The following is a 54,999-nucleotide window of genomic DNA, read 5'->3' as shown; positions in this document are numbered from 1 at the left end:
TGCCCACCCCGTTCGGCGGCGTCAAAGCATCCGGTATCGGCCGCGACGGCGGCAACTGGAGCTTCGAGTTCTACATGGAACAAAAACACGTCGGCTTCGCAACCGGAAATCACAACATCATGCAGCTGGGGAAACTGTAACCGACTGCACTCGAAATACGCGCGAAGAAACTCTAACTCCAGGAGGAGACCATGGGAGAAATCGTACTTGCCGCCAAAATGACTCACGTGCCTACCCTGCTCATGTCCGAGCAGGAAGGACCGATCAAAGGCAAGCGTCAACCGGCTATTGATGGCCACCGGGAGATTGCTCGTCGCGCCAAGGAACTGGGCGCAACAACGGTTGTCATCTGTGATACGCATTGGGTGTTGAACGCGGGCTTTCACATAAACGCCAACGACCATTTTGAGGGTCTATTCACGTCGAATGAATTCCCGCAGTTCATTCAGGACCTGCCCTATAAATATGAGGGCAACCCCGAATTGGGTGATGCGATTGCGCGGATTGCGACCGAAAAGGGTGCTTATACGTTGGCCCATCACCTGGACAGCCTTGAGGTGGAATACGGCACGCTGGTGCCGATGCGGTTCATGAGCCGTGAACACGAAATGAAAGTGGTGTCGATCGGTGCGTGGTGCACCGTGCACGCTCATGATGAGAGCCGTATCGTCGGCGAGGCAATCCGCGAAGCAGTCGAGGCCAGCGACGAAAAGGTGCTGTTGGTTGCGTCGGGTTCGCTGTCGCACAAGATCTGGGCCAACAAGGACTATGCCGCCAATAACGGCACTTTCACAATCAGCTCAGAATTCAATCGCCAGATGGATCTGCACGTGCTGGAAATGTGGAAAAACGGCGATCACGCTACGTTCCTCAAGATGCTGGGTGACTATGCCAACTTCTGCTGCGGTGAAGGTTCGATGCATGATACCGCGATGCTATACGGCGCACTCGGCTGGGACGCTTACGACAAGAAATGCGAGGTTGTGACCGAGTATTTCCCGTCCTCGGGCACCGGTCAGACTAACGTCATATTCCCGGTCTGAGGATCGCGGTTTCCATTCCGATTGCTTGCCCCTGGTGCCTTTTGGCGGGGCAAGCCGTTGATCTATCTAATTCGAACTGATGCAGGTCCCCAAATGTTTCCTTTGAAAGACCCCGGTTTGCTGCGAGAGGCTGCCCTTGTAGGTACACGCTGGATTGAAGCTGACCCGGCCAACGGCCTTGCCGTCACCAACCCTGCCACCGGCGAAGTTATTGGTCATGTTCCCAATCTGGGCGCCGCCGAAACCGCCGAAGCTATTGCTGCTGCCGAGACCGCGCGCCATGAGTGGGCTAAACGCACCGCCAAAACGCGTAGTCAAATTCTGCGTCGCTGGTACGAACTGATGATGGAGAACCAGAACGATCTGGGCGCCATCCTGACAGCTGAGCAGGGCAAGCCACTGGCCGAAGCCAAAGGTGAGATCGCCTATGGTGCCAGCTTCATTGAGTGGTTCGCAGAAGAGGCCCGCCGCGCCTATGGTGATGTCACCCCAGGCCACGCGCCAGACAAACGCATCCTGACGATCAAACAACCCATCGGGGTTGTAGCCGCGATTACGCCGTGGAATTTCCCAAACGCTATGATCACGCGCAAGGCTGGCCCTGCTCTGGCGGCGGGCTGCTCCATGGTTCTGAAACCGGCCAGCCAGACTCCATTCTCAGCTATCGCGTTGGCGGTTCTGGCCGAAAGAGCGGGCCTGCCTGCGGGGCTGTTCTCGGTCGTCACCGGCTCAGCCCGTGGCATTGGCGGCGAGATGACCGGGAACCCGACAGTGCAGAAGCTGACCTTTACCGGTTCGACCGAGATCGGAACGCTTCTATATGCGCAATGCGCGCCAACGATCAAAAAACTGGGGTTGGAGCTGGGTGGCAATGCGCCCTTCATTGTATTCGATGATGCTGATCTGGACGCCGCTGTGGAAGGAGCGGTGATCGCCAAGTTTCGAAATAATGGTCAGACCTGCGTTTGTGCCAACCGCATTTACGTGCAGGCCGGTGTCTACGATTCCTTTGCCGCCAAGCTGCGCGACAAAGTAGCGACTTTGCCCACTGGTAATGGCTTTGACGAAGGTATCATATTTGGTCCGCTGATCGATCAGGCGGCTGTCGACAAGGTTGCCGAACACATCGCTGATGCGACCTCGAAAGGTGCCGAAGTCATTCTGGGCGGCAAGTCACACGACATGGGTGGCACATTCTTTGAACCAACCATTTTGACCGGTGTTACTTCGGAGATGGCGGTCGCGACCGAAGAGACGTTTGGCCCGGTTGCACCCCTTTTTAAGTTCAACACCGAAAGCGAAGTCGTCGCTGCGGCAAATAACACCGAGTTTGGCCTTGCCTCATATTTCTATTCCCGCGACCTGGCTCGCGTTTGGCGAGTTTCCGAGAAGCTGGAATATGGCATGGTCGGAATCAACACCGGCCTGATCTCGACTGCGGAAGCTCCGTTTGGCGGGGTTAAGATGTCTGGTCTGGGCCGTGAAGGCTCGCGCCATGGGCTGGATGACTTCATGGAACTCAAATACCTGTGCATGGGCGGCATCGACACCGCCGAGGAGGCTTAATGCGCTTTGCTACTTATACCGCCGAAGGGGATACCTTCTTTGGCGCGATTACCGATGATGGTGCGATTGCCCTGAACGGTGATTTCCCCGAGTTTTCCAGCCTGTATGAGGTCATCGCTGCGGGTGAGTTTAGCCGGTTGGCTGCGGCGGCCGAGGGTAAGCCTGTGACCCATTCCGATTTCACCTATGAAATGGTGATGCCGGATGCACGTCGCATTCTGTGCGTCGGCGTGAACTTTCCGGACAGAAATGCGGAATACAAGGATGGCAGCGCGCAACCGGAATATATGTCGCTGTTCCCCCGCTTTGCCAGCGGCTTTACCGGCCACAACCGCCCGCTGATCCGTCCGCCGGAAAACCACACGCTGGATTACGAGGGCGAAGTGGCCATTGTAATCGGCAAGGCGGGTCGCCGGATATCGCAGGACGAAGCCTATGAGCACATCGCCGCGTTGACGCTGTGCAACGAAGGCACGATCCGCGATTGGGTGCGCCATGCCAAGTTCAACGTAACTCAGGGCAAGAACTGGGACAATTCAGGGTCGATCGGCCCTTGGCTGGTGCCCTTCACCGACCCGGCGCAATTGGATGACGCCCGCATTCAAACCCACGTCAATGGTGAGTTGCGTCAGGACGACACCCTCGACCGCATGATGTTCCCGATCCGGCGCGAGATCGAGTATATCTCGACCTTCATGACCCTGAAGCCGGGTGACCTTATCGTAACCGGCACCCCCACCGGTGCGGGCGCGCGCTTTGACCCGCCAAAATATCTTGCACCGGGTGACGTGGTCGAGGTTTCTGTCGGAGGTATCGGCACCCTGCGCAACACAGTCGAGGATGAGAAGGCATGACACCCGAAGAGCATGCCCGCGCAGCAGCCGACCTGCTTCAGGCCGAACGCACCGGCGACCAGATCGGTCTGCTGAGCCTGCGCCACCCCCAGATGGGTATGGACGACGCTTATGAGGTGCAGAACGCCATCTATCGCCAGAAGCTGGCCGAGGGGCGCAAGGTCATCGGGTGGAAAATCGGTCTGACATCGAAAGCGATGCAATATGCGCTGAACATCGATATTCCCGACAGCGGCATCCTGTTTGATGATATGGCGTTTGAAAACGGTGGTATGGTCCCTGCGGGCCGGTTCATCCAGCCCCGGATCGAGGCTGAAATCGCCTTTATCATGAAATCCGCCGTCGGTGGCGAGAATGTCAGCCGCGACGACATCGTATCCGCCACGGACTACGTCTCACCGGCGATTGAAATTCTGGACACACGTATTCAGCGTCAGGACCCCGAGACCGGCAAGGCCAGAACCGTCTTTGACACGATCAGCGACAATGCCGCCAATGCAGGGATTGTGCTGGGTACAGAGCGCCACGCGATTGACGAATTCGACCTGCGCTGGGTTGGTGCCTTGACCTTCCGCAACGGTGAGATTGAGGAAACCGGCCTTGGGGCCGGCGTATTGAATGATCCTGTTGAAAGTGTTGTCTGGCTGGCCCGGCGCATGGCGCAATACGGACAAAGTATTGAACCCGGACAAGTGATCCTGTCGGGCAGCTTCATTCGCCCCGTCGAATGCCCGCCAAGCACAGAAATTCACGCCGATTTCGGACCCTTCGGCTCGGTCGATATCAAATTTGATTGAAGGAGCACCTTAATGCCCGCGCCAACAAACCCCTTCAAGGCCGCACTGAAAGCCGGAAAACCCCAGATCGGATGTTGGATTGGGATGGCCAATGCATATGCCGCCGAAATCGCCGCCACATCCAGATTTGACTGGCTGCTTGTTGACGGGGAACATGCCCCGAACGATCTGCGGTCTATCCTTGAGCAAGTGAGGGTCATCGAAGGCACAGGTAGCCAACCGGTAGCGCGCCTGCCAATTGGCGAGACCTGGATGATCAAGCAATATCTCGATGCTGGCATCCAAAGCATATTGGTGCCAATGGTTGAAAGCGGCGATCAAGCGCGGGAGTTGGTGCGCGCGGTGCAATATCCCCCACATGGAGTTCGAGGCGTTGGGTCTGCTCTGGCGCGAGCTTCGCGTTTTGCGGCGATTCCGGATTACCTCACAACGGCAGGTGACCAGATTTGCCTGTTGGTTCAGGTGGAAAACCGCCTTGGCCTGGATGCACTGGATGACATTCTGACCACAGATGTCGACGGCGTATTTATCGGTCCGTCAGATTTGGCCGCGGATATGGGCCACATCGGCAATGCTGGCCACACCGACGTGGTCGAAGCGGTTTTGGACGCGTTGAAACGGATCGTGGCCGCGGGCAAGGCAGCGGGCATCCTGACGTTGGACCCTGTGATGCAGCGCAAGTGCGTGGATCTTGGGGTTACGTTCCTGGCCACGAATATCGACGTAACACTTTTTGCGAAGGCTATGCGCGGGGCGGCTGAAACTGCGTTGGAAATGTTGCCGGACCAGAGCGCGTCAGGAAATGCGCCAACAGATGTGGCCAGCAAGTATCTTCAGCAGTTATGCAAGCACTGGTCCTACAAGGGGCAAGTAGAATTTGATGTAACTGAAGGGAAAGTTTCATTTGAAAACGGGTGTGCGGTCGCGATGAAAGCGACGGACGAGGGGCTGGACATAGTTGCTTCAGTCGGCCCACGTGGCGATTTGAACTCCTGGAAAGTAGTCATAGAAGACCACTTGAAACGCTTTGCATTTCGCGAAGAGTTCAAGGTTGATTGGAGTGCATAACACTGGAATGCAGGGGCAACCGAGCGACCTCCTGACATTCGGACACCGCCGCAGGCTACGATTTGTAGTCTGCGGGTATTCGACAAGACCCTGCACCGGATTCTTACTCGGGTAAGACAAGCCGCAACTGAGGATTTTCCAAACCTAAAGCGGCATCATCCTCGACAAACGTCCTGACAGCGGAAACAGACAGGCTTGCAACGAGTGGTAGATGTCCGGCTTGCCGTCAAAAATAGATGTCACTACAGCCCCTGCCCCATCCACTGCTGGAAACCAGCCGCCATGTCGATGATCCACAAGTGTTTCACTCGCATAGGTCCAGAGCTTTCTGTACCACTCCTCGTCTTCTGGCCTTCTGTCTAGCGCGATCAGAGCGGCAACCGCCCCTATGGCTTCGGTGATGGGCCACCAGAACCGCGAAGCATTGGCAACGCGACCATCAAAATCAAGAGTATAGGCCAACCCGCCGCCAGGCAGCCACGCATCATTCAAAGCCTGCGCAATCAAGCGGCGCGCCCTGTACGGAGCATTGGGGTTCGTTCGGCCTGACAAATCCCAATGCTGAAGCTGAAGCCGACCCAATTCGAACGAATGCCCCGGCGTTGTTCCGTAAGGTCTGAACATCGGGTCACCCGCATAATCCCGGTTGATCTGCCAATCAGACGAATAGTGTTCGGGAAGCCGCCAGTTTTCACCGGGTGCAATTTTGCCAATGAAGAAGTCCAGAATGCGACCGGCGCGGGACAGGAAGATTTCGTCTCCTGTGGCTTCAAAGGCGGCCAGCATTGCCTCAACGCCGTGCATATTCGCATTCATTCCGCGATATGTGGAAAACGGCGTCCAATCCCTGTTCCATTCATCGCGAAACAGGCCTGCTTCTTCGTCCCAGAAGTGTTTTTCCAGAACACTTTGGACATCTGTCATTAGCTTGTCTGCATCCGGGTGACCCGCCAGTTTCGCACTTGCCGAGGCAAGAAGGACAAAGACGTGCCCATAGGCAAGCTTGCGGTCATCCTTAATCTGATCCCCATCCAACGCCCAGAGATATCCGCCGTGGTCGCGATCTCGGTGATGCCTTTCGAGATATATCATGCCGTGATCAATGATCCGTTCAGCACCTTGAAAACCGGACAGAAGTCCTAATGCATAAGAATGAACCAACCGGGTCGTCGTGTGCAGCTCCTGCAGCTTGCCGGGCAACGGGCGGCCATCGTGACCAAGTGTATAGAACCCGGGCTCATCCCGGCAGCTCGCGCTGAAGAACGTAAGTTGCCGCATGGCCTGATTCATCAACCAATCGCGATGTCTTGACGTTTCAACCCAAAACCCGGCTTCGGACTGCGACCCCGGCAGCAATAACTGGTTATCGTTCATCTAAAGATCCCGCGGATGGAGTTTTATCGCATGCGGCGAAGCCCGATCTTCCAAATTATCCACCATCTCAGCAAGCCCGTCTCAACGCTGTACCATCCGAAGCAAACAGATGTGCATTCTGCGCTTGAATGCGCAAACCAAGGCGATCCCCGGATTTCACCGGGATATTGCCATGCTTGCGCACCATCATGGGGCCGATCCCCTCGGCATTGACGTAGATGTTCGTGTCCGACCCCAGATGTTCCACAACATCCGCCACGGCCGACAGGTCACCGGTGCCGTTGTCCACAACATCGATATGTTCCGGCCTTACACCCAGTTCTTTCGCCTGAGCGGTAAGGGGTTGATCGAGTATCCTGATTTCAACCCCATTCCCGACATTCACACCTGTTTCGGTTCCCAATACAGGCACAACATTCATGGTGGGTGAGCCGATAAACTGGGCAACAAATTTGTTGGCCGGCCTTTCATAAAGCTCGAGCGGACTGCCGACTTGCTGGATATCGCCTGCGTTCAGAACAACGATCCGATCTGCCAGCGTCAACGCTTCGACCTGATCATGGGTCACGTAGATCATGGTCGCGCTGAGCTTTTGATGCAGCCGCGCAATCTCCAGCCGCATCTCGACCCGCAAAGCCGCGTCAAGGTTTGACAATGGCTCGTCAAACAGAAATGCACGTGGGTCTCGGATGATGGCCCGCCCCATGGCAACCCGCTGACGTTGACCTCCTGAAAGGGCCTTGGGCAAGCGATCCGTCAATTTGGTCAACCCCAGCGTCTCTGCCGCCTGGGCGACCTTTGATATGCGTTCAGCCACCGGAGCTTTGCGGATTTCCATCGAGAAACCCATGTTCCGAGCGACATCCATATGCGGATAGAGAGCGTAGGATTGGAACACCATCGCGATGTCCCGGTCCCTTGGCCTCACATCGTTCATACGCTCGCCATCGATCAGAAAGTCGCCGCTTGATATCGGTTCAAGACCAGCAACCATGCGCAGCAAAGTGGATTTGCCGCAGCCTGACGGGCCGACCAGAACGATGAACTCACCATCCTGAATTTCAAGATTGATGTTGCGCAGGACCTCGACGGATCCATAGCGTTTTGCAACATCACGAAGTTCGATACGTGCCATGATCTGGCCTCCTATCCTTTGACCGCGCCGGACGTGAGGCCCTGCACGAGATAGCGTTGAATGAAGATGAAAAAGAGGCAACTTGGGATCAGAGCCAGCACGCCAGCCGCCATCATTTGCCCCCAATCGACCGAGAATTTGGAAACAAATGTCAACAAGCCAACCGGGAATGTCATCGCGTCGTTCTTCGAGATCAGCATCAACGCAAACAAGAGCTCGGACCACGCGGCAGTAAAGACAAACCCAAGCGTCGCCCCTAACCCGGGCAATGTCAGCGGGAACACCACTTTGCGCAGCGCCTGAAACCGTGTACAGCCATCCATCATCGCCGCATCTTCCAGATCTTTGGGTATGCCATCAAAAAATGACTGCATCAGGAATGTTGCAAAGGGGATGTTGAACGCAGTGTAGACCACGATAAGGCTTGTCAGCGAATTCAGCAGCCCCAGGTCCGCGATGATCTTGTAGATGGGTGCGATGATCATCAGCAGCGGGAACATCTGGGTGACCAGCATCAAGGCGATGATGATGCGTTTGCCCGCAAAAACGAAGCGGGAAAAGGCATAACCCGCCCCAGCCGCGAACAAGGTCGTAAAGAACGCCGCGCCCAGCGACACCACAAGAGAGTTCCGGAAATAGGCCACAAAATCGGTCTGAAAGATAACCGTTTTGAAGTTTGAAAAGGTCACCTCGCTTGGAAACAGGCGGGTGCCCTCTGAAAAGATCAGTGCGTCCGGCGTCAACCCGATCTTGAGCAACCAATAAAGCGGGAACAACGCAAAGATCAGATAGAACGCAAGTGCCGCGTATTTACCCACAACCAGCAGGGGGTTGGGTTTCCTGACAGCTGACATGGTCAACTCCTCAAATCTTGACCAGCTTCTTGCGAAGCCAGAGCAGGATAACGGCGTAAATCAGAAGGATCAGCAACAGCGCCACAGCAATGGTTGACGCGTAGCCGAAGTCCAATTTGCGAAAAGCGGTGGTGAATATGTAGGTCGACAGGATTTGCGTCGAATTGGCAGGCCCGCCGCCGGTCATCACATAGATCAGGTCGGCGAAATTGGCGATCCAGATCGTCCTCAGCATCACGGTGATCGCGATCATCGGAGCAAGGAACGGCAACGTGATCTTGGTGAAAGTCTGCCAGGGGGTCGCGCCATCGACTTCTGCGGCCTCATAAAGCTCACCGGGTATCGATTGCAAAGCCGCCAGCAGTGTGATCGCAAAGAAAGGAACGCCGAACCAGATATTTGCAGTGATCGGGCCCCATATGGCAAGCTTGGGATCACCAAGGATATTGTAGGGCTCTGACAGAATGCCAAGGGCGGCCAGCCAATGCGGTAGCGGGCCGATGACAGGGTTAAAGAGCCACGCCCATGTCAGCGCAGAAAGGAAGGTCGGGACAGCCCAGGGTAGGAAAACAAGCGCCTGAAAAAGTTTCTTTCCATAGAACTGCGTATTCAAAAGCATGGCAAGGCCAAGGCCAAGCAGAAACTGGAACGTTATCGACCAAAAGGTCCAGAACAGCGTGTTCTCCATCGCGATCCAGAACTTGCGGTCTCGCCACAGGTCAACGTAGTTTTCAAACCCGATCCAACCAGACGCAAAAGGCTTTAACAGCTCAATGGATTGGAACGAATATGAGATTCCGATGATTAGCGGAACCATGATCACCGCACCGATCAAAAGAATTGCGGGCGACAAATAGAAAAAAGGCTCGACCATGTATTGCAGGTAGAGCGAGCGTCGTGCCCGGGTTTCCCCGGGCCTGACAGTTTTCTGAATGCGCGAAATCACTGTTTTGCCTTCCACTTGGCGTGCTCAACAGTGAGAAACTCGGCCCACTCATCCGCGACGTCCTGCGCGCTGCGCTGCCCCAACAGGGCTTCCTGACTGGTTTCCAGCAGAAGTGTGCTGCCAAAATAGCCCCACTGCTCCAGGTTGGTTGGCATTGTTGTCGGCACATATTGCTCACCGTTCAGTTCTTCGAACCAGCCTTTGAATTGCTCGGTCTGGAAATGAGGATCCTGATCGGCGCCTTTGTGGATCGGAATGACGCCAACACGCTTTGCCCACGTGGCGTTGGCTTTGGGCGTCGACAGGGCCGCAACCAGATCAAAGGCTTCGTCTTCATGTTCAGTTGCATTGAAGATCGACCAGCCTGCGAACCCAATGGTCGGGAAAGCTTTGCCCGAAGGTCCAACAGGCATCGGAATGACCGCGAAATCTTCGGCAGGCATCCGCTCGGCAATAGCGATCAGTGCATCCGGGTCCTGATCGAGGAACGCACAGGTGCCGGAATAAAAACCAGCCACAATCTCGTTAAAGCCCCAACTGACGGCGTCCTTGGGCGCATATCCGTTCTGATACATGTCGATCATGAACTGGATGCCTTCGACCGAGCCGGGCTCGTTGATGCGGCTGACACCGTCTTTTGTGAAAAACTCGTTGGTGCCGTTCATGGCTGCGGCGAACATGATCCAGCCATTTGTTCCACCGGGACCACCGCGCAAACAGTATCCATACTTGCCCTCAAGCTCGGACACTGCGGCCGAGGCTGCCTTGAACTCCTCCATCGTAGTCGGGGGAGTGTCGATACCCGCTTCGGCCAGCAGTTTCTTGTTGTAGAACATCGCCCGCAGGTAGAAGCCGTACGGGATCATATAAAGGTCACCCGCCTGGCTGCCCATGGCGACTGTCTTGTCAGTCAGCGAAGCCCCGTGTTCCCATCCGGCGACATGATCCTTGAGACTGACCAGCTGATCGGACCCGGCATAGAGGGCCTGCCAGGTGTCGGGCATTTCAACCACATCCGGGATGTCGCCTCCTGCCACCATTGTTGCCAGCTTTTCGAACGCGTTGCCCCAGGGTAGCGATACAATCTCGACAGTGACGTCTGGGTTATTGGCTTCAAACTCATCAATCAGCCCCTGAAGCACCTCTGTACGCTCGGGGCTTGTAATAACCTCGACCAGTTTCAGTGTGGTCTCGGCATAAGATGCCGAACCCATGAACACGGCCGCAGCCGTCATTCCAGTTAGTAGTTTCTTCATGTTTTCCTCCTGTTGGTTTTTTTGAGCGAACGGTTCTAAGCCGCGCTTTCGGCGAGAGCCGAAGCAAAATCGGCCCATAGATCTTCTGCCGACTCGAGCCCCAAACTCAGGCGCACCAGATTGGGTGAGACCCCAAATTTCTGCATTGAGTTTTGTTCACCAGCCTGAGCAAGCCCGACGCGCGCAGGCAGGATCAGACTTTCGAAGCCCCCCCAGCTCACACCGAGGCGGAAAAGGTTCAAGGCATCAGAAAGTTTTGCGATGTCGACACTGTCATCAAACTCAACCGACATAAGACCGGACCGCCCGGTCAACCCGGGCACGTCGTTGGCACCGGGTGAGTTGACCAGCCTGACCTGCGGAACAGTGGCCAGGCGATCAACAAACGTGTTGGCCGTTGCTTGATGCTGCATCATGCGTGCGTTCAGCGTGCGCAGGCCGCGCGTCAGCAGGAAGGCTTCAAAAGGTGCCAGTTTGGCCCCAAGCAAAGGAAGTGTCAGATCACGGATGCGGGCGATATGGTCCCGGGAGGCAACCACCACGCCCGCAACCGTGTCCGAGTGCCCCGAAATATATTTCGAGGCCGAGTGGATGACGATGTCGATGCCCAATGCGAGGGGGCGTTGGAACACCGGGCTTGCCCATGAATTATCAATCATCGTCAACACATTGTGGCGTCTGGCATGCTCTGCGACGCGACGTAGATCCATCGCCTCAAAAATGATCGATCCGGGGCTCTCCAGATAAGCCACCGTTACATCGGCAAGCAGATCGGGGTCGTTCTCGAAACGCTCCGGCGCATGGTAGTCGATATGCACCCCGAACGGGCGCAGGATGCGCTCCATGAACCGGAATGAATCCGGATAGACATGTTCGACGCAGGCAATCCGGTCACCGGGTTTGACAAATGCCAGCAGCGTTGAGGAAATGGCCGCCATCCCGGAAGCAAATGCAACGGCTGCCTGACCTTGCTCGGCTTCAGCCATAAGCGTTTCAAACGCGGCGACGGTCGGGTTTTCCACGCGCGTGTAGATGGCCGTTTCTGATCTTCCGGCCATCCGGTCTTCAAAACTTTGGTAATTGTCGAAGGTGAACAGTGACGTTTGAACGATCGGCGGCGTGACCGAACCAGCCGCATCCGGGAAGGTTGCTGCAAGACGCGTCGAAAGGTCTTCGTAGTCAGACATTCTGGCTTTCCATGATTTCTAGGACTTCTGCTTCGACCATGTCCATGATCGCGCCGATAATACTTGCGGCTTCGTCTGCACGGCCGGAGACAACTGCTTCGGCCAGCGGCGCATGTATTGGAATTGAGGCCTGCCCCAAGTGTGGTTGACCGAAGGGCGTGTCATATACTTCGTGAAAAGCTTTTTGAATTTGCCGGATCAACTGCCCGAAAAGTGGATTTCCGCACGCTTCATGCAGTGCCGCGTGAAACCGGTAATCGGCCGGCCGCCAATCCTCACCTGCAGAATGAACAGCTATGAGCTCTGCAACGCGGGCCGAAATCAAAAGCCGCTGCGCGTCTGAGCAATTCAGTGCTGCCAACCTTGCTGCCTCGATTTCCAGTGGCCGGCGCACGGCGTGTGTTCGCAAAAGGCTTTCGGCTTCGAGCTTCAGCGTGAGTGGGAGATGGATCGTATTGGCAGATACCTCGGCCGCCAATCGCGTCCCGGCTTTCTTGTTCCGTACAACGATGCCCATATTCTGCCAACTTGTCAGGGCCTCGCGAACCTTCGCCCGTCCGATCCCAAGCTGATTTGCAATTTCGATCTCTGGCGGCAGGCGATCCCCTACTTTCAATCCTTCCACTTCGATCATTCCAGAGAGAGCCTCCAGAACGTCCCGGCCGCTGCTGCCAGCCGGTAGCACCTTCAAGGTGTTGCCGACACTCTCAGCTTTTTCCTTTGGGGGCGTTCTTTTGACCACGCGCGGCTTCTCCGATTCGTATTTCATTCACTTTTACATTTAATGTAGGACAAAATAAACAATAATGTCCGACATTAAAAAAAGCTTGTCATCCTTACAGTTGAAGTCGAAAAATCCGGTCTCGGTCATTTCGCGGCGGGATCAATGCAACCTTAATCGCCTGCGGCTTGTTGGCGGGCTGCGGTCTTCGCGCGTCCGTCTATTTGCTGTATTCCGCCCGATTTGCCGTAATCCTGAAACGCCCGCCCAGCGGCGCCTGTAATTGCCGTTAGATTTTTGTCAGCTACGGCTGAATAGTGCTTCTTTACGCTAGGGACCCGCGGTTTCTTGCCCAAAAAAAGATGTGCAAACTTGGCAAGGCTGATCTAACTTTTTAAATGCGGGGGCGCATCTCCGGATAATATGGATTTAAAACATTGAAACCTGAACACCGCGTATCTGCGGCCCCCCGGCATGAACTGCGCAATGTGCGCAATCAGGGGATCGCGTTCCTTGCTTTGGCGTTCTTGTTCAGCATTTTTGTGAACCTGCTTATGCTGACTGGCCCATTGTTCATGTTGCAGGTGTATGACCGGGTATTGGGCTCGCGTGCAGTGGAAACACTGACAGCGCTGTTTTTGTTGGTGGCGTTGCTTTATGCGCTGATGGCGATGCTGGATTTTGCCCGCGGACGCATCGTGGCCCGGTTCGGCGCACGGTTCCAGTCACAGTTGGATGAGCGCGTCTTCGAAGCAACGCTGCGGCGTTCACTTTTGCCGCAAATACGATCTGCCCCGGCAACGGCCTTGCGTGATTTGGAATCCATTCGAAACCTGTGCTCATCCCCCGTTCTGCTGGCGGTGATGGATATTCCATGGACGCCTGTTTTTCTGGGTGCGATTTTCCTGTTTCATCCCTTGCTGGGCTGGCTGGCCGTGGCAAGCGGTGTTCTGCTTGTCGTGATTGCACTGCTCAATCAGGCTCTGACCAGCAGAAAAGTCGCTGAAGCACAAACTGCAGCAGCGCGGGCAAACGCCTTTGCGGAACATGCGAGACAAGCGGCAGAGGTTGTGCGCTCACAGGGTATGCAGGCGGACGTGACAAAGCGGTGGTTGGACCAGCGTTCGAATGCCTTGCGCCAAACCATTTCGGCCAGCGACTGGACAGGCAGTTTTACGTCTTTGACCAAGTCGTTACGACTGTTTCTTCAATCTGCAATGCTTGCCTTGGGCGCGTGGCTGGTTTTGCAAAACGAAATGACACCGGGCGCGATGATCGCGGGTTCAATCCTTTTGGGTCGGGCCCTCGCCCCGGTCGAACAAGCGGTCGGCCAATGGGGCATGATCGAACGTGCGCGAACGGCCTGGACTTCCCTAAGCCGGTTTTTGGATCAGACCCCTCCCGAAGAGCAGCGGATTCGCTTGCCCATCCCGAAAGCGCAGTTGGAAGCCAAATCGCTGACTGTCATTCCCCCCGGGGCAACAACGCCAACGTTGCGGAACGTGAATCTGAAGCTGCAACCGGGCAAGGCGCTGGGTGTCATCGGCAAAAGCGGATCGGGAAAGACGACACTGGCCAAGGCGTTGCTGGGGCTTTGGAATCCGGCAGCCGGTGAAATTCGACTGGGTGGTGCCACTCTGGATCAATATGACTCCAACGATCTGGGCAGCCATATCGGATATTTGCCGCAGCAGGTTACCCTGTTTAACGGGACCGTGGCCGAGAACATCGCCCGGATGTCAGAAAACCCGGATTCCGAAGCGGTGGTGGCCGCAGCCAAGAAAGCCAATGCGCACGACCTGATCCTGTCTTTGGAGAAAGGTTATGGTACCTTCCTTGAAGGCAATGACAGTCAGTTGTCAGGCGGGCAGAAACAGCGCATCGCTCTGGCCCGCGCCCTCTATGGCGACCCTGTTCTGCTTATTCTCGACGAACCAAACTCGGCACTGGACGCGGATGGCACCGAAGCCTTGAACGCGGCCGTGAGGGGGCTCAAGGCGGCAGGCAAAGCCGCCATCATCATGACACACCGCCCGCAGGCCATTTCGGAATGTGACGATCTGGCCGTTGTCGAAAAAGGACAAGTGGTCAGGTTCGGCAGTCGTGACGAGGTTCTCAGCGCAATGGTGCAGAACGCGGGCGCGATTAAGCGCAAGCTTAGCCCCGTAGGTGAATAATGGCAAAAAAGACGACCAAGAAGCAGGCGCAGGCCTGGAGTATGAGAATTCCCGCCCTGGTGGGATTCGCCGCACTTGCCATTTTGGTTGGCGGATTGGGTCTTTGGGCAGTGAAGACGCGCCTCGCAGGTGCGATCGTATCCTCAGGCGTGATCGAGGTACAAAGCAACCGTCAGGTGGTAGAACACCCCGATGGCGGCGTTGTTGGCGAAATATTTGTACGCGATGGTGATGTGGTCGCCTCGGGCGAGATGCTGTTGCGGCTGGATGATACTTTCCTATCGTCCGAACAGACGATTGTGGAAGCGCAGCTTTTTGAGCTTCTGACACGGCGTGTCCGGCTTCAGGCCGAACGCGACGGGCTTTCGTCGCAAGAGTTGGCGGCGCAGTTGCACGAGGTTCAGACGGAATACAGCATTGATCTGGACCTGATCGAAGGTCAGCAAAACCTGTTCGACGCCCGGGTGGAAACCCTATCCAAACAGCAAGAACAGCTGAACAAGCAGCTGGTTCAGATCGAGAGCGAGATTGAAGGCACGCAGGCCCAACTCGTTTCGCTGCGCCGTCAGGTTGAATTGATCGAGGATGAGCTGGAAGACCAGCAAAGCCTGTTGAAACGAGGATTGACGCAAACCAGTCGTGTACTGGCCCTGCAACGGGAAGAAGCCAGCCTGACAGGTGAAATAGGCCGACTGGAAGCTGCTGTCGCCCGCCTCAAAGGGCAGATCGCATCAACCGAGATCCAGATCGTTGAACTGTCTGCAACCCGCCGGGAAGAGGCAATTACCACGTTGCGGGACGTACAGGCGCAAGTTGCTGAACTATCGGAACGCCGACTGTCCCTGTCCGAGCGGCTGACACGATTGGACATCCGCGCACCGGTCAGCGGAACAGTATATGGAAGTCAGGTCTTTGCCCTTCAGTCTGTCGTTCAGCCGGGTGAACCCATGATGTATGTTGTTCCACAGGATACGCCATTGCTTGTCGCCGCGCGCGTTGACGCGATCCATGTGGATCAGCTGCATGTGGGTCAACCTGTCGCCCTGCGGTTTCCGGCCTTCAATCAGCGTGAAACGCCTGAATTGGACGGGCAGGTCAAAAACGTGTCAGCCGATACATTCACGGATGAAAAGTCCGGCTTTACATTCTATCGCGCCGAAGTGGTTATGAATGATGGCGAGCTGGACCGTCTCAACGGTCAGGAGCTTTTGCCGGGTATGCCTGTTGAGACACTGATCAAAACCGATGAACGCACCCCGTTGTCCTATCTGGTCAAGCCGATGGCCGATTACTTCAATCGTGCATTTAGGGAATGACGGCAGGGCTATCTCTGGATAACTGCGCTTTCCCATTCGGCCAGAAAACGGCGGCGTTTTAATCTGTCCAAAAACGTCATCAGCGCTGGATCAAGCCCAATCGTTTCACGTTCTTCGTCCGTGTCAAAAGGTGCCAAAGGCGGGAGGGTGTGGCCCCCACCTGACTGCGTGGATTGCTTTGATACAAGGTGACGAACAAAAGACGCGGCAAATTCGGGTACGGGTGTACCTTCAAGAACCATCACCGTGCGCATCATGGTCGTCTGAAAATCCGACGGCAGGATAACCTCAAGCGTATCCTTGTGCCCGGCGCGCGCATCCGCATAGCTGCCAAGTACATTATAGGCTACGGCGATCTCACCTTTAACAAGATCATCAATCATGTCGCCGGAACAGCAGTACAGACGCACATCCAACCCGCCCATGACTTCCATCAGGCGCCAGAACGTTTCTGACGCACGGGCATCCTGCGTCGCAAACAGATACCCTAGACCGGACTGACGGATGTCATAAGTTCCCACCCGGCCCCGAAAGCTGTCCGGTCGCATTCGAAGAGCTTCAATCAGTTGCTGTCGAGTCTCTGGGACAGGCGCGCCGGAAAAGGCGGCACGGTTGATCACGATGGTCGCGGGCTCGAACGTGAAGGCGAAAAGACTGCGATGCCACTGCGCCCAGGATGGCAGCGATATGTCATCAATCACGCGTCCATAACCGTCATTGGCCAGTTTCAGTTGCAGGTCCATGGCGCTGGAAATGACAATATCGAAATCTTCCGGTGCGGTGCGCACGATCCGATCGATGTCGGCAGTACCCGTCACCAAATACTCGACAGAAATGTCAGGGTTTTCCTTGATAAAGCTGGAAATCATAGGCTCAAACAAAAACGTATCGGTGCTTGAGATGACCCGAATATGTGCCTCGTCTGCTTCGGCGTTGAATACTTGCCGATCCTCCCAGACTTGCGCCTGTGTGACAGCGGGAAACCAAAGGAAGACTAAAGCGATAATGTAACGCATGCGCCGCCTCCCTGTCTGTTGGACAAGGCAAGCGCTCCACCATGCGCTGTTGCAACGTCCTGCGCGATGGTCAGGCCCAAACCGGACCCAATGGTACCACTTGCGTTCTTACCCCGTTCAAACCGACGCGTGAGAGTGTCAATTTCGTTTAAGGGAAACCCCGGGCCACGGTCTTTTACCCGGATTTGAGCCCATGGCTCCGACGTGACTTCGATGCGAACAGAACTGTCGGCCGGAGCATATTTAAGTGCGTTGTCAATCATGTTGCGCACGGCGTTTTGAATGAGGATGGGGTCACCTGAATACATGACCTGTGGGTCGCCACAAAGCGACAACGACAAGTCCTTCATCTCGGCAATTGGTGTCAGGCGCTGCACAAGGTCACTGACCAAAGCGTTCAGGTCAATGTCTTCCCGCTCAAGGTGGTCAGCCCGGAACGTGATCATCGCATGATCCAACAGCTGTCCGGCTGCACGAGAGCTTTCGTCAATGGCGCGCACCATCGAGCGCAGCGCCTCGCGGTTTTCTTCTTTTTCAACCCTTTGCAAAGTGGCGTCAGCATAGGACCTGACCGTAGCAAGAGGGGTGCGAACACGGTGGGCCGCCTCGGCAATAAAGTCTTCTGACTGGCTGAGTGACTGATCAAGCCGACCCATCAATGAGTTCAGTGAAGCAACCAACGGGGCCATTTCGCGGGGTACCGGCTTTTTGAACGGGCTAAGATCCTGCGGCCCACGGCGGGTGACAGAGGTTGTCAATCTATTCAACTGCCCGATGGTCGAGGACGTCGCCCAGAAGGAAAGAGCGGCAGCAAGGGCAAAGAACCCTACGCCCAGAATCGCTGCATTGCGCGAAATCTGGTCCAGAGTTTCGGCCAACGCGTCTTGTGTCTGCCCCAGCGCGACCACCAGTTCGGTTTGTTTGTCCAATCCCACCAAAGTCCGGCTGGCGCTGACCTGACGAATGGTTTCACCCCGGATCTTGCTGAACTGAAAAAGTGACCTTCCTTCGCGCTGCCCGATGGACGGGGGAAGATCTTCGTAGCCGGAAAGAAACGTGCCGTCCTGAAAAATAGAATAGAAGATCCGGTCGTCCGCAGGGGTGCTTAGCATCGCGAAGGCGGCATATGGGATATCAACCTCCAACTCCCCTTCCCGCAAAGCGGCCGCATCGAGGATTGAGGCCACTGATGCACCAAGTATGTTGTCTTGCCCCTGTTGCGCGACCTGCGCAGCATAGTTTCGGACTGCGACAAACAGCAGGAACGCAAGTATGGCCGCGCCGCCGATCAGTGTCAGAACCAGCCTGTTCCGCAGCGATCCTGACACATTGGGATCAGGAGGCATGGTCAAGTCTGTATCCCAACCCACGAAGCGTGGTGATCTTCAGGTCCGAGGGTTCCAGATGCTTGCGCAAACGGCCCACATAAACTTCGATCGCGTTATCAGAGACATCATCATCATAAGAAAACAGCCGGTCCGTTAGTTTTTGCTTCGAAAAAACCTGACCAGGTGCGCTGATGAACAATTCCAACAGGCGCAGTTCACGATTGCGCAGCGATACGGTCTCGTCACCCACGGTCAGATGGCCAGCCAGGGGATCGAATACGATGCCGCCGACTTCTATCGTTGTCTTCGTATTCCCGGATTTGCGACGCAGAACTGCGCGGCAGCGCGCTTCCAGCTCGGCATGATCAAACGGTTTGGTGACATAATCGTCAGCACCAAGATCAAGCGAGCCGATTCGATCCGAAACCTGACTGCGGGCCGTCAAAACGATCACCGGCGTGTCCAAATGGCTCGCGCGATGCCGCTTGAGGAAATCGCGACCGTCCCCATCCGGCAGCATGATATCCAGCAGGATCAGATCGTATTCCTGAGTTTCAACGAAGGCAGTTGCATCACCTAATGTAGACGCGTTATCAACCACATGCCCGTCTAACCTCATGCGGGAACTGATTGCGTTTGCGAGGTCTAGATTGTCTTCGACAAGCAGAAATTTCATCGGGCTTTTATACTATTCTCGCGCGTGACAGGTTGATGTCAGGTTGGTGTGTTTTTGTTCTTCCCAATCTGAGCCGCCATGCGGCCCGTTGTCAAATGGGAGGACATCATGACAACATTCGCACTGGGCCGTCGCGCCCTTATCGCAGCTGTAGCTGCAGTAGGTCTTGCAGGACCTGTTCTGGCTGAAGACCAGGTAGTGGACAGCATCCACTTTCTGATCCCCGGCGGCGCCGGTGGTGGTTGGGACGGTACCGCCCGCGGCACCGGCGAAGCGCTGACGAACGCCGGTCTTGTGGGCACCGCGTCTTATGAAAACATGTCAGGCGGTGGTGGCGGCAAAGCCATCGGCTATCTGATTGAAAACGCCGACAGCAACCACGGGACATTGATGGTAAACTCCACGCCAATCGTGATCCGTTCGTTGACTGGCGTGTTCCCTCACAACTTCCGCGACCTGACGCTGGTGTCGGGTACGATCGGTGATTACGCAGCCATTGTTGTCGGCAAAGACAGCCCCATCAACTCTATGAGTGATCTGCTGGCAGCCTTCGACACCGACCCGGGCAACACGGCCATCGGCGGTGGCTCGGTTCCTGGTGGTATGGACCACCTGGTCGCAGCCATGGTGATGGAAGCGGCCGGAAAAGATGCGCTTGGCGTGAAGTACATTCCATATGATGCGGGTGGCAAAGCCATGGCTGCCCTTCTGTCCGGTGAGATCGCAGCGCTGTCTACAGGTTTCTCTGAAGCCGTCGATCTGGCCAATGCAGGTGAAGTCAAAATCATCGGCGTCACATCGGCAGATCGCGTAGAGGCCGCCCCAGACGCGATGACCATGAAAGAACAGGGCATCGACACCACCTTTGTGAACTGGCGTGGCTTCTTTGCGGCCCCGGGTCTGCCCGAGGACAAGCTCGCAGCCTACCAGGCCGCGATTGCCAAGATGTACGACACCCCGGAATGGGAAGAGGTTCGTGCACGCAACGGTTGGGTGAACATCCACAACTCGGGCGATGATTTCCGGTCATTTCTTGAGCAGCAGGAACAACAGATCGGTGATCTGATGAAGAAGCTGGGCTTCCTCTGAATACAATTTGGGCAGAGCGGTAACCCGCTCTGCCATCCCTGACGACGAAAAAAAGGAGGGGGTCTCATGGCGCTGGATCGCTGGATCGCGCTCATTCTTCTGGGTGTTTGTTTAACATATGGCTACGCCGCTTGGTTCACGATGGACAGTAGTCTTCCCCCTTTCATGCAAAGAAACCCCATATGGCCAAGCACTTTCCCCAAAGTGCTGTCTATTCTGGGGATAATCACGGCCACGATCATTCTGCTGGGTTTCGAAAAAGCTGAACCCAGCGAACCTGAAATCGATTACCGGCGGTTGGGCGATTACCATCTTGGTCAGGCGATCATGCTGCTGGTTCTGATGGTTGTCTACGCGTTGTGCCTGCGTCCCGTCGGGTTCCTGATCTCAACTTCGGCCTTCCTGATCTTTGGGTCTTTTATCCTGGGTGAACGAAAATGGCATATCATGCTGCCCGTCGCCCTGGTCGCCACTGGTACGGTCTGGTATCTGGTTCAGGAAGTCCTTGGCATTTACATGCGCCCTTTGCCCGGCATTTTCGGAGGCTGACATGCTTGAAGGACTTCTGATAGGCCTGCAAACGGCATTCTCACTGCAAAATCTGCTGATGGTCGTCGCGGGCTGTCTGATTGGCACATTCATCGGAATGCTGCCGGGTCTGGGCCCGATGTCGATCATCGCCATCATGATCCCGGTGGCAATTTCCATGGGCGATCCGTCCGCCGCGCTGATCTTGCTGGCCGGTGTGTATTATGGCGCCATTTTTGGTGGTTCGACCTCTTCTATTCTGCTGAATGCGCCGGGGGTCGCGGGTACCGTCGCCTCCAGCTTTGACGGCTACCCGATGGCACGTCAGGGCAAAGCGGGCAAAGCCCTGACCATTGCCGCAATCGCGAGCTTTGCAGGTGGCACGTTCGGCGCGTTGCTTTTGATGATCTTCGCCCCTGCCCTGTCTTCTGTCGCGTTGCTTTTCCATTCAGCCGAGTATTTCGCGCTGATGGTTGTCGGCTTGTCGGCCATTGCCGCCTTTGCGGGAACAGGTCAGGTTGCCAAGGCTATCATAATGACAATCCTTGGATTGATCATGGCCACTGTTGGCGAAGGCGTACTGTTCAATATGCCTCGTTTCACCATGGGCATCATGGATTTGCAGTCGGGCTTTGGCTTTATCACACTTGCAATGGCCATGTTCGCGTTACCCGAGGCGCTGTTTCTTGTTCTCAAACCCAAGGACCTTAAGGGCGAAGAAGGTGAAATCAAGGACCTGCGCATAAGCAGGGAGGAAGCCAAAGCCATTGCTCCGGTGATTGGTCGCCAGTCTATCCAAGGGTTTTTCATCGGCGTTCTGCCCGGTGCAGGCGCAACGATTGCCAGTTTTCTGGGCTATGCGGTTGAGCGTAACATCGCCCCAAAGGCCGAGCAGGACGAATTCGGCAAAGGGTCGATCAAAGGGCTGGCCGCGCCTGAAACGGCGAACAACGCCGCCTGTACCGGCTCGTTCGTGCCGCTGCTGACCCTGGGCATTCCCGGATCGGGAACGACGGCAATCCTGCTTGGGGCATTGATTGCCCTGAATGTGACACCGGGGCCACGCCTTATGCTGGACGAACCGCAGATCTTTTGGGCGGTCATCATGTCCATGTTCATTGGCAATCTGGTGCTTCTGATCCTGAATCTGCCGCTGATCCCCTATATTGCCAAAGTTCTCTCGGTGCCGCGTAACTATCTGATTCCCTTTATTTTGTTCTTTACTCTGATGGGGGCCTATATCGGACAGAACAATGCAACCGAACTGCTGATACTGGTGGGTTTTGGGGTATGCGCAACGGCGTTGAAATTTGCTGATTACCCACTGGCACCACTTCTGATCGGTTTCATCCTCGGCGGTATGATGGAAGACAACTTCTCACGGTCCATGCAGTTGTACGATGGTATCGCCTTTATCTGGGAACGCCCGATGACGCTGGGTCTGCTGGTTATTGCGGCGCTTCTGGTGCTCCTACCCAGCTACCGCGCGCGCCGTGCCCAGGCCCGGGCGGAAGGGGTTGCCGAAGGTGACTGACCCGCTGGCGGGAATACGGGTTCTCGATCTGACCAATGTCCTCGCGGGTCCGTATTGCTGCTACCAACTGGCATTGATGGGTGCCGACGTGATCAAGGTCGAACGCCCCGATGGTGGCGACCTTGCTCGCGTTCTGGGTGCAGATCCCGCCAGAAACAAGGCGGGGATGGGGATCAGTTTTCTGGCGCAGAACGCCGGGAAAAAGTCTGTCACGCTGGACATGAAATCGGAAAAGGGCAAGGCGCTGTTGAAACGCCTTGTCCAGTCAGCTGATGTTCTGGTGGAAAACTTCCGGCCCGGAGTAATGGATCGTCTTGGTCTAGGGTATGAAATTTTGCGCAACTCCAATCCCAACCTGATCTATTGCGCCATCAGCGGGTTCGGGCAGGATGGCCCCCGGCGCGGCGATCCGGCTTATGACCAGATTGTGCAGGGTATCAGCGGCGTGATGTCAATCACCGGAGCCCCCGACACGGCACCGTATCGCGTCGGTTATCCGTTGGCGGACACGGTCGGGGGGATGACGGCCGCCTTTGCAGTCGCGGCGGCATTGAACGCCAACCCACGCGGCACCTATCTGGATGTTGCGATGTCCGAAGCCGTGATTTCGACGATGGGTTGGGTTGTTTCAAATTATCTGGTGGGTGGCGTAACGCCCGGAGCGCATGGGAATGAGAACACAACCTCGGCCCCCTCAGGTACATTTGCCACGCGGGACAACCCGATCAACATCGCGGCCAATCGGGACGAGCAATGGCAGGCACTTGCCCGCTGTCTCGGGCGGGATGACCTGCTGAACAACCCCGACTACGCAACGCGTGAAGATCGCAAAACAAACCGCCACGCCTTACGTACAGAACTGGAACGCACCCTAAAGACGAAGGCCGCGGCCGAGTGGGTGAGTGAATTAAACGCATTGGGGGTACCGACAGGACAAGTTCTGACCGTGCCCGAGGCCCTTGCAGACCCGCAACTTTCCGATCGCGGTCTGATTGGCTCTTTGTTGGTTCACGGCGAACAAATGCAACTTGCAGGCAGTCCCGTCGTAATGAATGGCGCCCGGCGAATGCCGCAAATCGCGCCACCAAAACTTGGGGCCGACAACAAGGCGGTGTGGTCCGAAATCGGATTGACCGACGCGGAAGTCGACGCGCTGAGCAGAGAGGGGATCATATGAGCGATGTGTCAGATTGGTGGGCAACATCCATCATCGATATGGAACCTGGCCGGATAGACCTGCGCGGGGAGCCGATTCAAAACCTGATCGGACGCCTTGGTTTTGCGGAGATGATCTGGTTCATGGTACGCGGCGACCGCCCATCAAAAGCGCAGGCCCAATTGTTCGAAGCCGCGCTGGTCGCGGCAGTCGACCACGGTCCTCAGGCACCGTCGATTGCAACCGCGCGCATGGCGGTTACCTGTGGCCTGCCTCTCAACAACGCGATGGCGAGCGCTGTGAACATGTTGGGCGACATTCATGGAGGGGCTGGCGAGCAGGCCGTGGAACTCTACCACTTTATGGGCCATTACCCTGGCACTTTGGCGCAGGCAATCGATGCGTGGATCGAAAGCCACGGAAAGATACTTCCGGGTTTTGGACACAGGTTTCACACGCCCACAGACCCCCGCGCGCCGCGCCTGATGGATTTGGTCGCCGAAGCGGTGAAAACCCGTGCTTGCGATGGGCAATTCATGCGAATTGCGCAGCAAATCGAGGCAGAACTTGCGCGGCGTAAGGGTAAACCCGTCCCGATGAACATCGATGGCGCAACCGCAGTTATTTATGCCGAGCTTGGGTTTGCGCCACCATTGGCGCGCGGCCTTTTCTGCCTGTCCCGATCAGTAGGTATTCTGGCACATGCCTGGGAGCAGATGCAGCAAGGTGGTCGCAACAAAGGGCCTACCCCACCCTCGTATCGCTGGACGTATCAGCCGGGTTAAGCGCTTTTCCGATGGGACCGATTTGCCAACAGATCGGCGGCCGCACGGGCAATAACCAGCTCTTCATTTGTCGGGATAACCATGGCGACCACTCGGGACAGGTCTGTCGAGATGATCCGATCATTGTCCGCGTTGGCATCGGGATCCAGTTCAATCCCCAGCCACCCCATTCCAGAACATACCCTATCACGTACAAGACGCGAGTTTTCTCCGATACCACCTGTGAAGATCAAGGCATCAATACCGCCCAATATTGCGGCCATTGCCCCAAGTTCGCGGCGGATGCGGAACGTGAAATAGCTAATGGCCTGTCGGCTTTCGCGGGTATCTGCTTTTTCAAGAGTGCGCATGTCGCTTGAAAGTCCCGAAAGACCCAGCAACCCTGATTTGCGAAACAGAAGGTCGGAAATCTCTGAGGCGCTCAACCCTTCCTGATCCATCAGATACAACAAAACACCGGGATCAAGCTGACCGCAACGGGATCCCATCGGCAGACCGTCCAACGACGAAAACCCCATGGTCGAACCGACGGATCGCCCCCCGATCATGGCACACATCGACGCACCGTTGCCCAGATGCGCAACCACAACCCGCCCCGCGTGCAAAAGCGGCGCGGTTTTGGCCAAATGGTCTGAGATGTATTCATAACTAAGCCCGTGAAAACCATAGCGTCGGACGCCTTTGTCGTAATACTCGCGCGGCAGGGCGAATACGTCGTTCTCCCAGGGGTGGTTGCGATGAAAGGCCGTGTCGAAACAGGCAATCTGGGCGGCATTCGGAAAACGTTCCATAGCTGCCTTGACGCCAGCCAGGTTGTGCGGCTGGTGCAGAGGTGCATACGGAGAGAGCTTGTCCAACTCCTCCAAAGCAGCGGCGGTCAACGGCAAAGGCGTATCGATCTCAGGTCCGCCGTGAACAATACGATGCCCAACCGCGGTGACCTCGCAACTGGGGAAGGCCCGTGACAACAGGTTCAGTACCCAGTCCAGGGCGGCGGCGTGATCGTGAATATCTCCTGCCGTGCCATTCGCCAGAACTCCACCGCCAGATGACCGCGCCTTGACGATTGGCTCAGGCTCACCGATCCGTTCGACCACACCGGTGCACACCATGACTGGATCGTCTTCTGTCAGTTCGAACAGGCCGAACTTCATCGAAGACGATCCGGCATTCAGTGTCACGACATGTGTCATGCATATCCTCTGGTTTGCGAAAAGGTGAAGTTCCTAAGGTTTACTGATCCGCTCTGGTACAAGGTTGAGTTTAAGACATTACCCAAGACTACGAGCCAGCCAACCGCTACGAACCCCGGTTTTTGCAAATCTCCATGGAAGAAAAGATCGTTCAGCCCAATTTTTCCGGGGTGCCAACAACACCTTCATTCCTGCCAACCTAGTCGTAATCATGGATTGGAACACGTGCAAGGCACTAAGCTGACGCTGTCAAACACGGGTTCCGAAGCACAGTTCACTTCATCCTCCGCGACGGTTTCCTCCACCCCCTTGTTTTCGCATGGTCAACCCAATGCGCTTTCTCGCGACATCAACATCGACGACACGTACTTTAACCACCTGCCCGGTTTTAACCACGTCATGCGGATCTTTGACAAACCGGTCCGCCAGCTGGCTGACATGAACCAGCCCATCCTGATGCACGCCGATATCCACAAAAGCGCCGAAGGCGGCGACGTTGGTGACTGTGCCTTCCAAAACCATTCCGGGCTTCAGATCGGTGATTTCTTCGATGCCTTCGGTGAAAGATGCGGTGACGAAACTGGGGCGGGGGTCGCGACCGGGCTTTTCCAGTTCGGCAAAGATGTCCCGAACTGTCGGCAGGCCGAAATCCTGAGTTACAAATTGTTCCGCCCGCAACCCCTTTAACGCGCCATCATGGCCCATGATGTTTCGGATGTCGCGACCGCAGGCGGCAACGACCCGGCGCGCAATGTCATAGGCTTCAGGGTGCACTGAAGACGCATCTAAAGGCTCGGAACCGTCCCTGATGCGCAGGAAACCGGCGCATTGTTCGAACGCACGTGGTCCAAGGCGGGCGACTGACAGCAAATCCTTCCGCGATAGGAAGGGCCCATTCAGATCACGGTGGGTGACAATCGCTTCGGCCTGCGCCGGACCCAGACCAGACACGCGTGACAGCAAAGGGGCAGATGCGGTGTTCAGATCAACCCCGACAGCATTCACCACATCCTCGATCGCGGAATCCAGCGACTGTGACAGGCGATGCTGATCCACATCATGCTGATACTGGCCAACACCGATGGATTTCGGTTCGATTTTAACCAGCTCGGCCAAAGGGTCCTGCAATCGGCGCGCAATCGAGACCGCTCCACGTAGCGAGACATCCAGATCCGGAAATTCGCGCGCAGCCAGTTCAGATGCGGAATAGACCGAAGCGCCAGCTTCTGACACCACAACTTTTGTTGGTGCTTTCACCGTCTTGGGTAGAAGTGCAAGAGTGTCTGCAACCAATCTTTCGGTTTCACGGCTGGCCGTCCCGTTCCCGATTGCGATCAGTTCGATCCGATGAGCTGATATCAGATTGAGGATACTGGCCTGTGCACCTCGCAGATCATTCTTCGGCTGAAACGGGTACAAGGTGTCGGTGGCGACAACCTTGCCGGTTGCATCAACAACAGCAGCCTTTACGCCCGTACGAATGCCCGGATCCAGGCCCAAGGTCGCCTTGGCACCTGCCGGTGCGGCAAACAGCAGATCCTTGAGGTTTCGCGAGAAGACCTGAATGGCTTCGTCCTGCGCCCGGCTGCGCAGGTCAGCCATCAGTTCGACCATCATGGACAGCGAAAGTTTCACCCGCCAAGTCCAGCCCGCGACTTTGCGCAACCACACGTCTGCTAGCCCAGTGCCACGTGTCTGTAGATGGGCGGCGACAATCGTCTCGGCCCGCGCGGCACCAAACTCCGGTTCAGGCGCGATATCCAGCGTGACGATGCCCTCTTTGGATGCCCGCAGCATCGCCAATGCCCGATGTGACGGCACGTCCACCCACAATTCGGAATGGTCAAAGTAGTCACTGAACTTGGCGCCGTCCTTTTCCTTGCCTTCTATGACCTTTGCGCTGAGCAGAGCCTCGTGCTGCATGAAACTGCGCAATTCGCCCAGCAGAGCGGCGTTTTCTGTCAACCGCTCGGTCAAAATATCCCGCGCACCGTTCAAAGCATCCCGGGTCGTTGTTACCGCCTCGGTGAGGTACGCCGCGGCTAATATTTCAGGGTCGCAGTTGCGGTCCGCCAGAATAGCGTCAACCAAAGGTTCAAGCCCATTTTCGCGTGCAATCATCGCCTTGGTGCGCCGTTTTGGCTTATACGGCAGATAAATGTCTTCCAACTGCGCTTTGGTTTCCGCGCGCGCAATGGATTTACTCAGATCGTCGGTCAGTTTGCCCTGATCCTTGATCGAGTTCAGAATGGTTTCACGCCGCGCTTCAAGCTCGCGCAGATAAGCCAGCCGCTCAGACAGCAGGCGCAATTGGGTGTCGTCCAATCCTCCGGTTGCTTCTTTCCGGTATCGGGCGACAAAAGGCACGGTTGCTCCTTCGTCCAATAGCTTGATCGCGGCACCGACCTGCTCGGAACGTGCCTTAATCTCGGTGGCGATAGTGCGGGCGATACGGTCCAATGGTGCCTCCTGAAGCGACGGTGGAAGAACTTCTTAACCAGCCGTTTCGGCAAGGGGAAGACCCTTGGTTCACTCCGCAGTCAGGCCGTTTCAGTTTGGCTGTTCATCAAGTCAGCACGCCAGGCAGTGTCCACATCAAACCCACGGCATAAGTCCGCGATACGGGCTACGCGTGCTTACCGAATGGGCCATATGTGCCAAGGTCACCAGATCATAAACCGGCAGGCTCAATTCCTTCTGAATTGAGGCCGCGTAAGGCGGTAGATCGGTGCATTCCAGTACCAGCGAACGGATTTCCGGTGTATCGCGTTTCAGTTTGCGTACAGCATTCAGAACTTCAGCCTCAATTAGATCGGTATCCATTCGGGTGCGCGTATTGCGCAGGATGACTTCGGCGAACTCGGTCGTGTTCTCAAGACCCTGCACAGCTACGGGGATATCTCCTGCCCCAACCCCATCGAAATGGCGTTGCGTCAGCGCCGAGGAATCGGCGGTTATCACTCCTACCGGTGCACTGGCACCGGTCATGTAATAAGCCAGCGGCACCTGAATCAGGCTTGAGGCAAAAACGGGCACGGACACGGCTTCGGCCAGCTCTTTCTGGAACAATGCAAGAAACCCGCAACTGCCAGTGATGGCCCGCACACCTTCGGATTCAAGCCTCTGCGCGCCTTTGATGAAGGGCTCCAGCAACTCTGGTGTCGGGTTGTTCAGCAGCTTTGGTACTGTGACGCCTTCAATCATCTCATACAGCACCGGGAACGGAAGACTCGATGGGTTTTTGATATGGCCCGGAGGTTTGGGGAAATAGCTTTCCAGGCACAAAACTCCGATGGATGCCCCGCAGATATTCTGTCCACCTGGGTAGATCGGCATGACGTTGTGATCCTTCTCGAGAAGTCGCTTCGCGTGTTTTAAAACCGCGACAAGGCAAATGGGTCCAGACTGATGTTCAGACGCTGTCCAGCTACCAGATCGGCCACAAGCTCTCCGGTTTTAGGCGCCATCATCAGGCCATAGTGGGAATGACCGAAAGCGCTGAACAATCCCTGATGTCCGTCAATCGGCCCGATGGCAGGCAAGCTGTCTGGAAACGATGGGCGGCGCCCCATCCAGAATTGCGTGTCGGCGGTATTAAGATCCGGTATCATTGCCTTGGCTTGTCGCGTCAGTAACGCCTGTTTTCGTGGATCGGGCGGGGCATCTACACGCGCAAACTCGGCGGTGCCTGCCACACGCAGCCCGCCCTGCATCGAACTGGCAACCACTTTGGCATCCACATCCATGACCGAATTCTGAAGGCTCGCCAAAGGTGCGGGGAACTGAACATGGTACCCGCGTTCAGCAGCCAGCGGCACAGACAGACCCAAAGGTTTCAAAAGCTCGGCAGACCACACACCTGCAGCCAATATGACTGTATCAGCCTGAAGCGTATCGGTCTGGGTTGTCAGATGCCACCGCCCCTCGTCGGTACGGTTCAGTTTTCGAACTTCGGCCCGAATAAACTCAGCGCCTTGTTGGCGCGCTTTTTCAGCCAGAACCGCGCCAATCTGACCGGGTGATGTAATCCGTGCCTGACCTTTGATAAGGATCGCTGCTTCGAAATCCTCGGATAGAGCGGGTTCAATTCGGCGCAACTCTGGGCCGTCGATCCTCTCGAGTTGCCCACCTTTCTCCTGTCGGATCAGATATCCCAGCGCCTTCAGGTCAGCTTGATTCGGGTGTCGGAAAGCATGGATGTAGTTGGAATCGACAATCAGGTCTTCATAACCAGTGTTCTGCAAATGACGTCGATACAACTCTATCGACGGTCTGCAAAGAAGCTCCATCGCATCCGAGATTCGGCGGACCGATCGTTCATCAGATGCTTTCAAAAACCTCAGGCCCCAAGGGACCATCCTCGGCCAGAACGAGGCCCTGACGGACAAGGCGCTTTTGGGGTCCAGCAGCATCCGGGGGATTGCCTTCCAGATACCGGGAACCGCTTGGGGGATCACTGACCATGGCGAGACGACACCAGCATTACCGAATGAGGTCTCCTGCCCGGGCTCTCCCCGGTCAATCAACCGCACGGTTTTGCCACGTTCCTGCAATGACAGCGCGCAGCAGATGCCGACGATCCCGGCGCCGATTATGGTAACACGTTCAGACATGTCAGGCCGTTGCTTGAGTTCGGGTGCGGGCGATCAACTGCGCAACGATCACGGGTGACGCCACTGCCAGCGCGATCAGGTCTGCCGTTAACGTGGGTGCCACGAAGATGATCCCGGCAAAGGCAATCAGAATACGAGACAATACGTTGAGCGGTTGCAGCCAATAGCCGACGACCGCCGCGGACAGAGCGATGACCCCCGCTATGCAGCTTGTCGCAGTATATGTGAATTCCCAAAAATCAAACCCAGTGGAAGACACGAACAACAAAACCGGCGCATAGACGAATGCCATCGGCGCTATCACCTTGCCCAACCCGAGCGTAAACGCGGACAGCCCGGTGCGGAACGGATTTGAGTTGGCGATCGCAGCTGCCGCATAAGCCGAGGTACAGACCGGAGGTGTAATTTCGGATACCACACCGTAGTAAAGCACGAACAGGTGGCTTGCGATGGGCGGAACACCCAACTGAGCCAGCGCGGGCTGCGCGACAGAAACCAGCATGATGTAAAGCGCGGTGGTCGGAATACCCGCCCCCATCAAGATGCAGACGACAGCGATGAAGATCAGTGAGATGAACAGTTGCAGGTCTTCGATTGCAAACAGCTGGAAGCTGCCGAACGAGATCATATTATAAAGATCCGCCGCCAGATTGCCTGCCCCTTGCGTGACCATAAATCCGATACGAAAGCCGATACCGGTGGTGTTGATCACACCCACAACAATACCGACAGCGGCGGCAGCGGCACCCACCGCCAGCGAGTATTTTACGCCCAGTTCGACAGCAGCCAGCATCTCGGGCACTTCGATACGTTTTTGTGGGTTCAGTGTGGCTGTCACAGACAGCGCGCAGAGTATCGCGGTCATTGTCAGGTCGAACCCGCCATCCGAGAATTTCCACAACACAAAGGCCAGAAACGCCGCCGCGTAAATCAGCGTTGGTGGCTGCTTGATACGCGACATACCCGCGATCACCGCCAGCGATATGCCGCAGAAGGCCGACATGAATGGCGTGTAACCGGTAAACAGCACCACCAGCAGGCCAATCAGGGGCACGATATTGGCCCAACCTTCAGCCCAGACAGCTTTAAGCTGCGGTAATTGCTCTTTCGTCAGACCCTTCAGGTTCAGCTTGCGCGCCATCAGATGCACAACTGCAAAGACACCCACGTAGTGCAGAAGCGCCGGGAAGATCGCCGCAATGACAATAGTGGTGTAAGGCACCTCCAGGAACTCGGCCATGATAAAGGCCGCGGCTCCCATGATGGGCGGGGTGATCTGGCCGCCCGCCGAGGAAGCGGCCTCGACCCCGCCCGCGAAATGGCCCGGATAACCCAGGCGTTTCATGTTCGGGATGGTTAGCGCTCCGGTTGAAACCGTGTTGGCGACTGAAGACCCCGAGATCGTTCCAAAGAATGCCGATGAAACGACCGATACCTTGGCCGGGCCACCTGTATAGCGACCCGCCAGAATGGTGGCATTGTCGATAAACAACTGTCCCAACCCGGTGCGCTGCGCGATCACACCAAACAAAACGAAATGGAAGACTATGGTCGAAACGACCCAAAGCGTGACGCCATAGATGCCTTCCTGCGGAAAGTACATCGACGACACGAAGGTTTTGAAATTTACACCGGGATGCTGCAACAAACCGGGAAAATAAGGACCAAGCAGAGCGTAAGAGATGAATACGCAGATAATCAGCGGCAGCACCCAACCCAGCGTGCGACGGGCGATGTCAAGTACCAGCAGAATGATAACCACGCCAAGAAAGACATCGTAATTGTTGGGATTACCCATACGAAAAGTCTGTTCCTCGATCCCGAGAAAGGGAATACCGCGCCAGGCAAATCCAACGTAAAGCGCCGCAACGATGCCAAATGCCATGAATACCAGGTCATAAAGCGGGACGTTCCCAATACGAAACCTGCTGATTTTGAGCGCATATAGGTTTTTAGCCCCGACAATCGGAATGGTCGCGTAAACCAGTATGAACAACAGGGCCAGATAAATGCCCATGTGCCAGTGGTCCGCCGGCAAGCCGAAACCTGCGGTGAAGAATTCATAGGACGCGAATAACAGGGCAACAACCCGCAGAACCTTGGCCGTGTTCGGTGTAACCTGACGTACTGCGGCGCCTTCGTCGAACTGTTCTTCGATGGCTGCCAGTTCTTCGGCTGTCAGGTCGTGGTCATCGCGTGTTTCGGTCTCGGACATGATGGCCCTCTGATTGCGCGTGTAAGGAGAGTGCGGTGCCCCGCACAGGGGCACCGACGACAGGCTTCAATGAGGTTCGATTACTGCAGAAGGCCTGCTTCTTTGTAGAACTTCTCTGCACCAGGATGCAGGGGGACACCCAGTGCTTCGACTCCGTCCAAAGCTGTGTCAGCTGTGATCTGCTTGCCTTTGGCGTGACCGTTGTCCAGCAGTTTTCGGGTGTTGTCGTTCCACAGTGCTTTGGTCAGCTGATAGACCAGTTCTTCGGACAGATCCGACGACACAACCAGCATAGCGCTGACCGCTGGGGTCTTGGTTTCGGTGTCAATCCCTTCATACACACCGCCCGGTATGGCGGAAGGGATATAGGCCGGAATGATCTCGTTGATCTTAGCAAGGTCTTCGTCACTGAACGAGTGCAGGTTCATACCTTTGGTCGATGACAACTGCACCATAGCGGCGACCGGCCAGCCAGCTGCGTAGAAATACGCGTCCAGCTGCCCATCGGCCAGACGCTCGGCGCTCTGACTGTTGTTCAGCTCTGCTTCGTCCATGTTATCGCGGTTCACGCCCCATGCATCCAGCATCTGCAGCACGGCCACCTGTGTGCCTGAACCCGCCTGTGCGATACCCACGCGCTTGCCTTTGAGATCGCTCAGGTCACCAATGGTCTGACCTGCGGGCAGAACCAGATGCAGATCCTCTGGGAACAGGTTTGCCACAATGCGCAGCTTGGGATGCGGCTTGCCTTCGAACTTGCCTTCGCCCAGATACATCGAACGGGTGACATCAGCGGCGGCCAGACCGGCCTCAAGCTCGCCATTCTCCACTGCCGCGTTGTTAAAGACTGACGCAGTTGTTGATTGTGCAATCGCGATCAGGCCGGGTACGCCGCACTGACCACCCTCTTCGCAGGGGCGCGAGCCCGGAGGGGCCGAGATCCCATTTGCGATGGTTCCGCCAATCGGAAAATAAGTGCCGCCTGCACCACCGGTGCCAATACGGAAAAAAGTTGGGTCCTGTGCAAGTGCAGGCGCGGCCATAGCGCCTGCCAAAGCCAGACCTGTCAGGCATTTCATCAGTCTCATCGTAAACTCCCAGTTTTGGATCATTGGATTCGGTTTGTCCGAACTCTGATCCAATCAGCCTATGGAGATTTACCATAAATACAAATTTGTTATATTTAACTAAACTGAAGTTTGGCTTATGGATGTGGAATGAACCTTACTCAATTGACTGTTTTTCGTGAGGTGATGGAAAGCGGCTCTATCTCTCAAACCGCAAAAAAACTGAACCGGACACAGCCGGCCATCAGCCTTGCGCTCAAGAACCTAGAAAAAAGTTTGGGGCTGATCCTGTTCGAACGAAGAGGGCGCCGTTTGATTCCAGTACCGGAAGCACACTACCTATTGTCGGAAACCACTGGTATTCTGGACAGATTATCTACGATTTCCAGTACGATGCACGGACTTCTTAAAGGGAGTTCCGGTAGCTTGAATATTGCAGCGATGCCAGGCCCTTCCACTTTTGCCTTTCCGAATTTCATCAGCCGTTCAGTTGGTGGAAACCCCGATATACAAATCACACTTTCAACCCGCAGCTCTCCGCAGATTATGGAACTGGCGGGTACTCAGAACATCGATTTCGGGTTTGCGGATTTTGAGCATCCGACAGGTAAGCAACCACAGTTCTCAGCCGAGATCATAAGCGGCGACTGTTTTTGCGCGCTGGACAGAGACAACCCTCTGGCGAAAGAAAGCGCCGTTACGATATCCGATCTTGACGGAGTTCCAATGGGCGGGCTGCATGACACGCATCCGTTTCAGGAAAAAGTGCGACAAGCGTTTCAGATGGTCTCGGCGAATTATACGCCAACCGTGACCTGCCAATATTTTCTGCCGCTTATCCCTTTTGTCGGATCGGGCCAATGCTGCACGATTGTCGATCCGTTGACAGTCGTTACCGAGCGGGAGTTGAACATTTCAAACGACCGTGTCGTGTTTTTGCCCTTCAGTGAACCGTTGAGGTATGAATATGCGATCCTGTCACCGAACCACCGGCCTCCGTCTCAGCTAGCGTTGCAGATCAAAGCCGGCTGGAAGGCAGAGGTTTTGTCGATGCTACATCGAACAGGTGCCAACCCACAGACAGAAATCGCCTGAAAACATACACGTTTCCAGTGCTGCTCAGTTGCGTTGTTCAATTGATGACTCCAGCGTTGACCGCAAAAGTTGCGCATCAAGCGGTTTGTAGAGCAAAGGCAGATTGGCGCGCTTGCAGCGCCTGGCCAGTTCAGGTGATCGGTTGGCCGAAATAACGCAGCCGGGCAGAGGTCCAAATTCGTTCGTCAGGGCATGTATGGCGTCGACACCGGTTCTATCGTGGTTCAACTGAAAATCGGCAACTATTGCATCGGGCAAAATGTCAATTTCACGAAGAAGATTGATTGCTTCGTCTTCGCTTTCGCTCTCCAAAACCTCGACCCCCCAGGATTCGATGGTCATGGTCAGTGCACTACGAAGGTTTTCATCATTCTCAATCAACAATACGACCGTGTTACCAAGTACCTTGGAGCCCGGATCGTGGGCCGCAGGGGCGCTGCTAGATGTGGTCTGCTCTTCCCGCGCCAACGGCACTTCGACCGAGAATCCAGTGCCTTTGCCTACTTCGGAAAACAGCTGGATTGGATGTTGCAACAGCCCACAGGCGCGCTCCACGATTGCAAGGCCCAATCCCATACCCTCTGCCGCGCTGGCATCAGAATGCAGGCGCTGAAATTCCTGAAAGACGATGTCTCTTTGGTCTAACGCGATACCGATACCTGTATCCCAGACTTGCAAGGCAATTGCGCCTTTGCGACGCCGCACACCGACCAGAACCTTTCCGGTCTCGGTATACCTGATCGCGTTCGACAGCAGGTTCTGCAAAATCCGACGCAAATAGCTGGCGTCGCTGGTCACACGCGCGTTCGTGTCAACAAATGACAGCTCAAGCCCTTTTGCCTGCGCCACCGGGCGAAATGCGTCTTCCATCTGCGAAAACAGCGTGCTCACTGATATGGTCGACAAATGCGCGGTGGCCCGTCCTGAATCCAGCTTCGAGATATCCAGCAGCGCTTCCAGAATGTGTTCAACGCTGTTCAGCGCACTTTCAGCCTTGCCTGCAACGGTCTTTGCGTCGTCTTTATCCAGGCCGCTGCCCAGCGATGCAACATAAAGCTTTGCCGCAGAAAGAGGTTGCAACAGGTCGTGACTGGCCGCTGCCACAAATCGCGACTTGGATGCGTTTGCACGCTCGGCCTCGTTCAAAGCGTCAGCCAGTTCCATCGTGCGCGATGTTACGCGCTGTTCCAGCAATTCTTTGGCCTCATATAAGGCCTGGGCGGATTTTCGTTCTGCGGTTACATCGGTGAAGGATATCACAAAACCGCGGTCGGGCATTTCCTGCGCAAAAACAGAAAGTATCTTCGACCTTCCACGGTGCATCTGAAATTGCAGAGGACGGCGATAGGTTTGCCGCGTCACCCAGTTCAGAAGATCGGCTTCTGTTACCCCCTTCTGGAACCTGATGTTCGCGCCAAGGCGATTGGACAGCGATTCAAACCGGGTTCCCGTCTGAAACTGTGCGATTGGAATGGCCAGCAACTCGCTAGCGCGGTTGTTCCACCCGATCAGACGGTGTTTGTTGTCAAAAATGCAAACGCCCTGTTCAATATGTTCAAGCGTTGCGCGGATCAGCCTGGCCTTGTCATCCAGTATCCGGTCACGCTCCTGCCGTTCGATCCGCATGATATCGGTCACATCGGTTTGCAGAATAACAGTGCCGCCATCCGGCGTGCGGTGTTCGGACACTTGTGACCACCGATTGCCAACAAGCCGGACGTTGAACACCACATGATCGTCCGTGTGCCGATCCAGGCGGCTTTTGGCCCAGTCTGTCGGTGTCATTGTTTCAGGCAGGGACAGAAACCCTGATCGGCTGACCAGTTCGACATATTCGGCAAAGCTCAATCCCGGGCTCAGCCGCTCCTGAATGTCGGGCATATGCAGACCAAAACGGCTGTTACACAGCACCAGTTTTTCGTCGCGATTGAAAAGGGCAAACCCCTCTTGCACCGTTTCGATTGCATTGGCCAGATCCGCGCGTGCGGCTTCGGTGTCCTTGTTCGCCTGTGCCAATCTGGCATTGGAATCGTTCAGCAATTCAAGGGCACGTTCCAGATCATTCGTCCGGGCGCGGACCTCTTGTTCAAGCACGGCCGCACGCTGAAACTGCGCATAAGCTGCGCCTGACGCATCGGTGGATTCTTCTACCCGACGCATCAGCGCTTCGGCGATCTTGCGAAGTTTCTCGTTCTGGCGGTCAACCGAGTCCGACGGGTCAGTAAGATGCTCGATCATACGTTACTCTTTCTCGGGTGGATAAATCGCAACACCCGTCAGAGTTTGGTTCACATGGATTGAGTTGTACTGCTCTCCGTAGGTTGAAAATCCGACAACGTGGTTGCGGGCCAGAATGTCCGAGATTTCGCGAGTCTTTTGCTTTTCCTGCGCTTCCAGTCGGCGGAGAATGCAGTCGCAACCCAGAATTGTGTCGGGTTGCCGTTTCTCGGTCAGAAGGCCGATTTCTTCCTCAAGGTGCTCGACCATGTCCCTTGGTTCGGCCAGCGTCAGCACAAGCCCTTCATCAATGGCCGAGAAAAAGACAAGGTCCCCGTTGCCCGCCACCTGCTGAATGGCGCGGACGTGATGCTGCCCACCAATCTGCACAACAACGGGGTGCGCCGCAAAGGTGAATGTCGTCAGTTGTTCCGGATCCTTGCCAAGGATACGGGCGTACTCGCGGGCGGCGGGCTCGGCATTGATCTCCTCAACGATGCGTTTTGCCGGATCCGCCTTGGTTACGACCATACGCCGGGTCGTTGGAACCAGATGATCAGTTTTGAACACCTTGATCGGGCACCGCGTACGAACCTGAGTCAGTATGGCAGCATTGCTCAGTGCTTTGCCCTGATGCAGCACATAGGTACGCCCGAACCGGGTTCCATCACCGGCCGATCCGCCAAACAATGGCACCGGCCCCAAGCCGACGGCCAACTCGGAGGTCAACGCATCCTCTTTGGTCGACAATCCGTCGATCATCAGGAATGTAAATTCATGGTTCCAGTCGGGCGCCGTGACCATCATGGCATTTCGGTTGTGGATCATCTCGTTGATGATGCTTTCCGCCTCAAAATCGTTCAGATCGGAAACCAGGACCGTACGCGTGTCGAAATGGGATTGCGGAAGGCCGATTGCGACGATCTGATCTTCGCAATAACCGCTATCCGCAAGTTCTCCGGCGGTGGTGCAGCCAACCACCGGCGTAGGCGCAAACACCTGCTCGGCTTTGGCAATGACCGCAGCCGCGTCCGCGTTCGGACTGACGAACAATATCACCAGCGCAAGTGGCTCAGCCCCGAATTGACGTTCGAGCACCCCAAGCGCCTGCCCGGTGTCGTAACGCACGAAAGCCGTTTTGACGATGCCTGTCGCACCGGTCCGGGCTGTCGTCCACCCGACTGCTTGGTCCATCGAGCCTCCTCCCTAAAGCGCGACGATGTGGTGAGAGTATGACGCTTAGCCTTGGTCTTGCAAGACGCTGGCAAACGAAGCTTTCTTTGCAATCAGAACGGCTTGCGTCCGGCTTTGCACACCCAGTTTCCGCATGATTGCCGTGACATGCGCTTTGACCGTGGGTTCCGCAATGGACAGGTCATAGGCAATCTGTTTGTTCAGCTTGCCCTCACAGATCAGTTGCAGAATGCGGGCCTGCTGATTTGTCAGCGTCGCAAGCCGATTGACCGCGTCGGCGTGTTCATCCTCTTCAACATTGATCAGAACGCATCCTTCGGGCACGAAAACTTTGCCGGAATGCACTGTCTCGAATGCCAGGCGAAACACATCGCGTTGGCTATGCTTGGGTACATAACCCGATGCGCCCGCCTGAATCACCTGACTGACAACGCGATTATCCGTCATCGAGGACACCACAATAACCGGGGCATTCGCAGCAGCCTTCAGACGGACAAGGCCGTCCAGCCCCTCCACATCCGGCAGGTTGAGGTCCAGCATGACCGCGTCCGGTTTCAGCCCCCCTGACAGAAGTTCCATCGCGCCTTCCAGTCGGTCCGCGGTATGGATTTCGCCGATCTGCGCCACGCTTTGCAAGGTCATCGACAGCGCGTCGCAAAACAGGGGGTGGTCATCGACGATCAGCACTTTCTCGAAGCCAGACCTTACAACGGAGTCAGCAAGCATTTGGTATTGCCTTTTTTCAATCAGATTGTCCCCAGCTTACCCAATCCTAACAACGAAAGTAATCTGCGCCTACTGGCCCAAAGTCGTACATAAGACCGGCTCGGCGTCACCTACACCCAAGGTCTAATAGGCAGGGCGAAAAACACCACGTAGCGTAAGAAAAAACACCTGGAGAAGAGAAATGGAGCTTAGTGACAGCCGCGTCATTGCCGCGCCGCGATCCAAGGTCTGGGACGCGCTTCTGTCGGCTGAGGTTCTGAAAGAATGCGTTCCGGGATGTCAGGAAATGACCGGCTCGGTCGATGACGGGTTCGAAGCAACGGTGGTGCAGAAAGTCGGCCCCGTAAAAGCGACCTTCAAAGGGGCCGTTACCCTTTCTGATATCGTAACGCTTGAAAGCGTGAAGCTCTCGGGTGAAGGTAAGGGTGGGGCTGCGGGTTTTGCCAAGGGTGCGGCCGATGTCAGTTTGTCTGATGTGCCCGAAGGTACTCTGCTGACCTATACCGTCGACGCACGTGTCGGTGGCAAGTTGGCCCAGCTGGGAAGCAGGGTCATCGATGGCGTCGCCAGAAAAATGGCCGGCCGGTTCTTTGAAAATTTTCAGAACGCGGTCGAACCCGAAAAAACACCCGATCCGGAAACCTCGGATCAGGTTCAAGCTGAACCTTCTGCCGAGGGTGAAGGCGACGAAGCAAAAAAAGGTTGGTTCAAGCGCGTATTGGGCGGTTGAACAGTTGGAACTCAGGGAGGAGAAAGTCATGAAAATTTCCATGACCGTGAACGGCAAGGCCGTAAGCGGCGAGGTCGAGGGCCGGACATTACTGTCCGGCTTTCTGCGCGAGCAACTTTCATTGACGGGCACGCATGTCGGCTGTGATACGGCCCAGTGCGGCGCCTGCGTTGTACATGTGAATGGTCAGGCCGTGAAGTCGTGCAATATGCTGGCGATCGAAGCCGACGGTGCTGATGTTGGCACCATCGAAGGTCAGGCAAATGCGGACGGTTCGCTGAACGTGATCCAGCAAGCCTTTCAGGATCATCACGGCCTTCAATGCGGGTTCTGTACACCGGGTATGGTGATGAGCGCCGCAGCGCTGCTGAAAGACAACCCGCGCCCATCTGAGGCCGAAATCCGAAAGTACCTGGAAGGCAACCTGTGCCGCTGCACCGGGTACCACAATATCGTCAAGGCGATCATGGCCGCCTCAGGCCAGGACGTCGGCAGTATCGCCGCGGAATGATGCCGCTGCGGGCGTAAACGTTGCGCCCGTGGGACAAGTGAAGGGTGCAGTAGCATCCGTTTATGGGAGGAGAACAAGCAATGCCCAAAGACAGTGGCATCGGAGCCAGTTCCAAGCGGCGCGAGGACGTCCGCTTTCTGACCGGAGCAGGCAACTATACCGACGACATCAACGTACGTGGTCAGGCTTACGTATATTTCCTGCGGTCCGACATCGCGCATGGTCGGATCAATTCTGTAGATACATCAACCGCCGAAGGTATGCCCGGTGTGGTCAGAGTATTCACCGGCAAAGACTTTGAAGGCGTGGGCGGAATGCCCTGTGGCTGGGAAGTGACCGACAAGCACGGCGCGCCGATGCAGGAACCACCACACCCAATTCTGGCACAGGGCAAGGTGCGCCATGTGGGCGATCCCATTGCCGCCGTGGTGGCTGACAGTCTGGAACAGGCCCGTGACGCGGCCGAGGCTATTGATCTGGATTTCGAGGAACTGCCCGCCGTGATCGACATGAAATCCGCCGCGCAGGATGGCGCGACGCTGGTTCATGACGATCTGAAAAACAACATCTGCTATGACTGGCAGCTGGGTGAGGCCGACGACGCCAAGGTGAATAACGTCTTTGCCAATGCGGCGCATGTCACCACTTTGGATCTGGTGAACAACCGGCTGGTCGCCAACCCGATGGAGCCGCGCGTGGCTGTGGCCGAGTACAGCCGGGGCACAGATGAATATACGCTCTATACCACGTCGCAGAACCCGCATGTCATCCGTTTGTTGATGTGCGCGTTCGTTCTGGGTCTGCCGGAACACAAAGTCCGCGTCGTAGCCCCGGATGTGGGCGGTGGTTTTGGCACCAAGATTTTCCATTACGCAGAAGAAGCGTTCTGCACCTTTGCCGCCAAGGCCTGCAACCGCCCCGTCAAGTGGACGGCCAGCCGGTCCGAGGCGTTCATGTCGGATGCGCAGGGTCGTGACCATGTCAGCACGATTGAGCTGGCTCTGGATGCGGATAACAACTTCATCGGCCTGCGGACCAACACCTATGCCAATCTGGGTGCCTATCTGTCGACCTTCTCCAGCTCGGTTCCGACATGGCTGCATGGGACGCTGATGGCAGGCAACTATAAGACCCCGGTCATTCAGGTGAATGTGAAGGCGATGTTCACAAACACGGTGCCGGTGGACGCCTATCGCGGCGCTGGTCGACCCGAAGCAACCTTCCAACTGGAGCGTGTCATCGACAAGGCTGCGCGCGAGTTAGGTGTCGATCCGATCGCCCTGCGTCGCCAGAACTTTGTCACGCAGTTCCCCTATGACACGCCAGTGGCGCTGACTTACGACACCGGGGACTACAACGGGACAATGGACAAGCTTGAGGCTGCTGCTGATCTTGCGGGCTTTGCCGCACGACGCGCGCAGAGTGAGGCCAAAGGCAAGCTGCGCGGTCTCGGCGTCAATTGCTATATCGAGGCTTGTGGTATCGCGCCTTCGAATATCGTCGGCATGTTGGGAGCCCGTGCAGGTCTTTACGACGCGGCGACAGTTCGGGTGAACGCCACCGGCTCGATCAGTGTGATGGTTGGCGCACACAGCCACGGGCAAGGCCATGAAACAGCCTTTCCGCAGGTCGTGGCCGACATGATCGGCATCGACGAGTCAATGGTCGAGATCGTGCACGGGGACACCTCGAAGATCCCGTTCGGCATGGGCACCTATGGCTCACGCTCGCTGGCGGTCTGCGGCTCGGCTATGGTCAAGGCCACCGAAAAGGTGATCGACAAGGCCAAAAAGATCGCAGCCCACCTGTTGGAGGCGTCCGAGGCAGATATCGAACTCAAAGACGGTCAGTTCAGTGTTGCGGGGACCGACAAGTCGGTGGCGTGGGGGGATGTGACTCTTACGGCCTATGTCCCGCACAACTATCCGCTGGAAGTTGAACCGGGGCTGGAGGAAACCGCGTTCTATGACCCGGCCAACTTTACTTTCCCGGCAGGGGCTTATGCCTGTGAGGTCGAGGTTGATCCAGACACAGGTCAGGTCAGTATCGAGAAGTTCACGGCTGCAGATGACTTTGGCAATATCGTCAATCCAATGATCGTTGATGGACAAGTGCATGGCGGTATTGGTCAGGGCATCGGTCAGGCCTTGCTGGAGAACTGTGCCTATGACGAGAACGGCCAATTGCTGAGCGCGTCCTACATGGATTACGCGATGCCACGCGCCGATGATGTCCCGTTCTACGGCGTGGATCATTCCAGCCAGACGCCCTGTACGCACAATCCGCTGGGCGTGAAGGGTTGCGGCGAGGCCGGAGCGATCGGCTCACCGCCAGCGGTGGTCAACGCGGTGCTGGATGCGTTGAACTCGGGTGGAAGGGCTGTTGATCATATCGACATGCCGATGAGCCCGTCACGCGTTTGGACTGCGATGCATGGTTGAGAGGTTGGGGTGCGAGGGGCCAGCCCCTCGCGCTCCCTGGGATATTTATAGCCAGATGAAGGGCGGATCAGCGCCTTTCGGAAAGGAAGAACGAAATGTACAATTTCGAGTTTGAGAAGCCCTCGACCATTGCTGACGCAGTTGCAGCATTGGCAACAGAGGATGCGCAGGCGTTGGGAGGCGGGCAAACCCTGATCCCGACATTGAAACAGCGATTGGCGGCACCGTCCAGACTGGTGTCGATGGGCGGCATTGCCGAGATGCAAGGCGTCTGCGTTGATGATGACGGCTCGGTCTCTGTTGGGGGTGCAACACCTCACGCTGTCGTTGCTCGCGACGCTGCAGGATCTTATCCCGCGCTGGCGGCATTGGCTGGACAAATTGGCGACCCGGCAGTGCGCAATCGCGGAACCATCGGTGGTTCGGTTGCGAACAATGACCCGGCTGCCTGCTATCCGGCGGGTGTGCTGGGATCGGGCGCAACCGTGGTGACCAACGCGCGTCAAATTGCGGCAGATGACTTTTTTCAGGGCATGTTCACCACAGCCCTGGATGAAGGAGAGATCATCACCTCGATCCGCTTTCCGGTTCCGCAGGCGGCAAGCTATCAAAAATTCCTGCAACCAGCATCGCGGTTTGCACTTGTTGGGGTATATTTGGCCCGTTTCACGGACGGCGTGCGCGTGGCGGTGACCGGGGCAAGTGAGGATGGCGTCTTCCGTTGGAGCGAAGCCGAGCAGGCGCTGAACAAGGAGTTTCGCCCGGACGCCTTGATGGACCTTCGGATTAACCCCGCCAACATGATCGCTGATTTACATGGCAGCAAGGAATACCGGGCGCATCTTGTGTCGGTCATGACCAAACGCGCCGTTGAAGCCTGCATGTAGGCATTTCACGACAAGATGCTCAAAAGTCCCGGTTTTTACCGGGGCTTTTTCGTTGAGATATGGTTTTGGTGTCTCACCAAGGTCGGGCTGGCCAGCACTTTTCCGTTGTTTGAGGGTCGTGGCCAGTGTCTGCGCAAAATGAAATCAGGCCGCCCATTTCCGGGCGGCCTGATCAAGTCATAAACTAAGCTTTCGCTTTATTCGGCGGCTTGTGCACCTGTAGCGGCGTGTTTGTCACGCTGGCTGTCGCGGAACAAAGCTTTGGCCAGAGCAATACACATCAGACCCATCACAGCAGTAAAGGGCAATGCACCGATGATCATCGCGTTTCGCAGCGCATCCATCGGGTTGTTTTCACCGGCTGCGAGGATCAGCGCGCCGATCACAGCCGTCAGGATGACACCCCAGATGATGCGGTGCTTGATGCCCGTCTCCTGGCTGCCACCCGACATGATGGTGTTCATCACCAGAATGCCCGAGTCTGCCGACGTGACGAGGAATGTCATGATCAGGATCACGCACATCACGTTCAGCATTGACAGCAGACCACCGTCAATCATGTAAGATAGTGTCACGAACAGCTTGTTGGTGTTCGATGCACCGATGATTGCACCTTCTGCGGCGCCTGCCAGTTCCAGATCAATCGCAGTTCCTCCCAGAACAGTCATCCATGCAAAGCACACCAAAGCCGGGGCGAACACACAGCCTACGATGAACTCGCGGACAGAGCGTCCTTTCGATATGCGCGCGAGGAACAGGCCCACGAAGGGCGAGAACGCGATCCACCAGGCCCAGTAGAACGTGGTCCAACCCGACTGCCAGCCGAACTGACGCCCCTGCTCACCCGCCGCATAAACGGCTGCCAGGGTTGCTTCATCCAACTCTGCTGCTGCCCCTTCCAGGCCACTCTTGAAACCGTCAAAGCTGCCCCACGCATTGGTAGCTCCGCCCATCAGATCATTGGCATGGGCTTGTGCTTCGGCAGGCAAAGCCGCAGCGAAGGCTTCAACTGACAGTGGACCATAAGCGTTAAAGCTGAGCGACAGGATATGCAGGATATAGTCGACCATTGCAGTGCCATAAGTGGTCATAGCAAAGACGAACGAGCCGAAAACAACAAACGTGCCCAACAGGATGATCGACAATACGAGGTTCAGGTTCGACAGGTATTTAACACCACGACCAACGCCTGATACGGCCGAAATAATCGACAGGCACATGATGACGACCAGACCGGTGATCAGACCCACTTTGCTGGGGGTTGGAACTTCACCACCCAGATCCATGACCCACTCCATACCGGTGATGGCATAAAGCCCGTCGATGAACTGGCTGACACCATAGCCGATGGTGACGGAAACACCGAGGATCGTTGCAACAACGCCAAGTACGTCAACCACATGGCCGAAGAAACCATTGACGAAGCGGCCAAACAGAGGCGTCAGCGCCGAACGGATGGTGAGAGGCATGTCGCGGGTATAAGCGTAATATGCCAGCGACAAACCGGTCACCACATAGATGGCCCAAGCGTGAAACCCGTAGTGCAAGAAGGTATAGCGGTAAGCCGACTGCAGTGCTTCGGGTGTATTTCCAACGACCGCCTCGGATACGACTTCGGGGTTCGAACCCCACAGCCCCAACGGTTCTGCGGTTGCAAAAACCATCAGACCAACACCCAGGCCGGCGCCGAACATCATGGAGAACCATGAGAAGTTTGAAAACTCGGGCTTTTCACCGGGTGTTCCCATCACACGGCGACCCGTGGACGGAATAGCGGCGACAACGGCCAGAAAAACGAGGAACAACCCGACAATGACAATGTAGAAGCTGTTGAAAAGCTCAAGCAGCCGCCCGTTCAGGCTGCCAAGCGTGCCGTTTGCATTTGCAGGGAATACCAATGCCCACAGAACCAGCGCGACCATGATGGCCTTGCTGATCAGGGCAATTGGGACGCTGTAGTTTTCATAAAAACCGGCATCCGCCGTCTTTATCTCAACGTCCGTGAATGGATCGGGTATCGACATATTGCGTTTTCCTCCGTGTGTTCGCCGTTTCTTGTTCTTTGGATTTCTGCTTGGGGTGCACCGCGCGGGACGGCGTAAACAAACATGCCCAATGCACCAAACGATCAGCGAGTTGACTGCAACTCAGCTGAGATTTACGGGGAAGACCACACACCATGTGGGATCGCCCACCGCTCTTTTCCTCCCAGATTGTGTTCGCTTGCAAAAGCTGTTGGTTCGTTGTGGCAAGTCTGTCTGCCGTTGAACCTGGTAGCAGCTTCGCAAGAAGTGGTTGCGCCCTTCAATTCGGGAAAACCTATGACAGAGGTTAGGGCAGCTCACCCAAGAATCCGACCCTTATGCTACTCGAAACGACGCTCTCGGTTACTCGAAACACGTGTTAGCGAGAACAAGTAAAGGGCGTGATTGTGGTTCCTTCTACAGTTTCAATACCAGTTTGTCCGACTTGGCCCGCGAAACGCATGTGCACAGGAACTCATGCGTTTCCTGCTCTTGCGGAGTAAGTATACCGTCGCGATGATCAACTTCGCCGGACACGACATCAACGATACAGGTTCCGCAAAGCCCTTCGGAGCAGCCGAAATCAACCTGCACACCATTGGCCTGCAAAACCTCCAGAATAGATTGGTCCTTGCCAACGGGATAGACCGCGCCGGTCGACTGGATCTTGATCTGGAAATCGGCGTTCGGGGCATGTTCAATGTCCGACGCGGCGGCGAACCGTTCAAAGTGTATCGCGCCGCCACGCAGCAAGGCACCTGCTTCCAGTACCGCATTCAGCATCGGTTCCGGGCCGCAGGTATAAACGTCTGCGCCCATCGGCATCGATTGCATGACCGATCTCAGATCGAATACCCCGTCTGTGTTATCACAATGCAAATGATACCATTCATCCAGTCCAAGCGCCCGGAATTGCGCATCCATCGCCGCGTATTCTTTCGAACGAACAAGATAGTAGACACGAAAATCCTGCCCTCGGTTCAGCAACTCACGTGCCATTGCAACCAATGGTGTGGCCCCGATACCGCCAGCGATCAAAGTGACGTGCCGATCATGGCTTTCGAGTTTGAAATGGTTGCGGGGACCGCCAATTTCCACGGTCGCGCCCTCTTGCAGGTCATGCATCGCCAGTGACCCGCCTCGCCCTTCGTCTTCGCGTTTGACGGCCACGTTGATCAGGCGTCCATCCTGGCTCCAGCTCCACAGCGAGTATTGCCGTATCAGACCGTCTTCAAGATGGATGTCCACATGCGCCCCGGGCTCGAGGCTGGTGAAGCGCCCGCTTTCGATCTCGAAGCAGAAATCAGAGGTGTCGGGACTGAGTGGTGTTTTTCGCACAAGGCGGGCAACTTGAGTATCCATCACTTGTCCTGTTCGGTCTCACGTGGCGTACATTCTGCGTCTTTCAGCAAACAACAGGAAAAAAGATAGATTTCAATTGCAAAATTTCTAACATTCGGGTGAATTGAGCTCACCCAGAGTTCAAAAGCCAACAAACCTCCATGTCTCGACGCCACTACAACCTTCCTCCACTTACGACACTATCGGCCTTTGAAGCCGCCGCTCGGCATCTCAGTTTCAAGGAAGCCGCAAGCGAGCTTTCCGTGACGCCTGGTGCCGTCAGTCATCAGATTAAGGCGCTGGAAAGCGAGCTGGGCGCGGCCCTTTTTGTCCGAAAGCACCGCGGCGTGGAACTGACCGAGGATGGGCAAGACCTGTTTGAGGCACTCGGCACTTCGTTCCGGCAGATTTCAAAGGTGCTTGAAAAGATTCGCAGCAATGATTCCGAAAACCACGTAACCGTTGGGTCAACCACTGCCGTCGCCGCACTTTGGCTGTCGCCGTCTGTCATCCGGTTCTGGCAGGATTATCCGCACGTAAAAGTGAACCAGATGGCACAAGACAAGGCGTTCACGGACCGGCCGGATATCGACTTGTTCATCCGCTATGGCCGGGACGCGAACGCGCAACTCACGCACACGAAACTGTACCGCGATATCCTTACACCCGTTTGCAGCCCCCAGATGGCCGCGGACCTTAAAGGGGCCAGTCTTGAAGACCTCGTGCAGCGGCGTTTGATCCATCTTGAAACGCAGGACAGCACCTGGACGACCTGGTCATCCTGGTTCCATGACCTCGGATTTTCCGGGGTTGTTCCTGTGGGATCGCGGGTGAACAGCTATGCGCTTGCCCTTCAGGTCGCGCGTAAAGGCGCGGGTCTTGCGTTGGGGTGGAAACGTCTGGTCCAGCCCATGCTCGCATCGGGGAAACTCGTGGCATTAGAGGAGTTCAGCCTGCCCGCCCCGGACAATTTCTATCTTGTCGGTCGCCCGGACGATCAGCTCTCGGAAGGGGCGCTGGCTCTCAAGAATTGGTTGCTTAACGAACTGTCTCAGGGCTCGGTTTAGCCTGCCTCAATTTGCCATTAGGATTTTTAGTATTGAACGTGGACGGCCTCAGCCGCCAATGGATGCAGCGATAAACTCATTCAAAATCACTCAGGAGTGGCCGATGAACAAGCACGCACCGCTTTCGTCTGTTCTGACACCGGTAAACACCGCAAAGGGTCTGCCGAACGAGCATTATATTGATCCCGCAGTTTTTGCCGAAGAACGGGATGCGGTCTTGTTTGCGAACTGGTCCGGCATCGGCTTTGGCAAAGACATTCCCGAGGCGGGAGATGCGTATCCGATCAATTTCCTGGGTGTGCCGCTGTTGATGGTTCGTGATCGCGACGGTCAGATCGGTGTGTTCCAGAACACCTGCCGCCATCGCGGCATGATTTTGGTCGACAAGCCGCAAAAGATCCGCGGCGCAATCCGCTGCCCCTATCACAGCTGGTGCTATGGCCTGAATGGTGAACTCCGGACCGCCCCTCATGTCGGTGGCCCCGGGCAAAACACCCATGAGGATCTGGATTTCGCCGAGTTGGGCCTTATCCGTATCCGCTCTTATGTCTGGCGGGATGTTGTCTTTGTCAATGTCAGCGGCGACGCGCCGGAATTCGAAGATGTCCATGGCGAGTTGATGGAACGCTGGAAAGAATTCGATCAACCGATGTATCACGGTGGCGTTGGCGCATCGGTTTACCTTGAGTTGAACTCGAACTGGAAACTGGCTGTTGAGAACTACTGCGAAAGCTATCACCTGCCCTGGGTTCATCCCGGCCTGAACAGCTATTCGCGTCTGGAAGATCACTACAACATCAACGAATTGGGCAAATACTCGGGTCAGGGCACTTATGTCTACCGCCAGTTCGAAGGTCACGATGGCGAAAAGCTGGATGATTTCGAGAATCTGAGTGAGCAGTGGAATGACGGCGCGGAATATATCGTCGTTTACCCGAATACCCTGCTGGGTGTTCAGCGCGACCACGGCTTTGCCTTCCTCATCGATCCGATCACCCATGAGCGTTCGAACGAACGGATTGAGCTCTACTACGCCAAAAAACCGGAAGACGCGCCAGAACACAAGGCACTGCGCGCCAAGAATGCGCAACTGTGGAAAACGGTGTTCGAGGAAGACGTCTTTGTGGTTGAAGGCATGCAGAAAGGCCGTCACGGCGTGAAATTCGATGGCGGCCGTTTCTCGCCCGCTATGGACGGCCCGACCCATTGTTTTCATCATTGGGTGGCAACTCAGATCGAAAAAGCCCGGGCTGAAGTGTAAGCAATCCTGGAAATGTTGATCTGGTCAGGCCCTTCTGACCAGATCGCGGATCGGTTGTAACAACAGCAGACGGGACCGCGTTGCAGTCTTTTGTCTCCTAGAGGACAGCCGGTGTGAATTCGCTGAAAGGGTCACAGTGGATCTGGACGAACTCGACAAACAACTCTTGCGGGCCCATGCGGAAAAAGATGTACCCGCATTGATCCGGCTGTATCACCAAGCGGCGATTCTCGCCGAAGAGCGCCAGCATCATGAAGCCGCGTGCTTCTATCTGACCCACGCATTTGTGTTTGCGCTGGAATACGGCGCGCCGGAGGCAGATGAGTTGAACCTGAAGTTGTTTGAACGTGGCCGCGCACACCGATTGACGTTCTGACGAGCTCATTTGCTTAAGCGTATCGCGCCGCAAGGCAATTTTCAAAGTTTGAGTTTAGCTGACTTCATTCGATCTCGAATTTTGTCGACATTGTCGATGGGCCAGTCTTCATGAAAGAACAGGCGCGAACGAAAACGCGCGAGATAGCCAAAATGCGAAACGAAGCTCAGGCCGTGGTCATCGGCGGAGGAGTAATCGGGTGCTCGATCCTGTATCATTTGACCAAACTGGGATGGTCGGATGTTGTTCTGTTAGAGCGGGACGAGCTGACCTCGGGGTCAACCTGGCACGCAGCCGCCAACATTCACGGATTGCACGACAGTACCAATATCAGCCGCATCCAGCATTACACGATGAGCCTGTATAAAGCGCTGGAAGCTGAAACCGGTCAAAGCTGCGGAGTATTCCAGCCCGGCTCGTTATACTTGGCCCAGACAGAAGAGCGCGAACATCAGCTGAAGCTACAGGCCGCAAAGGCCAGGCTGTATGGAATGAATTTCTATGAGATCAGCATCGAGGAAGCCCAGAAGCTGAACCCGCTGGTCAATTACGACGGTATCCGTTGCGTGATGTTCGAACCCGATGGCGGCAATGTGGACCCGTCGGGCGTGACCAATGCCTATGCGGTCGGCGCACGTCAACGTGGGGCGCAGATTCACCGTTTCACTCCGGTCACCGCAACCGAGCAGCAGGAGGATGGTAGTTGGATCGTCAGAACGCCAAAAGGTGACATCAGGACACGCTGGGTGGTGAACGCAGCGGGCCTGTGGGGGCGCGAGGTTGCTGCACTGGCTGGAATCGAACTGCCGCTGCAACCTACAGAGCACCAGTATTTCGTAACCGAATCCATGGCGGATGTGAAAAGCCACGGCACCCGCCTGCCGTCTGTGTCGGACCGGGATGGAGAGTATTACCTGCGTCAGGAAGGCAACGGCTTGCTGGTCGGCGCCTATGAGAAAGACATGAGGTTCTGGGCCGAAGAAGGCACGCCGCTGGATTTTGCCCACGACCTGTTCCCTGATGATCTGGAACGGATCGAAGAGAACGTGATGAACGCCATCGAACGCCTGCCCGCGGTTGGTGAAGCCGGGATCAAGCGTGTCATCAACGGCCCAATGATCTGGTCTCCGGATTCGAACGTTCTGATGGGGCCGGTGCCCGAGGTCGACGGCTATTTCTGCTGCAATGGTATCATCCCCGGCTTCTCGCAATCGGGTGGCATGGGCCTGATGGCAGCGCAATGGATCATCGAGGGTGAAACGGAATACGACATGTTCGCCTGGGATCTGGCGCGTTTTGACAGCTGGGCCACCAAGGCATTCACCAAAGCGCGCGTGGCAGATCAGTACAGTCATCGGTTCGCGATCCATTTCCCCAATGAAGAACGCAGCGCCGGTCGTCCGGCACGGGTTCGCCCGATCTATGAGGCGCAGAAAGCCATGGGCGCGGTTTTTGGCCTGAACGCCGGTTGGGAACATCCGCTGTGGTTTGCCGCAACGCCCGGCACCAAAGACACCAATGGCTTTACCCGTCAGAACTGGTGGGGACCGGTGGGCGAGGAATGCAGGATGTTGCGCGACCGTGCCGGGATCATCGATATCTCGAATTTCGCCAAATATGTCTGCAAGGGTCCGGGTGCAGCAGACTGGCTGAATGCCGTCTTTGCAAACACCATGCCCAAAACCGTTGGTCGGTCCTGTCTGACCCCACTGATTTCAAAGCGCGGCGGTATTGCAGGCGACTTTACCGTCACCCGCGTGGCTGATGACGAGTTCTGGGTGATCGGCTCGGGCATGGCAGAACGGTATCACAAACGCTTTTTCAAACAGGTTCCGCTGCCTGAAGGCACCGCTTTCGAAAGCAAAACCGAAGCGATGTGCGGCTTTAACGTGGCCGGGCCCAAATCCCGTGACATCCTGCAACGTCTGACCAACACATCGCTGGCAACCGAAGATTTCCCGTTCATGCGGTCCGCCAAGATCGAGCTGGCGGGAGTCCAGGTCCTTGCCCTGCGCGTCTCCTTTACTGGCGATCTGGGGTGGGAGCTGCATTGCGCCACCCAAGATCAAGCACGACTGTACAATGCCTTGATTGAGGCAGGCAAAGAGTTCGGGGCTGGCCCTGTTGGCAGTCGGGCACTGATGTCTATGCGGGTCGAAAAGGGCTATGGGTCTTGGAGCCGCGAATACAGCCCGGAATACTGGCCGCATGAAGTGGATCTTGATCGCCTCTGCAAATTCGAAAAGGACTTCCTCAACAAGGCAGCTGCGCAGAAAGTATTGCAGAACCCAGCTCGGGAAGACCTGGTTATCCTGCACCTTAACGAAACGGATGTGACAGCGTCCAACGCGGATGCAACAGGTGGCGAGCCGATCTTCAAGAACGGTGAAGGGATCGGTCGGGTGACCTCAGGCACCTATGGCTACACCGTCGGAATGTCGTTGGCCTTGGGATATGTAAAAAATGCCCAGCCAGGTGATGAGGTCGAGGTTATGGTTCTGGGGCGCCCACACAGGGCCACAATCCTGCATGAACCGCCCTTTGATGCCGCAGGAAAAGCGCTTAGGGCTTAAAACCGCAATAGCTCAAGGCGTTGCCCTTCGGGATATTCCGTCACTTCTGCCGGGATGATCGCCAATCCATCCGCTTGCGCAAGCAAAGCAACACGACCACTGTAGGACGGCTCCATCAGACGCAATCGGGGCCGTCCGTCCAGTGTGTGACCGTCAATCTGAACCGGGCGATATTCCTGTCGGCCTGCGGTGCGGTACAAAGGTTCCGACAGAACTGCTTGTACGGCTGCGTGCGGTGTGTGGTGCAGACCGGCGCGGCGCGCCATCATCTGCGATCCGAAAATTTGCCAGGTCACAAAAGCAGAAACCGTGTTACCAGGCAGACCGATGTAAAGCGCACGGCCACGCCGACCGAACATGATGGGCTTGCCCGGTTTCATTGCGACTTTCATCACATCCGTCACGCCACCGATCTCGGTGAACAGACGCGGCATATGATCTTCATCGCCGACAGAAACACCACCGGTTGTGATAATCAGGTCAGAGGTTTCAGTCGCGTCCAGCAAGACCTGTTTCAAAAGCTCGGGATCATCTTCAACCTGCCCCCGGTCCGTGAGTTCAATCCAAGGCTTCTGCAACAGCGCAAGCAGCATGTAACGGTTCGAATTATAGATCTGCCCCGGCCCAAGGGGCTCACCCGGTTGGCGCAATTCACTGCCGGTTGAAAAGATCAAAACCTTCAGCTTGCGGAGGACCACGACCTCGCCATACCCGGCGGAAGCAAGGGCTGCCACCTCACGCGGGCCAATCTCGCAGCCGCGCCGCAGGATCGGCGCTCCGGCACGAAGGTCTTCACCGGCACGCCGGATATGTTGCCCGGGCTTTGGACGGCGGCTGAAGCGAATTTGTCCCTCCACAAAATCACAATCTTCCTGCATGACGATGGCGTCGTAATCAGAGGGAACGGGCGCTCCGGTAAAAATCCTCAGCGCGCTACCCACAGGTGCAGCATGAGATCCGCTGTCCCCCGCCGCGATGCGACCCGCCACCGGCATCTGGAACAGGTCGGTATCGTCAAGATCGGCTGTTCGAACCGCATAGCCATCCATTGCCGAATTGTCGAAAGCGGGCATATCGACCTTGCTGAAACAGTCGCAGGCCAATACTCGCCCAATTGCAGCGGCCAAAGGCAGCGTTTCCGTTTCTGTGATCGGATCAGCAGCGGACAGGCCCCGGCGCAGGGCCTCATCCACGCTCAGATACATATGCGCGTGTCGATCACAGCCGCATCCATCAGCCATATCCAGCCTCCAACTCTGCGAACATGCCTTCCATCCATTCTAAGGTGGGCTAGGCTCGCTCAACCGACACGACATCCGCGGTACTGTCATTGACATAGGTCACGTGAAACCGCGTCGCGCGCTTCGAAACGACGAGTTGGCTGGCCAAGCGCGACTTCCGCTACAGTGGCTTCCCGGATGGCTCTCAGGCCGGGAACAGCTCTTCCTGATATGCGAACAGCGCGGGTTGCCCACCCGTATGCAACAGCACAACTTTCTGGCCCTGTTGAATTGTGCCGTTTTCAAGTAATTCCAACAAACCTGCAAAGGTTTTGGCCGAGTAGACCGGATCAAGAAAAACACCCTCGGCACGCGCCATCTGTTCAAGCGCCCTCCGTGTGGACGGACCTATCCGCCCGTATCCAGGGGGCAATGTGCCGTCCCATGTGAGGATGTCATTCATGACCAGAGCCGGGTCAAACTTCATCATACCCGCCAACCGTTCCAATACCTTTTGCAACCGCGCATATTGCTGGTGGCGGTCGCGGCGAACGCAGATGCCATAAACAGGTGCCGTGTTGCCAGCCAGCCGCAGCCCGGCCAAAAACCCGCCGTGGGTCGAACCGCTGCCGGATGGCACCACCGCCACGTCGAAATCGGCGATCTGATCCAGTAGTTCGGCAGCCCCGGCCACATAACCTAACGCCCCCAAGGGCGGATGATCGATGCCCAAGTGAATTACATATGGTTTTCGGCCCTCAGCGATCAGCTGATCTGCCCGCGCGTGAAGGGCATTGTCGGCCCCGGCCTCGTCTTCTCCGGTATCGTAGTGCATGTGCTCGGCACCCAGAAGCCGGGCCAGAAGTACATTTCCCGAGGAATAATAATGTTCTCCCATATCCGGCACACGCTCTTCCAATTGAAGCACGGCCTCCATCCCAAGCTTCGATGCAGCCATGGCAGCCGTGCGCACGAAATTGGATTGCACAGCGCCGGTGATCAGAATGGTATCTGCCCCCTGTTTTTGTGCCTCGCCCATATAGAATTCAAGCTGTCGGGTCTTGTTGCCGCCAAAGCTCAACCCTGTCAGATCATCCCGCTTGATCCACAGATCCAGACCAAGCTGGTCGGACAGACGGTCGAGCCGTTCGATCGGTGTAGCAGCTGCCATCAGTCTCGCGCGGGGAAAACCGGCCAGTAGCTGTTCAATCGTCATGCCTGTGTTCCATCAACTCACCCATTCAGCATCACGCCCGATAGGGCATATCCAGCAAGAATAGGAAAGATAGTGATTGCCGGAAAGATCGCAGACCGGGAATGGCCAGTTTACTATACAGAGCAACCGTCACGCGGCTCTATTTCTCGCTCGGGTCGCTTTCCGCGTAATTCCGCAATACATCCATATCTGCAATTTCCGCGTGGTTTCGGTTGATCTTAACCCCAACTGGTTTCAACCTCGAAAACGCGCGGCTCAGGCTTTCGGGTTTCATCCCCAGACGCCCGGCGATCAGCATCTTGTCATACGGCAGCTCAACTTCGCACTGGCCGGCATCGCAATCACACAGGTTCAGCAGGAATTCCGCGACACGCTGCGCACCGGTCTGGGCTTTGAGCTGTTCGAGCTGCGCCACCAGGGAATGCAGATGCGTGAATGTGGCCGCCAGGATCGATACGCAGATTTCCGGGTCTTGCTTCATCAGCGACAGCAGCACCGGACTTGGGATGTGCATGATCTCGCAGGGAGATACCGCCTCGGCCGAAACGGGATAGCGCACATTGCGCAGCGCAACGGCTTCGCCAAAGCTTTCACCACGCGTGAAAACGCTCACCACGGCTTCGGCA

Annotated in this window: 46 protein-coding genes (1 of these 46 cut by a window edge); 22 read left to right on the top strand and 24 right to left on the bottom strand. The window is 56.1% G+C overall.

Annotation, left to right across the window (positions count from 1 at the left end):
- The 6 genes from ACR0DS_RS15270 to ACR0DS_RS15245 form a co-directional block, all read left to right on the top strand.
- Positions 1-140, top strand: a 140-nt coding sequence (locus ACR0DS_RS15270; RefSeq protein WP_480616827.1) for an aldehyde dehydrogenase family protein, incomplete at its 5' end; no start/stop codon positions are given.
- Between the two features lie 51 nt (positions 141-191).
- Positions 192-1,043 carry a 3,4-dihydroxyphenylacetate 2,3-dioxygenase gene (hpaD, locus tag ACR0DS_RS15265; protein WP_480488665.1) on the top strand — a complete coding sequence of 284 codons (852 nt, stop codon included), beginning with the start codon at positions 192-194 and terminating at the stop codon, positions 1,041-1,043.
- Positions 1,044-1,136: 93 nt separating this feature from the next.
- Entirely contained in the window at positions 1,137-2,609 is a 1,473-nt protein-coding gene (locus ACR0DS_RS15260; protein ID WP_480539677.1) for an NAD-dependent succinate-semialdehyde dehydrogenase, read from the top strand.
- Positions 2,609-3,463 (top strand): fumarylacetoacetate hydrolase family protein, encoded by an 855-nt coding sequence (locus ACR0DS_RS15255; protein WP_480616823.1) that lies wholly within the window; start codon positions 2,609-2,611, stop codon positions 3,461-3,463. The genes ACR0DS_RS15260 and ACR0DS_RS15255 overlap by 1 nt, the downstream gene beginning before the upstream one ends.
- Entirely contained in the window at positions 3,460-4,260 is an 801-nt protein-coding gene (gene hpaH / locus ACR0DS_RS15250) for a 2-oxo-hept-4-ene-1,7-dioate hydratase (RefSeq protein ID WP_480484354.1), read from the top strand. The genes ACR0DS_RS15255 and hpaH overlap by 4 nt, the downstream gene beginning before the upstream one ends.
- Before the next feature lie 12 nt (positions 4,261-4,272).
- Entirely contained in the window at positions 4,273-5,328 is a 1,056-nt protein-coding gene (locus ACR0DS_RS15245) for an aldolase/citrate lyase family protein (protein WP_480616821.1), read from the top strand.
- A gap of 144 nt (positions 5,329-5,472) precedes the next feature.
- Here ACR0DS_RS15245 and ACR0DS_RS15240 read toward each other — a convergent pair whose 3' ends face one another.
- The 7 genes from ACR0DS_RS15240 to ACR0DS_RS15210 form a co-directional block, all read right to left on the bottom strand.
- Complete coding sequence (locus ACR0DS_RS15240; protein ID WP_480616819.1) at positions 5,473-6,702, bottom strand: AGE family epimerase/isomerase; 1,230 nt, start codon at positions 6,700-6,702, stop codon at positions 5,473-5,475.
- 67 nt (positions 6,703-6,769) lie between these two features.
- The gene (locus tag ACR0DS_RS15235; RefSeq protein ID WP_480616817.1) at positions 6,770-7,837 is read right to left on the bottom strand and encodes an ABC transporter ATP-binding protein; all 1,068 of its coding nucleotides are present in this window, start codon (positions 7,835-7,837) and stop codon (positions 6,770-6,772) included.
- Positions 7,838-7,848: 11 nt separating this feature from the next.
- A complete protein-coding gene (locus ACR0DS_RS15230) occupies positions 7,849-8,691 on the bottom strand; it encodes a carbohydrate ABC transporter permease (protein WP_480477286.1) in 843 nt (280 codons plus the stop codon).
- Positions 8,692-8,701: 10 nt separating this feature from the next.
- On the bottom strand, positions 8,702-9,565 hold the full coding sequence (locus ACR0DS_RS15225; protein ID WP_480544128.1) for a carbohydrate ABC transporter permease: 864 nt from the start codon (positions 9,563-9,565) through the stop codon (positions 8,702-8,704).
- A gap of 68 nt (positions 9,566-9,633) precedes the next feature.
- Positions 9,634-10,893 (bottom strand): ABC transporter substrate-binding protein, encoded by a 1,260-nt coding sequence (locus ACR0DS_RS15220; protein ID WP_480616815.1) that lies wholly within the window; start codon positions 10,891-10,893, stop codon positions 9,634-9,636.
- A gap of 35 nt (positions 10,894-10,928) precedes the next feature.
- Positions 10,929-12,080 carry an aminotransferase class I/II-fold pyridoxal phosphate-dependent enzyme gene (locus ACR0DS_RS15215; protein WP_480488678.1) on the bottom strand — a complete coding sequence of 384 codons (1,152 nt, stop codon included), beginning with the start codon at positions 12,078-12,080 and terminating at the stop codon, positions 10,929-10,931.
- Positions 12,073-12,849, bottom strand: a complete 777-nt coding sequence (locus tag ACR0DS_RS15210) for a FadR/GntR family transcriptional regulator (RefSeq protein ID WP_480488680.1) — start codon at positions 12,847-12,849, stop codon at positions 12,073-12,075. Before ACR0DS_RS15210 ends, ACR0DS_RS15215 begins: the two co-directional genes overlap by 8 nt.
- A 389-nt stretch (positions 12,850-13,238) precedes the next feature.
- On the opposite strand from ACR0DS_RS15210, the gene ACR0DS_RS15205 reads away from it, so the two are divergent.
- Together ACR0DS_RS15205 and ACR0DS_RS15200 are read left to right on the top strand one after the other, a co-directional pair.
- A complete protein-coding gene (locus ACR0DS_RS15205; RefSeq protein WP_480484348.1) occupies positions 13,239-14,978 on the top strand; it encodes a type I secretion system permease/ATPase in 1,740 nt (579 codons plus the stop codon).
- A 41-nt stretch (positions 14,979-15,019) separates the two neighbouring features.
- On the top strand, positions 15,020-16,294 hold the full coding sequence (locus ACR0DS_RS15200; RefSeq protein WP_480484347.1) for an HlyD family type I secretion periplasmic adaptor subunit: 1,275 nt from the start codon (positions 15,020-15,022) through the stop codon (positions 16,292-16,294).
- An 8-nt stretch (positions 16,295-16,302) separates the two neighbouring features.
- On the opposite strand, the gene ACR0DS_RS15195 is transcribed toward ACR0DS_RS15200, so the two are convergent.
- The 3 genes from ACR0DS_RS15195 to ACR0DS_RS15185 are packed head-to-tail and all read right to left on the bottom strand — an operon-like array spanning position 16,303 to position 19,314.
- Complete coding sequence (locus tag ACR0DS_RS15195) at positions 16,303-17,310, bottom strand: ABC transporter substrate-binding protein (RefSeq protein WP_480484346.1); 1,008 nt, start codon at positions 17,308-17,310, stop codon at positions 16,303-16,305.
- Positions 17,289-18,656, bottom strand: a complete 1,368-nt coding sequence (locus ACR0DS_RS15190) for a sensor histidine kinase (RefSeq protein ID WP_480616825.1) — start codon at positions 18,654-18,656, stop codon at positions 17,289-17,291. The genes ACR0DS_RS15195 and ACR0DS_RS15190 overlap by 22 nt, the downstream gene beginning before the upstream one ends.
- Positions 18,646-19,314 (bottom strand): response regulator transcription factor, encoded by a 669-nt coding sequence (locus ACR0DS_RS15185; RefSeq protein WP_267366073.1) that lies wholly within the window; start codon positions 19,312-19,314, stop codon positions 18,646-18,648. Before ACR0DS_RS15185 ends, ACR0DS_RS15190 begins: the two co-directional genes overlap by 11 nt.
- A 108-nt stretch (positions 19,315-19,422) precedes the next feature.
- Here ACR0DS_RS15185 and ACR0DS_RS15180 point away from each other — a divergent pair, with 108 nt between their 5' ends.
- The 5 genes from ACR0DS_RS15180 to ACR0DS_RS15160 all read left to right on the top strand — a co-directional run bounded on the left by ACR0DS_RS15180 (position 19,423) and on the right by ACR0DS_RS15160 (position 24,406).
- Complete coding sequence (locus ACR0DS_RS15180; protein WP_480616813.1) at positions 19,423-20,403, top strand: tripartite tricarboxylate transporter substrate binding protein; 981 nt, start codon at positions 19,423-19,425, stop codon at positions 20,401-20,403.
- 66 nt (positions 20,404-20,469) lie between these two features.
- A complete protein-coding gene (locus ACR0DS_RS15175; protein WP_480616811.1) occupies positions 20,470-20,952 on the top strand; it encodes a tripartite tricarboxylate transporter TctB family protein in 483 nt (160 codons plus the stop codon).
- A gap of 1 nt (position 20,953) precedes the next feature.
- Positions 20,954-22,465 (top strand): tripartite tricarboxylate transporter permease, encoded by a 1,512-nt coding sequence (locus ACR0DS_RS15170; protein ID WP_480494103.1) that lies wholly within the window; start codon positions 20,954-20,956, stop codon positions 22,463-22,465.
- On the top strand, positions 22,458-23,642 hold the full coding sequence (locus ACR0DS_RS15165) for a CaiB/BaiF CoA transferase family protein (protein ID WP_480484343.1): 1,185 nt from the start codon (positions 22,458-22,460) through the stop codon (positions 23,640-23,642). Before ACR0DS_RS15170 ends, ACR0DS_RS15165 begins: the two co-directional genes overlap by 8 nt.
- Positions 23,639-24,406, top strand: a complete 768-nt coding sequence (locus ACR0DS_RS15160) for a citryl-CoA lyase (RefSeq protein WP_480484342.1) — start codon at positions 23,639-23,641, stop codon at positions 24,404-24,406. Before ACR0DS_RS15165 ends, ACR0DS_RS15160 begins: the two co-directional genes overlap by 4 nt.
- On the opposite strand, the gene ACR0DS_RS15155 is transcribed toward ACR0DS_RS15160, so the two are convergent.
- The 6 genes from ACR0DS_RS15155 to ACR0DS_RS15130 all read right to left on the bottom strand — a co-directional run bounded on the left by ACR0DS_RS15155 (position 24,403) and on the right by ACR0DS_RS15130 (position 33,515).
- On the bottom strand, positions 24,403-25,599 hold the full coding sequence (locus tag ACR0DS_RS15155; protein WP_480484341.1) for an acetate/propionate family kinase: 1,197 nt from the start codon (positions 25,597-25,599) through the stop codon (positions 24,403-24,405). The genes ACR0DS_RS15160 and ACR0DS_RS15155 overlap by 4 nt on opposite strands.
- A gap of 279 nt (positions 25,600-25,878) precedes the next feature.
- On the bottom strand, positions 25,879-28,059 hold the full coding sequence (locus ACR0DS_RS15150; RefSeq protein WP_480616809.1) for a Tex family protein: 2,181 nt from the start codon (positions 28,057-28,059) through the stop codon (positions 25,879-25,881).
- A 135-nt stretch (positions 28,060-28,194) separates the two neighbouring features.
- The gene (locus tag ACR0DS_RS15145) at positions 28,195-28,935 is read right to left on the bottom strand and encodes an aspartate/glutamate racemase family protein (RefSeq protein ID WP_480484339.1); all 741 of its coding nucleotides are present in this window, start codon (positions 28,933-28,935) and stop codon (positions 28,195-28,197) included.
- Between the two features lie 38 nt (positions 28,936-28,973).
- Positions 28,974-30,212 (bottom strand): NAD(P)/FAD-dependent oxidoreductase, encoded by a 1,239-nt coding sequence (locus tag ACR0DS_RS15140; protein ID WP_480488686.1) that lies wholly within the window; start codon positions 30,210-30,212, stop codon positions 28,974-28,976.
- A 1-nt stretch (position 30,213) separates the two neighbouring features.
- Positions 30,214-32,427, bottom strand: coding sequence for a TRAP transporter permease (locus tag ACR0DS_RS15135; RefSeq protein ID WP_480484337.1), 2,214 nt, complete (start codon positions 32,425-32,427; stop codon positions 30,214-30,216).
- 80 nt (positions 32,428-32,507) lie between these two features.
- Positions 32,508-33,515 carry a TAXI family TRAP transporter solute-binding subunit gene (locus tag ACR0DS_RS15130; RefSeq protein ID WP_480484336.1) on the bottom strand — a complete coding sequence of 336 codons (1,008 nt, stop codon included), beginning with the start codon at positions 33,513-33,515 and terminating at the stop codon, positions 32,508-32,510.
- Between the two features lie 129 nt (positions 33,516-33,644).
- Here ACR0DS_RS15130 and ACR0DS_RS15125 point away from each other — a divergent pair, with 129 nt between their 5' ends.
- Positions 33,645-34,589 carry a LysR family transcriptional regulator gene (locus ACR0DS_RS15125; RefSeq protein WP_480546684.1) on the top strand — a complete coding sequence of 315 codons (945 nt, stop codon included), beginning with the start codon at positions 33,645-33,647 and terminating at the stop codon, positions 34,587-34,589.
- Between the two features lie 24 nt (positions 34,590-34,613).
- On the opposite strand, the gene ACR0DS_RS15120 is transcribed toward ACR0DS_RS15125, so the two are convergent.
- From ACR0DS_RS15120 to ACR0DS_RS15110, 3 genes are read right to left on the bottom strand one after another with little or no spacing between them, the layout of a single operon-like run.
- On the bottom strand, positions 34,614-36,827 hold the full coding sequence (locus tag ACR0DS_RS15120; RefSeq protein WP_480484334.1) for a hybrid sensor histidine kinase/response regulator: 2,214 nt from the start codon (positions 36,825-36,827) through the stop codon (positions 34,614-34,616).
- 3 nt (positions 36,828-36,830) lie between these two features.
- Positions 36,831-38,000, bottom strand: coding sequence for an FIST N-terminal domain-containing protein (locus ACR0DS_RS15115; protein ID WP_480616807.1), 1,170 nt, complete (start codon positions 37,998-38,000; stop codon positions 36,831-36,833).
- 45 nt (positions 38,001-38,045) lie between these two features.
- A complete protein-coding gene (locus ACR0DS_RS15110; protein WP_480484332.1) occupies positions 38,046-38,726 on the bottom strand; it encodes a response regulator in 681 nt (226 codons plus the stop codon).
- A gap of 181 nt (positions 38,727-38,907) precedes the next feature.
- On the opposite strand from ACR0DS_RS15110, the gene ACR0DS_RS15105 reads away from it, so the two are divergent.
- The 4 genes from ACR0DS_RS15105 to ACR0DS_RS15090 all read left to right on the top strand — a co-directional run bounded on the left by ACR0DS_RS15105 (position 38,908) and on the right by ACR0DS_RS15090 (position 43,295).
- Positions 38,908-39,456, top strand: a complete 549-nt coding sequence (locus tag ACR0DS_RS15105) for an SRPBCC family protein (RefSeq protein ID WP_480484331.1) — start codon at positions 38,908-38,910, stop codon at positions 39,454-39,456.
- A 28-nt stretch (positions 39,457-39,484) separates the two neighbouring features.
- Positions 39,485-39,967 (top strand): (2Fe-2S)-binding protein, encoded by a 483-nt coding sequence (locus tag ACR0DS_RS15100; protein WP_480616805.1) that lies wholly within the window; start codon positions 39,485-39,487, stop codon positions 39,965-39,967.
- Between the two features lie 80 nt (positions 39,968-40,047).
- Entirely contained in the window at positions 40,048-42,408 is a 2,361-nt protein-coding gene (locus ACR0DS_RS15095) for a xanthine dehydrogenase family protein molybdopterin-binding subunit (protein ID WP_480616802.1), read from the top strand.
- Between the two features lie 95 nt (positions 42,409-42,503).
- Positions 42,504-43,295: an FAD binding domain-containing protein gene (locus ACR0DS_RS15090; RefSeq protein ID WP_480616800.1), complete on the top strand. Its 792-nt coding sequence runs from the start codon at positions 42,504-42,506 to the stop codon at positions 43,293-43,295.
- Positions 43,296-43,492: 197 nt separating this feature from the next.
- On the opposite strand, the gene ACR0DS_RS15085 is transcribed toward ACR0DS_RS15090, so the two are convergent.
- Both ACR0DS_RS15085 and ACR0DS_RS15080 read right to left on the bottom strand, forming a co-directional pair.
- Positions 43,493-45,319 (bottom strand): BCCT family transporter, encoded by a 1,827-nt coding sequence (locus tag ACR0DS_RS15085; protein WP_480616798.1) that lies wholly within the window; start codon positions 45,317-45,319, stop codon positions 43,493-43,495.
- 417 nt (positions 45,320-45,736) lie between these two features.
- The gene (locus ACR0DS_RS15080; RefSeq protein WP_480616796.1) at positions 45,737-46,681 is read right to left on the bottom strand and encodes a PDR/VanB family oxidoreductase; all 945 of its coding nucleotides are present in this window, start codon (positions 46,679-46,681) and stop codon (positions 45,737-45,739) included.
- Positions 46,682-46,821: 140 nt separating this feature from the next.
- Here ACR0DS_RS15080 and ACR0DS_RS15075 point away from each other — a divergent pair, with 140 nt between their 5' ends.
- The 4 genes from ACR0DS_RS15075 (at position 46,822) to ACR0DS_RS15060 (ending at position 51,937) form a co-directional block, all read left to right on the top strand.
- Complete coding sequence (locus tag ACR0DS_RS15075; protein ID WP_480616794.1) at positions 46,822-47,727, top strand: LysR substrate-binding domain-containing protein; 906 nt, start codon at positions 46,822-46,824, stop codon at positions 47,725-47,727.
- A gap of 103 nt (positions 47,728-47,830) precedes the next feature.
- Complete coding sequence (locus ACR0DS_RS15070; RefSeq protein ID WP_480616792.1) at positions 47,831-48,988, top strand: aromatic ring-hydroxylating oxygenase subunit alpha; 1,158 nt, start codon at positions 47,831-47,833, stop codon at positions 48,986-48,988.
- Between the two features lie 136 nt (positions 48,989-49,124).
- A complete protein-coding gene (locus ACR0DS_RS15065) occupies positions 49,125-49,364 on the top strand; it encodes a hypothetical protein (protein ID WP_480616790.1) in 240 nt (79 codons plus the stop codon).
- 152 nt (positions 49,365-49,516) lie between these two features.
- Entirely contained in the window at positions 49,517-51,937 is a 2,421-nt protein-coding gene (locus tag ACR0DS_RS15060) for a GcvT family protein (RefSeq protein WP_480616788.1), read from the top strand.
- Here the strand turns inward: ACR0DS_RS15060 and ACR0DS_RS15055 are convergent.
- The 3 genes from ACR0DS_RS15055 to ACR0DS_RS15045 form a co-directional block, all read right to left on the bottom strand.
- On the bottom strand, positions 51,934-53,178 hold the full coding sequence (locus tag ACR0DS_RS15055) for a molybdopterin molybdotransferase MoeA (RefSeq protein WP_480616786.1): 1,245 nt from the start codon (positions 53,176-53,178) through the stop codon (positions 51,934-51,936). The two genes, ACR0DS_RS15060 and ACR0DS_RS15055, sit on opposite strands and share 4 nt — an antisense overlap.
- A 184-nt stretch (positions 53,179-53,362) precedes the next feature.
- Positions 53,363-54,373, bottom strand: a complete 1,011-nt coding sequence (locus ACR0DS_RS15050; RefSeq protein ID WP_480616784.1) for a D-cysteine desulfhydrase family protein — start codon at positions 54,371-54,373, stop codon at positions 53,363-53,365.
- Positions 54,374-54,512: 139 nt separating this feature from the next.
- On the bottom strand, positions 54,513-54,999 hold the 3' portion of the coding sequence (locus tag ACR0DS_RS15045) for a Crp/Fnr family transcriptional regulator (RefSeq protein ID WP_267365173.1). It continues 206 nt past the right edge of the window; 487 of the gene's 693 nt are visible here — the last part of the coding sequence; its start codon lies off the right edge, out of view — the gene reads right to left on this strand; it ends in the stop codon at positions 54,513-54,515.

The organism is Ruegeria sp. AF5, assembly GCF_056541905.1.
This window is presented reverse-complemented; position numbering and strand designations above follow the sequence as displayed.

Excerpts from the sequence above, each read along its gene's own strand:
- ACR0DS_RS15090 (WP_480616800.1), top strand. The coding sequence starts at position 42,504 with ATGTACAATTTCGAGTTTGAGAAGCCCTCGACCATTGCTGACGCAGTT.
- ACR0DS_RS15210 (WP_480488680.1), bottom strand. The coding sequence starts at position 12,849 with ATGAAATACGAATCGGAGAAGCCGCGCGTGGTCAAAAGAACGCCCCCA.
- ACR0DS_RS15120 (WP_480484334.1), bottom strand. The coding sequence starts at position 36,827 with ATGATCGAGCATCTTACTGACCCGTCGGACTCGGTTGACCGCCAGAAC.
- ACR0DS_RS15070 (WP_480616792.1), top strand. The coding sequence starts at position 47,831 with ATGAACAAGCACGCACCGCTTTCGTCTGTTCTGACACCGGTAAACACC.
- ACR0DS_RS15180 (WP_480616813.1), top strand. The coding sequence starts at position 19,423 with ATGACAACATTCGCACTGGGCCGTCGCGCCCTTATCGCAGCTGTAGCT.
- ACR0DS_RS15110 (WP_480484332.1), bottom strand. The coding sequence starts at position 38,726 with ATGCTTGCTGACTCCGTTGTAAGGTCTGGCTTCGAGAAAGTGCTGATC.
- ACR0DS_RS15160 (WP_480484342.1), top strand. The coding sequence starts at position 23,639 with ATGAGCGATGTGTCAGATTGGTGGGCAACATCCATCATCGATATGGAA.
- ACR0DS_RS15225 (WP_480544128.1), bottom strand. The coding sequence starts at position 9,565 with ATGGTCGAGCCTTTTTTCTATTTGTCGCCCGCAATTCTTTTGATCGGT.
- ACR0DS_RS15190 (WP_480616825.1), bottom strand. The coding sequence starts at position 18,656 with ATGCCTCCTGATCCCAATGTGTCAGGATCGCTGCGGAACAGGCTGGTT.
- ACR0DS_RS15175 (WP_480616811.1), top strand. The coding sequence starts at position 20,470 with ATGGCGCTGGATCGCTGGATCGCGCTCATTCTTCTGGGTGTTTGTTTA.
- ACR0DS_RS15155 (WP_480484341.1), bottom strand. The coding sequence starts at position 25,599 with ATGACACATGTCGTGACACTGAATGCCGGATCGTCTTCGATGAAGTTC.
- ACR0DS_RS15085 (WP_480616798.1), bottom strand. The coding sequence starts at position 45,319 with ATGTCGATACCCGATCCATTCACGGACGTTGAGATAAAGACGGCGGAT.
- ACR0DS_RS15145 (WP_480484339.1), bottom strand. The coding sequence starts at position 28,935 with ATGCCGATCTACCCAGGTGGACAGAATATCTGCGGGGCATCCATCGGA.
- ACR0DS_RS15245 (WP_480616821.1), top strand. The coding sequence starts at position 4,273 with ATGCCCGCGCCAACAAACCCCTTCAAGGCCGCACTGAAAGCCGGAAAA.
- ACR0DS_RS15240 (WP_480616819.1), bottom strand. The coding sequence starts at position 6,702 with ATGAACGATAACCAGTTATTGCTGCCGGGGTCGCAGTCCGAAGCCGGG.
- ACR0DS_RS15095 (WP_480616802.1), top strand. The coding sequence starts at position 40,048 with ATGCCCAAAGACAGTGGCATCGGAGCCAGTTCCAAGCGGCGCGAGGAC.
- ACR0DS_RS15100 (WP_480616805.1), top strand. The coding sequence starts at position 39,485 with ATGAAAATTTCCATGACCGTGAACGGCAAGGCCGTAAGCGGCGAGGTC.
- ACR0DS_RS15080 (WP_480616796.1), bottom strand. The coding sequence starts at position 46,681 with ATGGATACTCAAGTTGCCCGCCTTGTGCGAAAAACACCACTCAGTCCC.
- ACR0DS_RS15135 (WP_480484337.1), bottom strand. The coding sequence starts at position 32,427 with ATGTCCGAGACCGAAACACGCGATGACCACGACCTGACAGCCGAAGAA.
- ACR0DS_RS15060 (WP_480616788.1), top strand. The coding sequence starts at position 49,517 with ATGCGAAACGAAGCTCAGGCCGTGGTCATCGGCGGAGGAGTAATCGGG.
- ACR0DS_RS15255 (WP_480616823.1), top strand. The coding sequence starts at position 2,609 with ATGCGCTTTGCTACTTATACCGCCGAAGGGGATACCTTCTTTGGCGCG.
- hpaD (WP_480488665.1), top strand. The coding sequence starts at position 192 with ATGGGAGAAATCGTACTTGCCGCCAAAATGACTCACGTGCCTACCCTG.
- ACR0DS_RS15130 (WP_480484336.1), bottom strand. The coding sequence starts at position 33,515 with ATGAGACTGATGAAATGCCTGACAGGTCTGGCTTTGGCAGGCGCTATG.
- ACR0DS_RS15260 (WP_480539677.1), top strand. The coding sequence starts at position 1,137 with ATGTTTCCTTTGAAAGACCCCGGTTTGCTGCGAGAGGCTGCCCTTGTA.
- ACR0DS_RS15055 (WP_480616786.1), bottom strand. The coding sequence starts at position 53,178 with ATGGCTGATGGATGCGGCTGTGATCGACACGCGCATATGTATCTGAGC.
- ACR0DS_RS15050 (WP_480616784.1), bottom strand. The coding sequence starts at position 54,373 with ATGACGATTGAACAGCTACTGGCCGGTTTTCCCCGCGCGAGACTGATG.
- ACR0DS_RS15140 (WP_480488686.1), bottom strand. The coding sequence starts at position 30,212 with ATGTCTGAACGTGTTACCATAATCGGCGCCGGGATCGTCGGCATCTGC.
- ACR0DS_RS15105 (WP_480484331.1), top strand. The coding sequence starts at position 38,908 with ATGGAGCTTAGTGACAGCCGCGTCATTGCCGCGCCGCGATCCAAGGTC.
- ACR0DS_RS15215 (WP_480488678.1), bottom strand. The coding sequence starts at position 12,080 with ATGTCTGACTACGAAGACCTTTCGACGCGTCTTGCAGCAACCTTCCCG.
- ACR0DS_RS15200 (WP_480484347.1), top strand. The coding sequence starts at position 15,020 with ATGAGAATTCCCGCCCTGGTGGGATTCGCCGCACTTGCCATTTTGGTT.
- ACR0DS_RS15220 (WP_480616815.1), bottom strand. The coding sequence starts at position 10,893 with ATGAAGAAACTACTAACTGGAATGACGGCTGCGGCCGTGTTCATGGGT.
- ACR0DS_RS15185 (WP_267366073.1), bottom strand. The coding sequence starts at position 19,314 with ATGAAATTTCTGCTTGTCGAAGACAATCTAGACCTCGCAAACGCAATC.
- ACR0DS_RS15235 (WP_480616817.1), bottom strand. The coding sequence starts at position 7,837 with ATGGCACGTATCGAACTTCGTGATGTTGCAAAACGCTATGGATCCGTC.
- hpaH (WP_480484354.1), top strand. The coding sequence starts at position 3,460 with ATGACACCCGAAGAGCATGCCCGCGCAGCAGCCGACCTGCTTCAGGCC.
- ACR0DS_RS15195 (WP_480484346.1), bottom strand. The coding sequence starts at position 17,310 with ATGCGTTACATTATCGCTTTAGTCTTCCTTTGGTTTCCCGCTGTCACA.
- ACR0DS_RS15125 (WP_480546684.1), top strand. The coding sequence starts at position 33,645 with ATGAACCTTACTCAATTGACTGTTTTTCGTGAGGTGATGGAAAGCGGC.
- ACR0DS_RS15170 (WP_480494103.1), top strand. The coding sequence starts at position 20,954 with ATGCTTGAAGGACTTCTGATAGGCCTGCAAACGGCATTCTCACTGCAA.
- ACR0DS_RS15230 (WP_480477286.1), bottom strand. The coding sequence starts at position 8,691 with ATGTCAGCTGTCAGGAAACCCAACCCCCTGCTGGTTGTGGGTAAATAC.
- ACR0DS_RS15115 (WP_480616807.1), bottom strand. The coding sequence starts at position 38,000 with ATGGACCAAGCAGTCGGGTGGACGACAGCCCGGACCGGTGCGACAGGC.
- ACR0DS_RS15075 (WP_480616794.1), top strand. The coding sequence starts at position 46,822 with ATGTCTCGACGCCACTACAACCTTCCTCCACTTACGACACTATCGGCC.